This window comes from Streptomyces sp. NBC_00086 (genome assembly GCF_026343255.1).
In the GTDB taxonomy this organism is placed as follows: Bacteria; Actinomycetota; Actinomycetes; order Streptomycetales; family Streptomycetaceae; genus Streptomyces.
Window position 1 is genome coordinate 56,785 of the sequence record NZ_JAPELZ010000002.1, and the last position, 56,470, is coordinate 113,254.

Consider the following 56,470-nt stretch of genomic DNA (forward strand, 5'->3'; position numbering starts at 1 on the left):
GCTGCGCGCGGGGCGGGCCGGCCGGCCGAGTCGGCGGCAGGGGTCGCGGACTCTTCGAGGGCCGCGGCAGCGGGTACGGCCGGGGCAGCGGGCACCGGCGCGGGGAGCGTCGCCGTGAGGCGGGCGAGCAGATCCGCCTGCTGCTGGACCAGCTGGAGCAGTTCGTCCATCGGCGTGTTCGCCGGGTCGTGCGTCGGGGCGTTCATCGAGGTCTCCTCGGGCTGTGCGAGTTCTACGGGCTCTACGGTCCGTACGGGCTCGGCGGACCGCACGCGCTGCGGCGCGGGCGAGGCGGCGGCCGGGTCCTGCTTCGTGGCACGCCTGGTCGCCACCCAGTAGGACTGGGTCGCGAGCCGGGCCACCGGCAGGTCCAGCAGCCGGCGGTCCTCCTCGGCGATCAGGGCGCGCGGGTCGACCGGGACGCCCAGGACCGCGAGCCGGGCGAGTGCCAGGACGAAGGTGCGCCCGCCGTCGGCCGTCCCCTCGACGGGGACGACGTGGACGTCGTCGTGGCCGGTGAGGTTGCGGCGGACCGAGGTGAGGAGCGAGTTGCCGCCCGTCACCTGGAGGAACACGCGGGCGCCCTGCTCGTAGGCGGTGCGGACGGCGTCGCCGAAGAGGACCGGCGCGGACGCGTGACGGGTCCACAGCTCGCGCAGCCGGTCGGGGTCGGTGCAGACCTCGGCGTTCACGGACGAGACGAACGGCAGGACGGGGCTGGTGATCGGGCGGGCGGTGAGGCCCGAACGGATGGTGTCCTCTACGGCGGCCAGGTGCGGCGAGTGGAAGGCGTTGGACACGTCGAGCGTCGCCGTCGCGACCCCGGCTTCCGCGCAGGCCTCGCGCAGGGCGGCGAGTCCTTCCGGAGTGCCGCTGACCACGATCTGACGCGGCTGGTTGAAGCAGGCGAGCCACACGCCGTCGATCCCGTTCGTGAGCCGGCGGCAGGTCTCCTCGTCGGCCTGCACGGCGAGCATCCCGCCCGGGAAGCGGGACTCCGCCTGCCGGAGGGTCGCACCCCGGTGGACCAGCAGCCGGACCGTGTCCACGTGCGTGAGCGCTCCGGCGGCCGCGGCCGCTGCGAACTCCCCGGCGCTGTGCCCGAGAGCGAGGTCGGGACGGATGCCGCAGTCGGCGAGGACGCGGGTGGCGGCGATCTGGACGGTACCGAGCAGGGGCTGGCACACCTCGGTGGCGGCGAGCCGCTTCCTGAGCTCGTCGGTGTCGCCGTGGGACCGGGCCTCATCGCCGTACAGCAGGTCGGAGAGGTCGAAGCCGACGTCCCCGCGGGCCACGGCGTCGAGGACGGCCACGGCCGACCGGAAGGCGGGGAACCGCTCGTGGAGGTCCCGCATCATGCCCGGCCGCTGGCTGCCCTGGCCGGGGAAGAGGAAGGCCACGCGGCGCTGCGCGGCCGGCAGCGGGTTGTCCGCGGCGAAGGCGCCCTCGCCGAGGTCGCCGCGCGCGCCGGCCAGGAGCTGCTCACGGGCGTGGTGCAGCCGCTCGACGAACGCGTCCGTGCCGGTGGCCACGATCGCGAGCCGGGCCGTCAGCGGCTCCCGGGAGCCGAGGGTGTGGGCCACAGCGGCCAGCGGGGCACGGTCCGCCGTGTCGAGTGCGTCGAGCACGTCGCCGATGTGCTGGTCCAGCAGTTCGGCGTTGCCGGCCGAGAGGAGGACGAGGTGGGCTCGGGCGTCGCGGGTGCTTCCGGCGTCTGCGGTGCCTCCGGCTTCTCCGGTGTCTTCCGTGTCTCCGCCGTCTTCGGCGCGGTCCGGGAAGTGACCGGGGGCCGGTTCGGGGCGCTCCTCCAGCACCACGTGGACGTTGGTGCCGCCGAAGCCGAACGAGCTGACGGCGGCACGTCGCGGAGCACCGGTGTCCGGAAAGGGCAGTGCGGTGGCCGCGAAGCGCAGGCCGGCGGCGGAGATGGCCAGGTCGGGGTGGGGGGTGGTGGCCGGCTGCGGCACGATCGTGCGGTGGTGGACGACCAGGGCCGTCTTGATCAGCCCCGCGATGCCCGCCGCGGCCAGGGAGTGCCCGATGAGGGCCTTGCCCGCGCCGAGGTAGCACAGGGCCGGGTCGTCGTCCGGGTACTCGGTGCGCAGGCGGCGCAGGGCCTCGGTCTCGGCCCGGTCCCCGGCGGCGGTGCCGGTGCCGTGTGCCTCCAGGAAGCCCACGGAGGAGGGCGCGACGCCCGCGTCCTCGTAGGCCCGGTGCATGGCGCGCAGCTGACCCTCGGAGGTGGGTACCAGCGGTCCGGGGGAGGCGCCGTCGTTGGCCGAGCCGATGCCCTTGATCACCGCGTAGACGCGGTCGCCTTCGGCCAGTGCGTCGGCCAGCGGCTTGACGACGACGACGCCGGCGCCTTCGCCGAGGACGAAGCCGTCGGCCTCCGCGTCGAAGGGGCGGCACACCCCGGCGGCGGACAGGGCGCGGAGCCGGGAGAAGCCGACCAGGCTGTCGGGGGTGAGGTTGAGGTACACGCCGCCGACGAGGGCGATCCGGCAGCTGCCGGATCGCACCTGGGCGATCGCCTGGTCCAGGGCGACCAGCGAACCGGAGCAGGCGGCGTCGACCGCGAAGCTGGGCCCGCCGAGGTCGAAGTGGCGGCTGACGGTCCCGGCCGCCATGTTGAGCAGGCTCCCCGGCAGGGTGAAGGCGTCGATGGTGCCGAGCTGCCGCGCCCGCTCCTTGGCGGTGGCGCCCCCGGCCTCGGCGCCGTCGTCCGCCGCGGCCTCTGCCTCTGCCTCTGCCTCTGCCAGGGTGATGGCCCGGAGGGGGGCCGTCATGAGGTCCTTGTAGTCGGACACCGATATTCCGAAGAACACCCCGGTGTTCTCGCGGTCGAAGTCACCGCGGCCCATCCCCGCGTCGGCGAGCGCCTCGCGCGTGACGTCGAGCATCAGCCGGTGCTGCGGGTCCATGGCCCTGGCGCGAGCCGGCGGTACGCCGTAGTGCGCCGCGTCGAAGCGGTCCAGGTCCTTCAAGAAGGCGACCTGGTCGGTGTACGAGGCGTTGGGGGCCGATCGGTTGCCCGGGTCGTGGAAGGTCCCGTGGTTCCAGCGTTCCCCCGGGACGGCGGAGAACTGACGCTCCGCACTCATCAGGAGCTTCCAGTAGGTGCGGATGTCGGGGGCGCCCGGAAAGCGGCAGCCGAGTCCGACGATGGCGATGTCAGTCATGGGTCTTCCTTGTCGTAGCGCCCTGGACGGACGGCGGCCGGGGCTGGGCGGGGCTGGAGGGTCGGGAGGGAAAGGGTCAGAAAGGTCAGAAAGGTCAGAAAGGTCAGGAGGGTCGGGACGGAGCGAGGCCTGGACCGGGCGGGAGCGCCCGGTGCTCATCGGCGCGCGTGGGCGTGCGTACGGACGACGGTGCGGCTCGGTGAGCAACGGCCCGGGGCGCACCGCCTCGCGGTGACCGGTGGAGGCCGGGGCGCCGGCTGCGGCGCTTTGGGCTTCAGCGCCTTGGGTGCCCACCAGTTCAGGCCGCCGGCCAGGCGCATGAGCGCCGGTACGAGGACGCCCCGTACGAGCGTGGCGTCGAGGAGGACGCCCAGACCGGCGCCGATGCCGAAGAACTGCAGGAGGGAGACCTGGGAGGTGCCGAAGCTCAGGAGGGTGAATGCGAGCAGGGCGCCGGCTGTGGTGACGATGCCTCCCGTCCGGGCGATGCCCGTGACGATCGAGTCGGTGTTGTTCGCCCCGGCGTCGTGCGCCTCCTTGATCCGGGCCAGGACGAACACCTCGTAGTCCACCGAGAGCCCGAAGAGGATGCAGAACAGCAGCACCGGCATGGTCGTGCTGAGCGGTCCGGGCGTGAAACCGAGCAGGCCGCTCAGATGGCCCGTCTGGAAGATCCACACCATCGCTCCCAGGACGGCCGTCAGGCTCAGGGCGTTCAGCGCGATGGCCTTGAGGGGCAGGAGCAGGCTGCGGGTGAAGCCGAAGAGCAGCAGGAACGTGGTGACGGTGATCAGGGCGAGCGCCGGCGGAATCCGGTCGCCCACCGTGTCCTTGGCGTCGACCAGTACCGCGCTCGGTCCGCCGACCAGGACCTCGGTGCCCGCCGGGGCGGGGATCTCGCGGACTTCGTGCACGAGCTGCTGGGCAGCCCGCGAGCGGGGGTCGACCCGCGGCACCACGGAGAGCTGGGCCAGACCGTCGTCCGCGGGCCCGGCGACCCGGGAAACCCGGGCGACGTGGGGGAGCGCGGACAGCCTGCGGACGTAGTCCTCACCCGCGGACCGGGGCGCCGTGCCCGTCACGGAGACGGTGAGCGCGTCGGCGCCCCTCATGTCGAACGCGTCGCGCACCAGGTCACCGGTCTGCCGGCTGGACGCGCTCGTCGGCAGCGCCCGGTCGTCCGGGGTGGCGAAACCGGCGTGCGCGAACGGCGCGGCCAGGACCACCAGCAGGCCGATCACCGGCAGCGCCGCGAGCAGCGGGCGGCGTACGACGATCCGCGCCAGCCCCTCCCAGAAGCGCGATCCGGAGCCCGTACGGGCCCTGCGGCGCCACGGCACGGGCCAGGCGTTCACGCGCTTGCCGAGCAGCGTGAGCAGAGCGGGCAGGACGGTCACGGCGCTCGCGGCGGCGATGGCCACCACGGCGATGCCCGCGTAGGCGAAGGAGCGCAGGAAGTACGGCGGGAACACCAGCAGCGTCGCGAGCGCGGCGCAGACCGTCGCGGCACTGAAGGCGATCGTGTGGCCGGCGGTGCGCACGGTCCGGATGGCGGCCGTCCGCGGCAGGTACCCGGCGGCGAGCTCCTCGCGGAACCGCGAGACGATCAGCAGCCCGTAGTCGATGCCCAGCCCCAGGCCGAGCGCCGTGGTGAGGTTCAGCGCGAACACCGACACGTCGGTGACGGAGCCGAGGACGCTCAGGACCAGCAGGGTCCCGGCGATGGCGAGGACCCCGATCAGCAGCGGCAGTGCGGCGGCCACGACGCTGCCGAACGCCAGGACCAGCAGGATCAGGGTGCCCGGCAGCACGACGGCCTCGGCACGCTTCAGGTCGGACTCCGCGATGTCCTGAAGCTCCGCGTCGGTGAGCGCCGACCCTCCCACGTGCACGGTCAGGGCCGCGTCGGAAGCGCCGCGGGCGGTCAGCTCCGCGCTCAGCCGCTCGACCCGCGCACCGAGCTGTTCGCCCTCCCCGTCCACGTGCGCGACCAGCATGGCCGCGTCGCCGACCCGGCTGCGCAGCTCCGCCGCGCCACCGGTCCAGTACGAGGCCACGCCGCTCACGTGCGGCTGGGCGGCGAGCCGACGGGTCAGTTCCTCGCCCTCGCTCCGGGCCGCCGGGCCGTCGACGGAACCGTCGCGGGCCTGTGCGACGACGATCAGGTTGGGGGATGCCCCCAGGTGCTCGGCGGCCATGCGGGCGGCGCGGCTGGACTGGGACCGGGGATCGTCGTACCCCTGCGTCTTCAGCCGGCCGGTGGCCTCCGCGCCGAACACGACGGACAGGGCGAGGAACACGAGGGCGGCGAAGAGGACGAGTCCGGGACGGCGGGTCACGAAGACACCTGCACGACGGGACATCGGGGTCTCCGATCCGGGTGGCGGTTCGTCCTGCTCTGGTGCAGGACGGCGGACCTCCACCGTGCCCCGGCCGGGGGGCGGGGCCGTAGCCCCGGCTACTCGTTACTTGACAGGAGCCCTCCGTGCGTCCTGGCTCGTCCCCCACCCTCCCTCGGGGCGCTCCGTGCCGGACGGCTTGAGCAGACCCGGCAGCTGATCCTCGCCATGCTGAGCTCCAAGGCGGCCCGACCGCTGCGGGAGCAGGGCCGCAGACACCGGTGCCAGTCGGTGGAGGCGGCGCTGGCCGAGCTCACGGCGCAGGCCGACCCGGTGGCCCGCCGCCGCGCGGTCGCCGTGCTGTACCTGCTGGTCAGCGCCCCGGACTGGCAGGCCATGCGGCTGCAGGCGGGGCTCTACGGGGCCGAGGCCGGCAAGGCTGCCGCCTGGGCGGTGCGGGTGCTCACGGACGAGCTGCGCCGAGACCCGGACGGCCCGCTACGGGACCCGGGCGGATGACCGGCGAGGAGGAGGGTGGGGGATTCGGCGCACTCGGCCGCCGCGCTCGCCCACCGTGAGCGGCTCGGGCTGCCCGGCCGCCCCAGAGTGGCAGTGGTGGTGCAGGAGCTGGTGGTACCCGAGCGCGCCGGGGTCCTGCCGCCTCCGTCTGCTCCGGCGCCGACCGATGACCGGGGCCGCGCCCCGCACTGACCCGCGCCGGCCGGTCACCGACACGCCCGCCTACCGCAGCCCCGGCAGGGCGTTTCCAGATGGCCTGTCACACGCCTGTGACGCGGACCGGACCATTCCACCCACACAAGATCACTAGTTTTCCTTCCGTAGCCGGCAGCCCGAACTCAACGGCCTCCACCGGAAGAGACCACGGCGGCTCTCCCCACCCACGGCAAAGCTCCAAGGAATCGTCATGCGTACCGCGCTCCGCGTCACCACCACCGCCCTTGCCCTCTTCGGCGCGGCGATCGTCGCCCCCGCCACGGCCTTCGCGGCCCCTGCCCCTGCCCCGGCCCAGCAGGATTCCCCCGCGCGCACCCTGGTGGTCGCCGAGAACTGCGTCAAGAGCCAGGTCATCCCGTCCCTGTTCGACGGCCTGACGGTCAAGCTGACCAACAGTGCCCACACCGGCGCCACGGCGCAGCTGCGCGACGAGAGCGGCAAGGTACTCGGCACGGTCGACCAGTCCAAGCCGCTGGACCTGGCCAACGGCCTGCGGATCGACGGCGTGCTGTCCACCGCGCCCGTCTTCAAGCAGCGCACCCAGGGCGGCGACGCGCCGTGGACCGCCACCGCGTTCCCGAAGCTGCCCAAGGACTGCAACACCGCCGGCAGCCTCTACTCCACGACGAAGTTCGGCAGCCTGACCGTCAAGACCTACAAGGCCGGCCCGCAGCTCTTCAGCTCGTACATCGTCGAGAACGGCAAGCGTGTCGGCTTCCTGCACCCGGCGCCCAACGCCTACCAGGACGTCCGCAAGGTCGGCGACCGCTACGTCCGCCTCACCGTCGACGGCGAGATCCACAGCTGGACCGGTGCCACCACCGTCTCCCCGAAGCTCGGCGTCTATTCGGTCGCGGGCGGCACGAAGGTCCGCCTGGTGAAGAAGGACGGGCTGTACGGCGTCCAGATGACCTCGCGCGGCACCTGGAGCAACTGGACCTACTTCGCCAAGGGCAAGCCCGTGATCCTCCAGTCCGACAACACCATCGTCGTGCTGAACGCGAACGGCACCCTCTCCAACTTCGTCTACGGCATCGCCCGTCAGACCGCACCGGTCTGGAACCGCGCCTGATCATCCGCCGACCGGCCGCCGCCCCCTGCCGCTCACCCACTGACCCGGCTCGGGCACCGTCCCACCCGCATCACCCGCATCACCCGCACCACCCCGAAGGGGCCGCCTCGGCAGACACTCTGCCGAGGCGGCCCCCTTCCGTGCGTGGAGTCCCTTTCGCTCCTGATCGCTGCTGAGTTCAGGAGCCTTCGATCGGCCCGGCCCGGTCCCAGCCGGGCGCTCGCACGTCGATCGTGAGACCTCCCGCCCCGACCTCCTCACCGCAGGTCCGGCACGTCGACGTCAGATCCAGGTCGTGCTCGGTGTCGTGTTCCGAACCGGGCCCGCCGCGATGGCGGAAGGCGACCGGGGGAGTGTCGACCGCCCAGCGATCGCCCCAGGCCAGAAGCGCGCGCATCACCGGTGCGAGGTCACGGCCGGCCTCCGTGAGGTGGTACTCGAAGCGCAACGGGCGCTCGCTGTAGGCGTGGCGCTCGACCACGCCCGCCTCCTCCAGAGCGCGGAGTCTGGCGGCGAGGCGGTCGCGGGGAGCGCCGGTGTTGCGCACGATCTGGTCGAAGCGCTGGTTGCCGTAGAAGATCTCGCGGATCGCCAGGAGGGCCCAGCGTTCGCCGACGAGTTGCAGTGCGGCGGCCACGGAGCACGGCCGGCCGGGCACTTCGGGGTGCGGAACCGAGTTCTCGCCCTGCTTCGCGTTCGAGGTCACGTCCCCATCCTCTCTCTAGTGCGTTGTGTTTTCAAACTCACACGGCTAGCCTCCGGTCCATGACAGTTGGAAAATCAAACCCTCACAGGGCGACCCGAGCCGTGTTCGCGACGGTCGTGGCCGCGGTCTTCATGTCCAACCTCGACCTCTTCATCGTCAACGTGGCCCTCCCGGCGATCGGCCGCTCGTTCGGCGACAGCGACCTCGGCTCCCTGTCCTGGGTCCTCAACGGCTACGCGATCGTCTTCGCCGCGCTCCTCGTGCCCGCCGGCCGCATCGCCGACCGCTCCGGCCACAAGCCGGTCTTCCTGACGGGATTGGCGGTGTTCACCCTCGCCTCGGTCGGCTGCGCACTCGCCCCGAACGTCGAGACGCTGGTCGCGGCACGGCTCGTACAGGCCGCCGGCGCGGCGCTGCTGATGCCGACGTCGCTCGCACTGCTGCTCGACACGACGGCGCCCGAGAAGCGCGCCGGGGCGGTGCGGGCCTGGGCGTCGATCGGCGGGATCGCCGCCGGACTCGGACCGGTGGCCGGCGGGCTGCTGGCCGAGGCCGGATGGCGCTGGGTGTTCATCGTCAACGTGCCGGTGGGGGTCGCGGCCTTCGTCCTCGGAGCCAAGGTGCTGCCGTCGCCCGGACGCGCCGGGGCGCAGAAGAGCCCGCTGCCCGACCTGTTCGGTGCCGCCCTTCTCACCGGATCGATCGCAGCGCTCGCACTCGGCCTGGTCAAGGCTCCCGACTGGGGTTGGACGAGCGCCGGCACCCTCGGAGGCCTGGCTGCCGCGGTGCTGCTCGGCGTCTGGTTCGTCCTGCGCTCGGCCCGCCACCCCGTGCCGATCGTCGAGCTCCCGCTCCTCCGGGTTCCGGAATTCGCCTCTGCCGCGGCAGCCCTGACCCTGTTCACCGTCGCCTTCGCCGGAATGCTGCTCGGCGCGGTGTTGTGGTGCCAGGGCGTGTGGGGCTACTCGGCGCTGCGCACCGGGCTCGCCATCGCGCCGGGACCCTTGCTGGTACCGCCGGTCGCGCTGCGGATCGGTCCCGCCGTCGCCAGATTCGGTGCGGGCCGCGTCGCGATGGCGGGGACCGTCCTGTTCGCGGCCGGCATCCTGTGGTGGGCCGCGACGCTCGACACCGGCTCGGCCTACGCCGCCTCGCTCCTGCCGGGCATGCTGCTGACCGGCCTCGGCGTCGGCATGACGCTCCCGGTCCTGACCGGGGCCTCGGCGGCAGCACTGCCGCCGTCCCGCTTCGCCACGGGCTCGGCCATCACCTCGATGGGCCGCCAGGTCGGCGCGGTCCTCGGCGTCGCGATCCTGGTCGGCATCCTCGGCACACCGGCCCCCGCAGGCATCGTCGCCGCGTTCCAGCACGGTTGGTACGCGGTCGCCGCGGCGTCCCTGCTCGCCGCGTGCGCGACGGTCCCGCTCGTCCGCAAGCCGCGACCGGCCGCCGCCACGACGACCGGTCGCGCAGAGGCCGCGATGGTGGGCGACGCCTGAGGAGAGGGCCCCGTACGTGGACGGCGGACGGGACCCGCACGCGCCCGAAGGGCCGCTGACGGGCCACGGGACCAGTCGGCGCCAGAAAGTTACCGAAGGGTAGTCATGGGGTGAGTCGGGGAGGTAGCGTCTGCCTTCTTGAAGGGAGCACCATGCCTCGTACGCTGACGGTGTCAGACAGCATCGTCGTCAATGTCCGCCCCGCAGAGGTCTACCGGCGCGTATCCGATCCTGCGCGGATGGGTGACTGGAGCCCGGAGAACCTCGGCGCCACCGTGCGCGGGGGTACCCGGGAACCGAGCGTCGGGATGGTCTTCGACGGGCGGAACAAGCGCGGCGCCTTCCGCTGGACCACCCGGTGCACCGTGACGGCACTCGAGCCGGACAGGTTGTTCCGGTTCCGGGTGCATGCCATCGGTGTCAAGCGGCCGCGGCTGCCGGGTCCCATCGCCACATGGGAGTACCGCTTCGAGCCCGTCCCGGAGGGGACCCGGGTGACCGAGACGTGGACCGACGACCGCCGGTCGTGGCCGGACTTCGTGGCGAACACCTTCGACCGGGTGGCGACCGGCGGAAGCGTCTTCGCCGATTTCCAGCGCAGGAACATCGGTACGACCCTGCGCAACCTCAAGAAGGCTTTGGAAACGGGCTGACATACCGGTTCCGCACGCCTCGGTCAGCCGGACATGGGTGAGAACACCTACGGCGTGCGGGTCATGGGCTTCAAGGTTCAACACGATCGGTCAGCGGCCCCGCGCGCCAACCCGGGAGACCCTTGTCCAGCCACTCCTCGACGGTCCGCCGCCACGGGTCGGTGGAGTCGCTGTCGGCGACATCCGCCCACGTGTCCGCAGCCGACTCCGGATCGACGACCAGGCAGTCGAGGTAGGCGTCGAAGCTGTCGGCAACCTTGGTGAAGACATCGTTCGACAGGTGTCCAGGCCAGGAAATGCCATGCAAGAAGGCGTGGAGCTGACCGTGGGTAGCGGGATTCAGATCCAGGAACAGGGTGTCGCTGCCGCCGTTCCGGGCAATCGGCAGAAGGCCCGTGAGCGAGACCTCATCGGCGAGCCACCCCTGACGACTGCGGCGGTATTCGCCGAGCAACGTCCCCCAGCCGTACTCGCCATCGCCATCGCGGCCGAGTTGGTAGAGGTCGTCGAAGCTCTGCAACGGCTCGGGTTCACAGTCGGGCAGGCGGACCGAGTAGGTGAGGCTCTCCCCGCCCGCCAATTCCAGGAACGACCGGTATGACGCCGGCAGGGGCAGTCCGATCTCCTGCTCAAGACGTCTCAGCTCGGCTGCTTCGAACGGCCTGAACGGCCCCACGACCAAGCGGCCCCGATACCAGCGCGATATTTCCTCCGACACGGACCGATCATCGCACCTACGAAGGACCCGAGCGCCGGCTTCCACCTGCTCCGGAAGATGATGCTGCTACAGCAGCCCCGCAATGGTCGTTCGGATCCGCCGCTCCCGCCGATACGCCCCTGGCGGGGCGCCGAAGTGCCGTTTGAAAGCCTTCGCGAACGCGAATTCCGAGGTGTAGCCGGCGTTCTCGGCCACGGTGCTCAGCGAGTCGGCCGTCTCGCGCAGCATCCGCGCCGCGACGGCCATGCGCCACGTCGTCAGGTAGCTGAGCGGCGGCTCGCCGACCACCGTGGTGAACCGCCGGGCGAACGCGGCGCGCGACAGCCCGGCCCGGCTCCCCAGCGATTCGACGGTCCACGGATGCGCCGGGTCGTCGTGGATCGCTTTCAGCGCCGGGGCGATCAACGGGTCGTTCAGTGCCGAGGCCCAGCCCTGCGTCTGCTCCTTGGGCAACTCGGCGTACCAGGACCGCAGAATGTAGAGAAGCAGCAGATCGACCAGCGTCGTGACCACCGAGTCCGAACCCGGCTGAGGCTGGTGGATCTCGGCGCAGAGCTGGTCGACCGCCGAGCGCAGCGCAGGATGGCGGCCGGGGCTGGCCGGGAGGTGGATGACCTCCGGGAGCTCGTCGAGCAGCGGATGCGGCCGCTCGATGTCGAGGTGGTAGGCCCCGCACACCAGCACGCTGCGAGCGCCGTCGCCCTCGATGGTGAAGGACCCGATCGGCGAGGAGGTGTCGACGCGGTCCGGTTCGAAGGCGACCAGCTCGCTGGTGATCGCATCACAGATGGCGTGATCGGTGCCGCGCCGCAGGAACACGACGTCGCCGGGGCCCAGGGCGATCGGATCGCCGCCGACCGGCAGGAGAAAGCAGCGTCCTTCGACGACGACGTGGAATCCGGCTCCCGCGATGGGCTGGAAGCGCACGCCCCACGGCGCCTGCGCGTCGGTACGGACAACGGACGGACGCCCGGTGCGCAGGGCCGCAAGCGTGTCGCTGAGTATGTCCATGCGCTCACCCTACCGTGCTGATGTCGAGACGATCAGACAAAGAATCAAGACTTTAGGCCATCCACTGTCTTGCTCGGCAAACGTAGCGTCCTCTCCATGAACAACACAGCACACACCAACACGGCACACACCCAGCGTGTCGTCGTCATAGGCGGCACCTCCGGCATCGGCTTCGCCGTCGCCCAGGCCGCAGCGACCCAGGGTTCGAACGTGGTCGTCGCCTCCAGCGACCGGAGCCGGGTCGACCTGGCGGTGAAGAAGCTCGGTGGCCCGGCCGAAGGCGTCTTGCTGGACGTCGCCGATGAGGCCGCGCTCGCCGCCTTCTTCGACCGGATCGGCGAGTTCGACCACCTCGTCTACACGGCGGGGGAGTCCCTGCTGCTGAAGCCGCTCGCCGCCCTCGCGGCCGAGGAGTCCCGGGGGTTCTTCGAGCGCCGCTTCTGGGGTGCCCTGCTCGCCGCGAAGTACGCGACGCCGAAGCTCCGCCCCGGCGGCTCGATCACCTTCACCTCCGGCGCCTTCGCCACCCGGCCCGCCCCCGGAACCCTGCTCGGCGCAAGCGTCACGGCCGCCGTCGAGGGTCTGACGCGCGCCTTGGCCCTGGAACTCGCCCCACTGCGGGTCAACGCGGTCCGCCTCGGCGCGATCCGCACCGAGCTTTGGGACAGCACCGTGCCCGAGCCGGAGGCCTTCCTCCAAGCGCAGGGCAGCGGCCTTCCCGTACAGCGCGTGGGCACCCCCGAGGAGGCCGCGGCGGCCTACCTCTACCTCCTGAGCAACGGCTACGCGACCGGCACCGTGCTCACCCTCGACGGCGGAGCCGCACTGGCCTGACATCGCCTGCTGTCGGACCGGCACACCGGTCCGACGGCCTCGGCATGTCCTGCCGGAGGATGCGGCGCCAGCCTCGTTGCGTTCCAGAAGTCCCTGGTCACCGGCCCGCCCGCCCCGCCTGCGTGCGGGCCGAGGACAGCATGAGCCCCACGTTCATCGGCTACGAGCCCTGCACGCTGCACGGAGTGCAATGGATCCGCCTGCGAGATCCCCTGCGCTCCGGCGTGTGCTAGACAGGGAGTAATCAAAGGGGCATTTTGCAGCAGCTCAAGCTCGGAATCATGTCGCAGACCCGCAAAGAGAACGAACACCGTCTGCCGATTCACCCAGCTCACTTCGAACGCATCGATGCCGACCTTCAGTCCAACATCTATCTGCAGACCGGTTACGGCGATCACTTCGGTGTTTCGGACGGTCAGCTCGCTCCGTGGGTCGCCGGTTTCCGCTCACGCGAGGATCTGATCACAGAGTGTGACGTCATCCTGTTGGCCAAGCCGCTGCACGAAGATCTGGCGGACCTGCGGGACGGGCAGGTGCTGTGGGGGTGGCCGCACTGCGTGCAGGACGAGAAGGTCACGCAGGCCGCCATCGACCGCAGGCTCACGGTGATCGCCTTCGAGGCGATGAACCACTGGACCCGGGACGGGGGGTTCAGCCTGCACGTCTTCCACAAGAACAACGAATTGGCCGGCTACTCGTCGGTGCTGCATGCCATGCAGCTGACCGGGGCGACCGGTGACTACGGACGCCGGCGACGTGCGGTGGTGATCGGCTTCGGCGCCACCGCCCGCGGAGCGGTGACCGCGCTCAGTGCGCTGGGCGTTCACGATGTGGACGTGCTGACTGCCCGCGGCATCGCCGCCGTCAGCTCACCGATCCACTCGGCACGGATCGTGCACTTCGACCACGACGAGGCCGACGACACCCTCGACCCGCGGCGCAGCATCGTGCTCACCGAGGACGGCCCGGAGCCGCTGGCCGACTTCCTGGCCGGGCACGACATCATCGTCAACTGCGTGCTCCAGGACACCGCGGCGCCGCTGATGTTCCTGATAGAAGAGGACCTGCCGAAGCTCGCGCCCGGCACCCTCGTCATCGACGTCTCCTGCGACGAGGGCATGGGCTTCGCCTGGGCTCGGCCCACCACCTTCAACGCGCCGATGTTCACCGTCGGTGACCAGGTCCACTACTACGCCGTGGATCACAGCCCCTCCTACCTGTGGGACGCGGCCACCTGGGAGAACAGCGAGGCGCTGATGCCGTTCCTGCGGTCGGTCCTGGAAGGGCCGTCCGGCTGGGACGGCGACCACACCATTCGCCGAGCGATCGAGATCCGCGGCGGCACCGTCCAGAACCCGGCGGTCCTGGCCTTCCAGCATCGAGCCGCACAGTACCCGCACGCGCTGCTCTGACCCGATGCCACCTGGTCGACGGCTGACCCGTACAGGGTCCACCGTCGGCCAGAAGCCCCGAGCGGGCCTCAGTGACGGTATGCGGCTGTCGCGATCTCGATGAACGACCGGACCAACGGGTTGGTGTCGTCCGCGTTCCACGCCACCACCACGGGGCTTGGCGCCATGTCGATCAGCGGGATCACGGCCAGCTCTGCGGGCAGATCGTGCCCGAGCGGGGCCAGGCCGACCGTGCCGTTCCACAGCACGGCCTGCAGGCACTCCTGGACGACGCGCACCACGGGGCCCTCGCGCGGCTCGCCACCGTTCCAGTACGACTGCCAGAGCGGGTCGGTCCCCTGCGGGAACTGGAACCAGCGGCGTGCTCCCAGGTCGGCCAGCCACAGCTGTTCGCGGCGGGCCAGCGGGTCGTCGGCGCGCAGGACCACGCCCACAGGATCGGTACGCAGCTCACGCACCGCCAGCGCGGTCTCGTTGAACGGCGCCCGGGTCAGGGCGACATCGACCAGGCCGGCACGCAGTCCGCAGGTCGGGTCGGTCAGGTCGGTGTCCCGGATGCGGATGTCGACGCCGGGGTGGCTTCGACGGAAGGCGGCGGCCAGCCTGGCGGCTCCCGGGTCGGTGCTGTCGCCCAGAATCCCGATGGTGATGGTCGCGGCGCCGGCCGCTGCGCGTACCCGTGCGCGGACGCGGTCGGCCTGGTCGAGCAGGGCCCGCGCCTCATCGAGCAGCACCGCGCCCACCGGCGTGAGCGTGACGCCGGCAGGCGAGCGGGCGAACAGCAGGGCACCGATCTCGGTCTCCAGCTGCTTGATCGATCGGCTCAGTGGCGGCTGGCTCATGTGCAGTCGGGTGGCGGCTCGGCCGAAGTGGAGTTCCTCGGCGACCGCGACGAAGTAGCGCAGGGTACGTAGCTCCACGCTGCGACGATACCCAAGCGGTATCGGCTTCGCCGCATGGGTCTTGGACAGGTGCGGGTCCCCGGCGGTGCACTCGGGGCATGACCGAAGAAGCCGCTCGGCCACCGACCTCTCCTGAAGCCGCGCCATGACACCACCGGGCAGTCCTCCACCTGACCGGCGCGGCCGGAGCGCTCCCACCTTTCACCTTCCGGGCCACCCAGACCATGGCCCGGGCCTTCTCCAGGGGTTGCCCTGGTATTCGACGGGTCACCTGCAAGCCGGTGACCGTGGACGGGAATCATGAACATCGCGTACTGGATCGTCGCCGGACCGCTCGCCTTCTTCTACCTCTACGCAGGCGCGATGAAGCTGGTCCGTAGCCGAGATCAACTCCGACCGATGATGGCCTGGGTCGATCGCATGCCCCTGTCCGCCGTCAGGGCGCTGGGGTCAGTCGAAATGCTCGGCGCGGCCGGGCTGATCCTGCCGCCCCTGACCGGCATCGCACCCTGGCTGGCACTGGCCGCGGCCATAGGGTTCGTGCTCTTGCAGATCGGTGCGATCGCCGTCCACCTCACCGGCGAGGACCGTCGGGTCGCACTCAACGTCGGGCTCATCGCAACTGGGGCGGTCGCCACCTGGCTGGCCGGCACCTGGCTGTGATCGAGCACACCGAGGCGGTGAGCAGATCCGCTGTCCCGCGGCCGCGCCGGCGGAGTGCCGGTGCCGCCCCCGGTGTGGCTGCCCGAAGACGTTGCGGCGTTTCTACCTCAGGCCATTGCCGAATCTGATTCAGTCGTCCTCGGGCTGGCTGCTGGGAGGAGACCTGATCATGCTGAACGCTCTCGCCGACAACGTCTTGTGCGGATTCTGCCGGGCGACGCAGGAGGACGGCGAGGCCCGCACAGCGCGGATGGTGAACGGCCGTCTGGCCGTGACCTGGCACGCCGCCTCATGCCCGCACCTGGCCGCCGACCGGATCTTGGCCGAGCGGGAGTGAAGCCCGGTGGCGTCCGGGGTGGCCGCATCGCTTCAGCCCATCGTTCGTCTCTCCGGCAAGCTCGCGGCCTTCGAGGGCGCCTGCAGGCTGGTTAGGTCCACGCTCCGCGCATCATCCGGCCCTGACGGGCCAAAAGCGCCGCATGAGAAGAACTCGCGGTCCTTCGGTGCGCGGTGCATGGCCGTTGCTCCTCCTCCCTGCCCAGGCCGCCCTCATGGTGGGCCTGGGACGGCTGGTCACCGGGCCCGCGGCCCGGCGCCGGCCGCTGTCGGAGGAAGGATCGGCCGCCCGGGACCTGGTGGAGCGCCGCGGCGAAGTCGCCAACGCGGTATCGGAGTTCTTCTCGCTGCTCGCCGGCACGCAGGCGGTCATAGGCGTGGCCCTGGTCTGCATCGTCGGCCTGCTCACGCTTCCCCGCCTCCCGCTCCGGACCGAAGCGCTCTTCCTCGGAGCCTCGGTCGCCGTGCAGTCGGCGATCTTCCTGCTGGTGACGTCCTTCGTCGACCGCCCCCGTCCCGACGTACCCCAGCTGGACGTGGCGCCGCCGACGTCGAGCTTCCCCTCCGGACACGTCGGAGCGGCCCTCGCCCTCTACGGGGGCCTCGCCGTCATCGCCGTGCTGCGCATGCGCGGCCCCTGGCGCTACGCCGTGGCCGGGTCCCTGCTCCTGATGGCGCCGGCCGTCGCGCTGGTGAGGCTCTACCGGGGCATGCACTACCCCAGCGATGTCGTCGGTGGCCTGCTCAACGGCACGGCGACCCTGCTGATCGTCGGGTTCGCGCTGTTGTACGGGCGCGAGTCCACTCCGGAGCAGGCCCGCGCACCGCGGCCCGGCCCGGTGCCCGACCCCCGCACCGGCGGTCCTGTCATCGTGGTGCGCCACCCGCACGGCTGCCCTGACGCACTCGCCGACCGGCTGGGCGCAGTGCTGCGCGGCCACGGCCACCGGGACGTGCACTGGATCCTGACCTCCGCCGAACGAGCCTGCGGCACCCTGGCCGAGGAGCTCCCGGCCGTCCGGCCCCGCCTCGTGGTGGTCTGCGGGGGCGACGGCACCCTGCGCGCCTGCGCCGACGTTCTGGCCGGCACCGGGATCCCGCTGGTCCTGGTGCCCTGCGGCACCGGGAACCTCCTCGCCCGGAACCTCGGTCTCCCGATGGACCCGGTCGCCGCCCTCGACGGGTCCCTGACGGGCGACAGCTTCGGGATCGACGTCGGCCGGGTCTGGGGCGACGGCCTCGCGCCGACGCGGTTCACCGTCATGGCCGGCGCCGGGTTCGACGCCGCCATGGTCCGGGACGCCTCCCCGCGGCTCAAGTCGAGGATGGGCTGGGCCGCGTACGTCCTGTCGGCCGTGCGGCACCTGAACGATCCCGGTGTCCGGCTGACGGTGCGCATCGACGGCGGCCGCCCCCGACGGCGCCGCGCCCGCATGGTCGTCATCGGAAACGTGGGCACGCTCCAAGGCGGCCTGCCGCTCCTGCCGACGGCGCGGCCGGACAGCGGGCGCCTGGACGTGGTGCTGTTCGACCCCCAGGGCGCAGCCGGATGGTTCACCGCAGCCGGCCACCTCGTGTCGCACCTCCTGGGCCGCGGCGTGACGGCACCCACCGGAGCGGGGGCCGCCAGAGCGGCCGGGGGCGGGACGGTGGCCGGGGGCGGGACGGTGGCCGGGCGCAGCGAAGCCGGGGGAGCGCTGGAGTACTTCACCGCGACCCGGATCGACGTCCGCTGCGCCGCTCCACAACCGCGCGAACTCGACGGCGATGCCGTGCGCGACGGCGTCCGCCTCACCGCGGAGGTCGAACCGGGCGCCCTGCGGGTGTACCTGCCCCGCGCGCCCTGGGCTGCCGCCGCCGCGGAAGAGGCCGGTGCACCTGCCGAACGGGCCGCGCCCCTTCCGGCGGCTCCCGGCCCGGTGCCCTGAGGCGCGGCCGACCGCGTACGGGTTCCCGGCCCGTCGGCCGACCGCCGCTCGGCGGGCCCGCTCGGGCCCCGCCGGTCCGGGCCGGCTCCGCAGGTCGGAAGCGGGCCCGGGACGGCTCCGCAGGTTTCGTAGGCTCCACGAGAAGGCAGGAACGCGATGGGCACGGCGCGACGGGTACCGCAGCAGCACGACGTGAGCGGTGAGGAACTGTCCGCCGACGAGGCGTGGACGGCGCTGCGCCGCTACGGCGGCTGGAGCCTCGCACGCGACTCCTTCGTACGGTTCCGCTACGCGGACGGCTTCAGCCACGCCCGCGCGCTCGCCCTGCAAACAGTCCTGTCCATCGTCCCGCTGGCCATCGCCGCCGTGGGGCTGTCCGGCGTCCTGCACACCGAGGACGCGGGCCGCGTGGTCGAGCTCACCATCCGAGGTCTCGCCAGCGGCCCCGGTCAGGCGGTCGTGGACGAGGCGCTCAGCGAGAGCAGACGCCATGCCGGCGACGGCGGCCAGGCGGCGCTGTGGCTGGGCCTGCTGTTCTCGCTCGTCAACGTCACCACGAGCCTCTGCCAGGTCGAGCGGGGCGCCAACCGCATATACGGCAACGAGCGGGACCGGCCCTTCCTCAAGAAGTACACCCGCGGCCTGGTGATGTCGGCGCTCGCGGGTCTTCCGCTCGGACTCAGCTTCATCCTCACCGTGACCGGCACCCACCTCACCCACGCGCTGGGCGAGGTCTACCAGCTCTCTCCCGCTACGGTGCGGGCCTGGGATTTGCTGCGCTGGCCCCTCGGCGTCCTGCTCGCCGTCCTCGCCACCAGCGCGATCTTTCGGCTCTCCCCGCGCCGCCGTCAGCCCGGCTACACCTGGCTGGCCTTCGGGGCCGTCGTCCACCTGCTGCTGTGGAACCTGGCGACCTGGGCCCTGAGCCTGTACATCGGCGAAAGCAGTTCGTTCACCAGCGTCTACGGGCCCCTCAGCACGATCGTGTCGTTGCTGCTCTGGTCCTACCTCACCTCGATGGCGCTCTTCCTCGGCCTCTCCTTCGCAGCTCAACTGGAAGCGGTGAGGGCGGGGGTGCGGGAGCCGGTCACGGCCGACCCCGGTGTCTGACGCCCCGGCCCGGCCCCGGCACCAGCCCCAGCCCCCTTCACCGCTCCGGTTCCCACCTCCATCCGGCCCCCACCTCCATCCCTTCCCCGTCTTGATCCCGTTCGTCGGCGGCCGGAGGACCGCCACCGGCACACGAGAGGAACCCGCCACCATGGCACGGCGCACAGACAGTTCTCGACGACGACCGCTACGGAGCCTGCTGACGCGGCATGCCGGGCCGGACGCCACCTTCGGCGCGAGACTCGTGCTCGCCGCGGCCGCGACCGCCCTCACCTCCGTGCCCTTCGTACTCGCCCTGGTCCTGGTGGAGTCCCGGTGGCCTCCGCTGCACCGGCTGGACCGCGCGACGGCCGAGCGCCTGCACACCGCCGCGCTCGCCCACCCGAACGGCGTCCGCCTCCTGCGCGTCCTCTCGGACTTCGTGTGGGATCCGGTGACCATGCGCCTCCTGGTGGCCGCGCTCGTGGCCTGGCTCGTGGGCCGGCGGGCCTGGCGGCTGGCGGCCTGGGCCTCCGTCACGGCGGTCGCCGGCGGCCTGATCGGGCTCCTGGCCAAGACCGCAGTCGAACGGGCGCGCCCGCACCTCCCGGATCCCGTCGCCCACGCGCCCGGCTTCTCCTTCCCCTCCGGACACACGATGACGGCCACCACCACGTGCGCCGTCCTGCTCCTGGTCCTGCTGCCCGTGGTACCGCCCAGGTGGCGCCCGCTGCCCTGGGCGCTCGCGCTGGTCACCGTGGTGGGCGTCGGCTACACGCGCGTCGCCCTGGGGGTCCACTGGGTCAGTGACGTCGTCGGCGGCTGGCTCCTGGGGCTCGCCGTGGTCACCGCAACGACACTGGCCTTCGAAGCCTGGCGGACGGACACCGGACGACGTCGCACGACGGTGACCGAGGGCCTGGAACCGGAGCTCACGGATCCCGACCCCGAGGCGCCCCCGACCGTTCCGGAAGGAGCAGCAGCTCCCGGCGGAGCGGCCGGCTCGCGCGGTCACGGCCCCCGTAGGCCAGCCAACGGATCTGATCAGCCACGTTGAGGCGGACCTGCCCTTCCGGGTGCACGTCCGGCACGGCACCACGAGGCGCACGCCGGCGCCGGGGGGTGTGAGCTGGGCCCGGGGCTTGCTGCCGCCGTCGGCGAGGGCTCTGTACAGGCGTACCGCGACGCCCGCCGCGCTCTAGGGCAAGCAGAAGGGCCCGGATCCTTGTGGATCCGGGCCCTTCTGTTCAGTAGCGGGGACAGGATTTGAACCTGCGACCTCTGGATTATGAGCCCAGCGAGCTACCGAACTGCTCCACCCCGCGTCGGTAAACCTCACTCTACGCCACCGCAGGACCGCCCTTCACCATCTTTTCCCCTGCTCAGGGGCAGGAGCGTCGTCGGCCGAGGTCGAACCGTGCTCGGCGCCGTCCCAGACCAGGCTTCTGCCCGACGCACGGCCACGAACACGCGCAGGTCATCCAGAGCCAAAGCACCCAAGCCACAGCTGGGGTGCGCGGAGCAATTCCCAGGATTGACCGGGGTGCCGGAGTGCCAGAAGGTTGCAGGGCCCGGGCGGCAAGCCGTCCGGCGCCTTCGTGCGGATCCGGCCGGGCGAAGGCGCTGTGCGGGTGCCGACCAAGCCGTTGTCGAAGGGACCCGGACACCGTGCCTGATCTTCCTGCCACGACTCATCGGGCGGTCACCCTGCTGCGTGAGCTCGGTGCCGAAAGCATTGCCCACCCCGGCGGAACCCTCCTTACCCACCTCCAGCGCGTACAGGCGCGGCTGGCGACATGGAAGGCCCGTCCGGCCCTCCAACTCGCGGGCCTGTGTCACGCGTTCTACGGCACCGACGGTTTCCCCACAGTGCTGCTGCCACTGGACCGGCGCAATGACCTTGCAGCGGTGATCGGCGCCGAGGCCGAGGCCATCGTGTACCTGTACGCCTCATGCGACCGGAAGGCCACGTACCCGGCTCTCGACCGGGCCGACGCGGCCTTCCGCGACAGGTTCGACGGCCACTCCTCCTTTCCAGGGGCGCAGTTGTGCCGGGACTTCACCGAACTGTCGGCGGCCAACGAACTCGATCTCGCCATCATCGATTCCGCGTTCCGCGAGAAGTGGGGGCATGAGCTGCTCGCCCTGTTCGCCAGACTCCAGGACTTGCTGAGTGCTGCCGCCTGGTCCGAGTGCCGCACAGTACTTGCCACTTCCGCCTCTCAGCTCACGGACAACCGTCCGCTATAGGCCTGTTGGTAAAGTGGATCAAGGAATCCTGCTTGGGGGCGACGTGGCTACAACCGGCACCAGCAGATCGGAGAGAGTGGCGGACCGTATCCCACGTGGTCGAACGGGACGACCCACTGGTGTTCGCCTGGGCCGTCACGGATGGGGGCTTGGAGCAGGCCCACTCCTGGCACCTCCGGGGAGGGGAGTAGAGGAATCGGCTGCGCCGACCCGTCGGACCCGCGCGACCCTTCACGCCCCAAGTGCCGTGTGACACAAGTCAGTTATGTCGCACACCTATGCGATCATGAACGGCAGTTTCCGGCCGCTCGCCGGATTCTCCCTTATGGATTGCAGAGGATTATGAAGCCCAACGCGTTCGTCCGTGCCCGGCACGGCCTGCTTGTTCTTGCCGCCTCCCTCGGCCTCGTCCTCGGCCTCTCGGCCGCTCCGGCCCAGGCTGTGCCGAACATCTACTACCTGGGCGTCGTGGAGATCCGCGCGCAGCACTCCGGCCAGTGTCTCGAGGTGGCGGACTGGAGCACGGCGAACGGCGCGGCCGTCCGCCAGTGGCCCTGTACCGGTGGCGCCAACCAGAAGTGGGAGCGCTGGTCCCTGGCGGACGCCGAGTCGTACTTCTACGTGAACGTCAACAGCGGCAAGTGCATGGAGATCGGCGGCTGGAAGACCAACAACGGTGCGACCGCCAACCAGTGGGACTGCCACTGGGGCCTCAACCAGACCTTCTACGGCCAGTCCAGCTTCGTCACGAACCCCTCGTACGTCTACAACAAGTGCCTGGAGATAGCCGACTGGAGCACGCAGGCGGGCGCCCCCGCGCGGCTGTGGACGTGCACCGGCGGCGCCAACCAGCGCTTCAGCATCAGGGCCTGAGCCCCCGGGCGGGCGCCGGGCACCTGCCCGACGCCCGCCCATTCGCACGGATGGACAGCCTGCCGCGTTCCCCGCGGTGTTCAGAGGGATGGCTGAAGCGGAGTCCGACCCTGCCCGATGGGAGTTCCTGCGGGTTCCCAGGGATAGAGCGGGACGTTTTCGCAGCAGTTCGAATGCAGCGCCGATCCCGGTGGGGAACGCGTCCAGTCGAGGCCGTGATTCCGATCGTGACCTTCACGATGGACAACTGGCAGGACGAGTATCGCCGTGTGCGTCAGAGCCGCGGTGGTACCCGTGCCGTGCTCAGCGGCCGAAGGTGTCGATTCCCTCCACGAGCCAGTGTCCGTCGCGGTTCACCAAGTCGAGGGCGAGCATCGCGCCCGCGTACACGCCTTGGTTCTGGGGGCTCTGCTTCTCGGTCCCCGCCGTGCTCACGCTGCTCTGGTCGGCGTAGACCAGGACCCGTGCCCGGTCGCCGTCGATCCGCTCGACGGCGCTGTCCGTGACGGCGGTGGTGATCACCGTCTTCTGCTTCTCGGCCTGGGCGAGGACCTCGCCGAAGAGCGCCCGGTGCTGGGTGACGGCCTTGCCCGTGAGCAGGGTCTTCGACGCGCTCTCGAAGGCCGCGGGCTTCGCGTGGTCGTAGGAGAAGAGGGAAGCGACGGCCTTGGCGGTCTGTCCCTTGATCTCGCTGGTACGGGCGAGGTCGGTGAGCGCGGTGTTGGCGCGCACTGGATCGTTCCGCAGTGCCGAGGCCCGGCTGTGGGCGAATCCGGCGAAGGCGCCGAGGAGGACGGTGAGCGTGCAGAGGATCAGGAGGGGAGTGAGGTATTTCCCATCGACCTTGACCCTGCCGGACACCCCGGCCTCTTCGCCCGATTCCGGCGGGTCCTGCCGCTTCGTGCCGGCCGTCTTTCGCTTGGCTGCCGTCTTCCCCATCGGTGTCCGGGATGGCCCGGGCTCGGGCAGGAGGCCCACGGGTGTGTGGGACGCGTCGCCGAGGACCTCCTCCGAACTGGTGCCGTCGGTCGCGTGCGCTGCGGGGACCGACGGGTTGCCGACGGCCTGACGGCGGCGCTGGCGGTTGATGAGGTGGCGGGTCGTCGACATCGTGCGTGTCCTCTCGGGTGCGGGCGTCTTTCGCGGTACGGCGGCCGGTCAGCCGGAGGACGCCGTACCGCCGACGGGTGCCTGACCCAGCGCGCTGAGCTTCCACTGGCTCCCGGAACGGGTCAGTTCACCGAGCATGCGGCTGTCCTTGTCGCTGCTCTTGTCGTCGGCCGTCTTCACTGTGATGCGCAGGGCGACCAGCACCCTGGCCCGCCCTGCGCGGTCGTCCAGCTCGGTGACGGCGCCGGACAGCACCCGGGCCGTCGTCACGGTCTTCGCCGCCTTGACCTGAGTCGTGAACTCCGTGCGCCCTTGCACGAGTTGGTCGTGCAGGTCGCCGGTCGTGGACGACTCCCACAGGTCGAGGCCCTGGTCCACCTTGGCGTGGTCGAGGGTGTTGAGGTTCTGCACGGCCTGTTCCGCCGCCGCGAGCGCCTGGTCGCGCTGGACGGCGTACGCGGCGGACTCGTCATGGCTCGCCCCGTACCAGTCCTGGGCCGCCCACGCGGCGAAGCCGCCTGTGAGGAGGGTGAGCCCGAGGGCGGCGGCCAGGACCGGCCGGGTGCCGGTGCGGGCGCGGACCGTGCGTGTCATGGGGTGCTCTTCTCTCCCGCGCATCTCTCAGCGGGCCTTGATGTCGACGATCTGCCACCGGTCACCGTGGAACTGCGCGGTGACGGTGAGCTGGGCCGCCGACGAGGTGGTGGCACCCTCGTCCCGCCGCGAGGTCTGGTCGAGGAGGACCAGTAGCCGAGCGGTGTTCCCGTCCAGCTCGATCACCCCGGTACGGACGGCCTGCGTGCTGAGGGTGATCTTCTGCGTCTCCAGGTTCGCGCGGAGCTGGGCGAACAGGTCGCCGTACTGCCTGGCGGCCCGCCCCGCGAGGACCAACCGGGCCGATCGCTCGGTGGCGTCGGCGCCGGTGGGCGTGTAGGAGAAGATCCTGGCCAGGCCGTCACTGACCTCGCCGCTCACCCGCTCGGTGGCCGCGGTGTCGGTGAGGGCGCGGTTCTGGGCGGAGGGGGTGGAGCGCAGGTGGTGCGCGCCGTAGAAGAAGGCGCTTCCGCCCAGGAGCAGGACGGCGACGGCTGCCGCGAAGGCCGCCGTGCGCCACCTGCCGCCGAAGCGAGAGGGGGAGGGGGAGGGGGAGCCGGAGTCGCGGAGATCCGCGCCGTCGTGGTCGTCGGAGTCACTGCCGGCCCCGCCCTCGGCGGGCGTGCTCGTCCCGGCCGCGCCGATGGGTCCGGTCGCCTCCGCCTCCGCCTCGGTGTCGGCCGGTTCCGCTCCATCGTGTTCGGCCGCGACGCCAGTTGACCCCGCCATCGCGTCTTCTGCGACCGCTGCCTCCGGCCCCTCCGCCATCTCCGGCCCCCGGGCCTCCGCGCGCCTGTCCGTCGTCTTCCGCAGCAACCGTGTCACCTCGCCTCGCTCCCCCCGGTAGCGGTCCCGGAACCGGCGGCGTCCGCGCTCGCCGCCGGAACGGCGCTGAGCGCCTTGACCTTCCACGTGGCGTCGCCCGTACGCTCCAGGACGGCTTCGAGCCGCTTGCGGTCGCTCGTCGCCTTCGAGCCCCCCTGGGGCGTGACGTCGACGCGCACCGTCGCGATGAGCTTCGCCGTACCCGCCCGGGTGTCCAGCGCGGTGACGGCCACCTCGGTGACGTCGGCGCGAGCCGAGGCGCCCACCGCCGGCCGGGTGGCGCCCAGTTCGGTGTGCAGCGGCCCGGTGGAAGCGTCGCGCCACGCCTTGATCCCGGCCTCCGCGTGTTCACGCGTGGACGCGTCCAGGGTGTTGAGCACCGCGATGCGATCGCGGCCCTGGGCGAGGACGGTGTCCCGCTCCCGGCTGAAGGCGAGACCGTCGTCGGTACGGGCCTGCGCGTACGTCCAGGCTCCGGTCCCGCAGAAGGCGAGCGCCACAGCCAGTCCGGCGCCGGCGAGGACGCGTGCCCGTCTCACCGGCCGCCCCCGGCGCCGAGGCCGAGCAGCCCGGCCATGTCGGTGGGCCCGCCGTCCTGGCCCGGCAGGGCGAGGGCACCCGGCAGGGCGAGCGCGCCGGGCAGTGCGAGGGGCCCGGGCGCGGCGGCGGAGCCGGCGCTGCCCGAGGGGAGCGAACCCGGCTGGGCCGGGGTGGGAACGGGGCCGCCCTTCGGGGCGTTCGCTGAGCCGCGCACGTTGGTCCCGGACGAGGCCGCACTGGTGCAGGAGGCCCCGGTGTTGAGGGCGGGTGCGGTGCCGAGGTCGAGGCCGTTGCGGTAGCGCGTACCGCCGTAGCCGGAAGTGCAGGGCAGGGGCTTGAAGAAGGTGACGGCCATGCCGAGGTTCATCCGTCCTCCGTCGACGGTGGTGGCGCCCGCGGAGACGGCCGCGGGGAACTTCACGAGGAGCTCCTCCATGCCGCGCTGGCGGGTGACGGCGACTTCCGAGGTGGTGAGCAGGTTGGCGAGGACCACTCCGAGACTGGGGTCCAGGTCGCGCAGGAGGCCGCTGATCTGGGTGCCCGCGCCCGGGGTGACGGCGAGCAGACGCCGTACGTCGCCGTCGGATCCCTTCAGGGTGACGGCGAGGTCGCGTGCGCCGGTGGCGAAGTCGCGGATGGCCTGGCCCTCCTCGGCCTGGGTGCGCAGGACGACCTCACCGTCGGATATGAGGCGGGTGGTCGCGGGCAGGGAGCGGTCGGCGGCCTGCACGAACGCGCTGCCGCCGTCGATCAGGGCCTGGAGGTCGTCACCGTGCCCCTCGAAGGCCTTGCCCAGTTCGTCGACGACCGTGCGCAGCGAGTCGAGCGGGACGGACCGGGTGAGGTCGTTCATGCTGGTCAAGAGGTCGGTGACGGGCGCGGGCACCTCGGTGTCGGCCTGGTCGATGCGGGCCCCGTCCGCGAGGTAGGGGCCTTGGTCGCTGTCGGGCCGCAGATCGATGTACTGCTCGCCGACGGCGGAGAGTCCGGCGACGACGGCCTTCGCGTCGGCGGGGACGCGGGCGGCCGACTTCTTGATGCGCAGCCGGGCCACGACCCCGTCGGCGGTGAGGTCGATGGCGCCGACGCGTCCCACGGAGACGCCCCGGTAGGTGACGTCGGAGTGGGGGAACAGGCCGCCGGTGCGGGCGAGGTGGACGTTGACGGTGTAGTGGTCGGCGACGCCGACGTAGCGGCCGAGGTCGGCGTAGTGGATGCCGAGGAAGCCTAGGGCGAGGACGGCGATGACGAGGAACGCGAGGTTCTTCAGCCGTACGGCGAGGGTGATCACCGGGTCTTCCCTCCGTCCTTCGCTCCGGTGGTGCTCGGTGAGCTCAGTGCGCTCGGGGAGGATGCCCGCCCGGCCGGGCCGACGCTCTGGACGGGCGGCAGCGGCAGCGGGGACGGAGGCTTGGTGGAACTGCTGCCGGACGCGCCCCCGCGGGCGGCGCCGCCCGGATCGGGCGCGGCGGTGGGCGTCGGGCTGGGCGTGGTCTGCGGGACGAGCGGCGGGATGACCTGGGTGCCCGGTTCGGCGGCGATGGAGAGGTAGGTGTTGAGGTAGTCGCCCTTGATGCCCCGCATCACCTCGTCGGTGAAGGGGTACGTCAGCAGCGCCTGGAGCGAGTCGGGCAGGTCGGCGCCGGCGTCGGCGAGTGCCTTCAGGGTCGGCGCGAGTGCCTTGAGGTCGGCGACCATGTCGTCCTTGCCGGCGTTGATGGTGGAGACGGCGACACCGGACAGCGTGTCCAGGGCGCGCAGCATGGTCAGGAGCGAACCCCGTTGGTTCTCCAAGGTCTTGAGGCCCGGAGAGAGATTGGTGAGGACCGTTCCCACGTCCTTCTTCCGCTCGGCGAGGGTCGCGGAGAGCCGGTTGACCCCGTCGAGCGCCTGCGTGATGTCGTCCCGGTGCGCGTCGAGGTTGGTCACGAGGGTGTTGACCCGCTCCAGCATCGAGCGGACCTCGGGCTCGCGTCCGCCGAGCGCGGAGTTCAGCTCCTTGGTGATGGTCTTCAGCTGGTTGACCCCGCCGCCGTTGAGCAGCAGGGACAGGGCGCCGAAGACCTCCTCGACCTCGGTGTTGCGGCTGGTGCGGGCGAGCGGGATCGTGCTGCCGTCGGTGAGGCGCGCACCGCCCGCGTCCTTGGCGGGTGCGGTGAGCTCGATGAACTTCTCGCCGAGCAGGCTCGATTGCTGCAGGCGGGCGCTCGCATCGGAAGGCAGGCGGATGTCGCCGTTGATCTTCATGGTGACGCGCGCCGTCCAGTCGCCGGTTCCCAGCCGGATCTCGGTGACGCGGCCGACGGCGACATCGTTGACCTTGACCGCGGATTGCGGGACGAGGCTGAGGACGTCGGCCAGTTCGGCGGTGACCGTGTACGGGTGGGAGCCGAGGTCGGCGCCCCCGGGCAGCGGCAGGTCCTCGATCCCGTCGAAGCGGGGCAGGTCCGTGGGGAGCAGGGTCACGGTGAGGACCACGGCCACGCCCAGGGCGACGACCCCGCCGATCCCGGCCCCGGCGGCCTTGCCGGTGAAGGGTACTCGGCGCTTCGTGATGGGTCCGCTGAGCTTCACCGGTCCCCCTTCCCACTGGTGGCCGAGGAGCCACCGGCCACGGGCAGCGGGAGCAGCGGTCCGCCCATGCTGATCTCGTTCAGGTTGGCCCGTCCGTCGAGGGTGCGGGTGTCCTTGTTGTACGCACCCACCACGTTGCCCGCCGCGAGCGGGGCCACGTCGAGTGCCTCGGCGAGGGAGGCCCGCTGATCTACGAGGGACTGGGTGAGCGGGACGAGCCGGTCGACGTTCTGCTTCAGTTCGCCCCGGTTGTTCTGGATGAAGGTCTTCACCTGGGCGAGGGCCTTGCCGAGTTCGGTGAGGGCGCCGGCGAGGTCGTCCTTGTTGTCGGCGAAGAAGGTCACCACGTCGTCGAGGCGCTCTTGGGCGGTGCGCACGTCGCCGTCCTTGTTCTTGAGCATGGTGGTGAACGTCTGGAGCTGGCTGAGGGTGGCGAACAGGTCGTCGCTGCTTCCGTCGAGGGTCTTGGCCGCCTTGCCGAACTCCTGGATGGACGTACCGATCGCGTCGCCGTTGTCCTTGAGGTTCTTGGCGCCGGTGTCGAGCAGGCCGGACAGGGCGCCGGTCGAGTTGGCGCCGTCGGGGCCGAGGGCCTTGCCGAGTTCGGTGATCGAGGCGTACAGCTGGTCGATCTCGACAGGGGTGCGGTTGCGGGACGCCGCGAGCTGGGCGCCGTCGGTGAGGGCGGGGCCCGAACTGTACGCCGGGGTGAGTTGGACGTACCGGTCCGCGACGATGCTGGGGGCGACGATGACGGCACGGGCGTCGCCTGCGACGCGTACGCCCTCGTCGACGCGGAGACGGACGCGTACCCGGGTGCCTTCCGGCTGCACGGACTCGACCTCGCCGACGCGCACCCCGAGGATCCTCAGGTCGGATCCGGCGTAGACGCCGACGGCGCGGTCGAAGTAGGCGGTGACACGGGTGCCGTCGGATTCCAGGACGCGTACGGCGACGAGTCCGCAGGCCGCGAGCACCACGATGGCGAGCCCGAGGACGAGGGGCCTTCTGGGTGTGCTCATCATTCCCCGCTCCCCTTCGCCGACGCCTTCTGCTGCGGCGGCCGGCATCCGGTCTTGGGCTGCGACGCCTCCGGCAGGTAGTTCCGGGGTACGACTCCGCACAGGTAGCTGTCGAACCAGTGGCCGCTGCCGAGGGTGTTGCCGACGAGCCGGTAGTACGGGCCGACGAGCGCGAGGGTCTTGTCGAGCTGGCTGCTGTTCTTCTCCAGGACCTTGGTGACGCGGCTGAGGGCCTTGAGCGTGGGACCGAGCTGGCGGTCGTTGTCGTCGACGATGCCGCTGAGCTGCGTTCCCAGGGCACGACTGCCCGTGAGCAGCGCGTGGATGGCATCGCGCCGGTTCTTCAACTCGCCGAGCAGCGAGCCGCCGTCCTCCAGAAGGGTCTCGAAGCTGGACTTCTTGCCCTCCAGCGTCTTGGTGAACGTACGGCTCCCTCCTAGGAGTTGGGACAGCTGGGCGTCACGGCTGGAGACGGACTTGGACAGCTCGGACAGGCCGGTGGCGGCGCTGCGCACATTCGGCGGCGAGTCCTTGAAGGTGTCGGAGATCGTCTCGAAGCTCTCGGCGAGCTTCTTCGTGTCGATGGCGTCGACCGTGCCGCTCAGGTCCTGGAACGCCTGAGTCACGTCGTACGGGGACGTGGTGCGCGCCAGCGGGATGCGACTGCCGGGGTCCTGGCGGCCGGAGCCCAGCGGGTCGAGGGCCAGGTACTTGTCGCCGAGCAGGGTCTTGATGGCGATGGCGGCGGTGGAACGGTCGCCGACCCAGGCGTCCCCGACCTCGAACGTCACCTTCACCTTGGGCCCGTCGAGGGCGACCCCGGTGACCTTGCCGACCTTGACCCCGGCGATGCGCACCTCGTCGCCGGTGCCGAGGCCGGCGGCCTCGGTGAAGTCGGCGCTGTAGGCGGTGCCCCCGCCGGCGAACGGCAGGCGGTCCACGTTGTAGGCGAGGACGGCGATCAGGGCGAGCGCGACGAGTCCGACGACGGCTACGGCGACGGGGTTGCGGTCCTTGACGGGGGCGAACCCTCGCGGGCGGCTCATCCTCGGCACCTCGATTCGGTGACGGCGATGCCGGTCGGCGGCTTGGAGCCGTCGGAGGTGCTCACACCGCTCACGCGGGCCTCACAGAGGTAGAGGTTGAACCACGATCCGTACGAGGACAGCCGGGCCAGGGCGGTCATCTTGGCCGGACTCCTGTTGAGGAAGTCCTCGATCTGCGGAGCGTGGTCGCCGAGGGTGTTCGAGAGGCGGCCCAGTTCGCCGATGCTCTGCTTCAGGGGGGCGCGCCCGTCCTGGAGGAGTCCCGCGGTCGTGGTGGTCAGGTCGCCCATCGCCTGGACGGCCTGGCCGAGGGGTTTGCGGTCGTCGTTGAAGCCCGTGACGAGCTTCTGGAGGGTGACGACGAGGTCCCCGAAGGCGGCCTCGCGGGTGTTGAGCGTGTCCAGAACGGTGTTCAGGTTGGTGACGACCTGGCCGATCACCTGGTCCTTGGCGGCGACGGTCTGCGTGAGCGAACCGATGTGCCGGATCAGACTGTCGACCGTGCCGCCCTCGCCTTGGAGGACCTGGACGAGCGAGCCGGCGAGGTCGTTGACGTCACTCGGCGACAGGCCCTCGAAGAGCGGCTTGAACCCGTTGAAGAGCAGCGTCATGTCGAGCGCGGGCTTCGTGCGGTCCAGCGGGATGGTGGAGCCGGGCTGCAGGACGCCGGCCACGTCACCACTGCCCCGGTCGAGGGCGACGTAGCGCTGCCCGACCATATTGAGGTACTTCACCGAGGCGGTCACCGAGCCGGGGAGCGTGCGGTCGTCGCGGATGCTGAAGCTGACCTGGGCGGTGCGCCGGTCGACGACCCGGACGTCGGTGACCTCCCCGACCTTCACGCCCGATATCCGTACGCTGTCCCCGTCGATGAGCCCGGTGGCGTCGGTGAACAGCGCCTTGTACGAGCGCGTGCCGGAGCTCACGCCGGTGTCGGCGATGCTGAGCGCGAGCACGGTCGTGGCGAGGGCGGTCACCAGGACGAAGATCAAGGACTTGACCAGCGGGCCGGTCAGGGGGCGCCGTCGGGTGTGGGCGAGGTCGTTCGTCATTTGAGGATCACCTCCGTGCCGCGGTACGCGGGTCCGGCCAGCAGACTGCTCCAGTCGGGCAGGTCGCCGGGCTGCTTCTTGGCCGCGGGGGCGAGGAGCTCGTTCAGGAACTCGTTCTCCTGCGGGGAGTTGGCGGGCCCGAGGTTCTGCTCGGCCGCCGCCGCGGCCCGCGCGGCGGGGGCCGCCGGGACACCGAGGTAGGGCACGGGGTAGCAGTGCGGACCGCCGCCCGAGGTGTACGAGGGGGTGTCGCGGCCGGGTACGTACGCCCCGCGTGAGGGCACGGTGACGACGTTGACGTGCAGGCCCGGCTGGTCGGTGCCCTTGCCGAGCGCCTTGTCCATGGCGGGCACGAACTCGGCCAGGGTGCGCAGGGTGCAGGGGAAGGACGAGGAGTACTCGGCGAGCAGCTCCAGGGTCGGCCTGCCGGTGGCGCTGAGCCGGATGATGTTGTCCTTGTTCTGGCGCAGGAAGGTGGTGACGTCCTGGGCGGTACGGGTGGTGGCCCCGAAGGTGGCGGCGAGCTCGCTCTCCTTCTCGGCGAGCGTGCCGCTGGTGGTGGTGAAATCGGTGAGCGCCGTGACGATGTCCGGTGCCACGTCCGCGTACAGGTTGCTGACCTTCACGAGTTCGTGCAGGTCCCGGTTGAGCGTGGGCAGTTCGGGGTTGAACTTCTCCAGGTGGGAGTCCAGTTGGGCGAGCGTGGCGCCGAGCTTGTCGCCGCGTCCTTCGAGGGCCTGGGAAACGGCGGACAGGGTGGCGGAGAGCTTCTGCGGCTGGACGGCGGTGAGCATCGGCAGGACGTTGTCCAGGACCTGCTGGAGTTCCACGGCGTTGCTGGAGCGGTCCTCGGGGATGACGGCCCCGGCGCCGATGGGCTTCGGAGAAGGCGTCTGCGGCGGGACGAGCGCCACGAACCGTTCGCCGAACAGGGTCGTCGGCAGCATCTGGGCGCGCACGTCGGAGGGGATGTCGGCGAGGGCGGCCGGGTTCATCGCGAGGGTGAGCCGGGCTCCCGAGTCGGTGGCGTCGATGGAACGGACCTCGCCGATGACGACACCGCGCAGTTTGACCTCGGCGCCCGGATGCATCTCGTTTCCGACGCTGCTCGTCTCGATGGTGATCGGGGTGCTGGCGGTGAACTGCTTGTCGTAGACGGCGATCGCCAGCCAGACCAGGAGTGCGGGGACCAGCAGGAAGACGACTCCGGCGAGCCGGCGACGCAGGGTTTCACCACGTGGGCTGCTCATCTCACCCCGCCACCTTCACGGTCGTGGTCGCGCCCCACAGGGCCAGCGACAGGAAGAAGTCGGTGACGCTGATGATCACGATGGCATTGCGCACGGACCGGCCCACCGCGACGCCCACCCCGGCCGGACCGCCGGAGGCACGGAAGCCGTAGTAGCAGTGGGCGAGGATCACCATGACGCTGAAGATCAGCACCTTGAGGACCGACAGCAGGACGTCGGTGGGGGAGAGGAACAGGTTGAAGTAGTGGTCGTACGTCCCCTGGGACTGCCCGTTGAACAGGACGGTCACGTAGCGGGAGGCGACGTAGGAGGAGAGGAGGCCGATCGCGTAGAGCGGGATGATCGCGACGACGCCCGCGATGATGCGGGTGGAGACCAGGTACGGGATCGAGCGGATGCCCATGCCTTCGAGGGCGTCGACCTCCTCGTTGATCCGCATCGCGCCGAGCTGGGCGGTGAAGCCGGCGCCGACGGTCGCGGAGAGGGCGAGGCCGGCGACCAGGGGGGCGATCTCGCGGGTGTTGAAGTACGCGGAGATGAACCCGGTGAACGCGGCGGTGCCGATCTGGTCGAGGGCCGCGTACCCCTGGAGGCCGACGACGGTGCCGGTGAACAGGGTCATCGCGATCATCACACCGATGGTGCCGCCGATCACACCGAGGCCGCCGGAGCCGAAGGCCACCTCGGCGAGCAGCCGTTGGACCTCTTTGAGGTAGCGGCGCAGTGTGCGGGGGATCCAGGCCAGCGCCTTGACGTAGAACAGGAACTGGTCGCCGGACCGGTCGAGCCAGACGAACGGGGAGGCCATCGGCCTCAGCCTCCCTTCGGCGGGACGATTTGCAGGTAGACGGCCGTCAGCACCATGTTCACGAAGAACAGCAGCATGAACGTGATGACGACGGACTGGTTGACGGCGTCGCCGACCCCCTTGGGGCCGCCGCGCGGGTTGAGGCCGCGGTAGGCGGCGACGATGCCCGCGATGAACCCGAAGATCAGGGCCTTGAACTCGCTGATGTACAGGTCGGGCAGCTGGGCGAGCGCGGAGAAGCTGGACAGGTAGGCGCCCGGGGTGCCGCCCTGGAGGATGACGTTGAAGAAGTAGCCGCCGAGCGTGCCCACGACGGACACCAGGCCGTTGAGGAGCACGGCCACGCCCATCGTCGCCAGCACCCGCGGCACGACCAGGCGCTGGACGGGGGAGACGCCCATGACCTCCATCGCGTCGAGCTCCTCGCGGATCTTGCGGGAGCCGAGGTCGGCGCAGATGGCGGAGCCGCCGGCGCCGGCGATCAGCAGGGCGACGATGAGCGGGCTCGCCTGCTGGATGACGGCGAGGACGCTGGCGCCTCCGGTGAACGACTGCGCGCCCAACTGCTGGGTGAGCGAACCGACCTGGAGGGCGATCACCGCGCCGAACGGGATGGAGACGAGTGCGGCGGGCAGGATCGTGATGCTGGCGATGAACCAGAACTGCTCGACGAACTCCCGGAACTGGAAAGGTCGTCGGAAGATGGACCGGCCCACCTCCGCCGCGAGGGCGAAGAGCCGGCCGGTCTGCCGTAGGGCGCCCGTCATCACGTGCCGCTCCCGGTGGCCGGAAGGCGCAGGGTCGGCGCCTGCGCCCCGCGCGCGTACGTGTCCTCGATGGCGGCGCGCGCGGCGGGCGGCAGCGTGTCGAGCATGGCGAGTACGCGCTCGCGGCGCCGGAGGACCGCCTGGCGCTGCGGCAGTCCGGGCGAGGGCTCCAATTGCGGGACGATGACCCGGGGCGCGGCAGGTGCGACGGTGGGCACGGCGGCCTCGGCGGCGAGCGTGGCCTCGTCCTTCTCCTCGGACATCCCGATGGGGCCTTCGCGCCGTCCCGCGAGGAACTGCGCCACGACCGGCTCGTCGCTGGTGAGGAGCACTTCGCGGGGGCCGAAGGTGACGAGCCCCCGCCGGAAGAGCATCCCCATGTTGTCGGGGACGGTCGCGGCGATGTCGAGGTTGTGGGTGACGATGAGCATCGTCGCGTCGATCTGTGCGTTCAGGTCGATCAGCAACTGCGAGAGGTTGGCGGTGCGGACGGGGTCGAGACCGGAGTCCGGCTCGTCGCACAGCACGATCTGCGGGTCGAGCACGAGCGCGCGGGCCAGTCCCGCCCGCTTGCGCATACCGCCGCTGATCTCGCCGGGGAGCTTGCCCTCGGAGCCGAGGAGTCCGACGACGTCGATGCGCTCCATGACGATCCGGCGGATCTCCGACTCCTTCTTCCGCGTGTGCTCGCGCAGCGGGAAGGCGATGTTGTCGAAGAGGGACATGGAGCCGAAGAGAGCGCCGTCCTGGAACATGAGGCCGAAGAGTTTGCGGGCCTCGTAGATATCGCGCTCGGGGCTGTTCACCATGTCGACTCCGGCTACGAGGACGCGTCCCCGTTCCGGCTTCAGCAGGCCGATGAGTGACTTGAGGAACACCGTCTTCCCCGTGCCGGAAGGGCCGAGCATGACGCTCACTTCCCCCGCGGGCAACGTCAAGGTCACGTCCTGCCAGATGTTCTGCTTACCGAAGGACATGGTCAGACCCTCAACAGCAATTTCGATTCCCATACCACCTCCAGCAGGCGTGTGCCGCGAGTGCGTCTCGGGCCGCACGTTAAGTCGTTCGCGATCACCGGGACAATAGGTGTGACACCGATTCGGCCCGGCGCCCCGGAATTTGTCACCGCGTGAACAAAGCCGGGTACGCCATTTGTGTCCGGAGAGACACAGTGGGGCCCCGCAGGTCCGTGGGCCGGATCCGCGGGGCCCCACCGGGAGAGGGCCGGCCCCGCCAGGGGGCGTGGCCGGATCCGTCCGTCGGGACTCCTGCCTTCGGTGGCCGCCAACCAGGGGGTGAGCGTCGCACCCGGAACGCTACGTCCGGGTAACATCCGACGGCAATACGCGGGTTCCGGGTTTTTGGCGAGACTGCCCGGACTTTCGTACTGGTTGTCACGCGGATTACATATGCATGCGCTTATTTGTCATGGGGGAGAGCGTTTCCCCTCCGTGTCGCGATGCATACGCGCGGCCGGGCGGAAAAGTGTGGCAGCGGCGTGCGCGATCGATCGAAATTGTCGACATTGCGCACCGGGGGGCTAATGCGGCGCCGATGACCGCTCACTCGGTGAACAGTTAATACCGGCTCTTCAAAGAATCTTGAACTACGCCATTGTTCAGCCAAGTTTCCCGCAAGTAACGTCAGCGTCGCGGCCGAGGAACACCGAGCCGCGGGCCGTCTGTGTCTCCCCTATTGCACAGCTGCGGCCCACACCTCTGCCGGTCAATCCCCAAGGAGAGTCCCAGAGTCATGAAGAAGACCATCAGAAACTTCGCCGTAGTCACCGGTGCCGCCACCGCCGCGTTCCTCCTGGCGGCCGGCCCGGCAGTGGCCGTGCCGTCCACCGTGTGGACCGTCAACCCGACCCCGGCGGCCTTCACGGCGACCAACAGCGGGAACATCGTCCTCAGCGTCAACGGCATCGCCATGACGTGTACGAAGTCGGGCGCCTCCGGCTCGATGGCCAGCGCCACCGGCAACCCGGCCACCGTCGCCTCGATCAGCGCCATCAACTTCGGTGCCACCGGCTTCCCCTGCACCAGTGTCCTGGGCAACGTGACCACTGTCGCGACCACCCCGTGGACCGTGGTGGCCCAGGACTACACCGCGGCGACCGGCGTCACCAAGGGCTACATCGGCAACGTCGACGCCAAGGTCACCGTCGGTGCCTGCGTCTTCCGCGTGACGGGCAAGGCGTCCGGCACCTACACCAACTCGACGGGCAAGCTCGCGGTCTCCAGCGTCAGCGGCGAGCTCAACGTCGTCTCGTCGACCAACTGCGGCAGCGCCGTACCGGTGGGCGCCAAGCCGATCTTCACCGGTGCCTACCTGGTCAAGAAGACCGGCACCGCGATCATCCCGACCATCGTCGGATCCAACCCGTAAGGCGTGCGGGAGTGTCGCCGACACTCCCCGGGTCCGTGCGCCCGACCGGTGACCCCGGCCGGGCGTTCGCCGACCCTCTACGCCGCCCGTCTACGTCGACCTGACACGACGACCTGACACGCCCCGGCCCCACCGGTCGGCCACGCGGGTCGTCGGTGTCGCGGAGCATCCCCGAGCGGAGCAAGCGATGAGAGCCCACCGTCCCGCCCTGCGGACACCCCGCGTACGCGCGCGCGGTGCGGCGATCGCCGCCTTCGTGGCGCTCGCCCCCTTGATCCCATCGGCGGCTGCCGCCGTGGGCTCGCAGGAGATCGCCGCGAAACTGCCCTACGACTGCGCCCTGCCCTCGGGGCCGCAGCGCGTCGCGGTGCGGCTCGCGGCCACGTTCCCCGACCGGGTCACGGCCGGTGAGGCGATCAGTCCGACCGGGGTCACCACGACGGTCGAGCTCCCGGCCGAGGCCGTCGCCGACCTGACGGCCCTCAAGGCCACCACGGTGGTGCCCGAGACCAGGCTCACCCTCGACATCGCCCAGCGTGGGGCGAAGACCCAGGCCCTGTGGCGTGGCACCGGCCCCGCCCGGCCCGTCGCCGTTCCCGCCGAGGGCCCACTGACCCTCAGTACCACCGGCAACGCCCCGGTCGTGACGGCGGTCGTCAACGGCGACCTCACCCTCACGGCCGCGGACCTGGGCGTCGACCTCGCCCTCGGTTCGGCCGACGGCACGCCCCTGACCCCCGCGTCCCTCTCCCTCACCTGCACCCTCGCCAAGGACGCGGACGGCCACGGCCTGCTGGCCACCGTGCCGGTGGGTCCGGCCACCTCCACCCCCACCCCGGCCCCGAGCGGTTCGCGCTCCCCGTCCGGCTCCGCGGCCCCAGGGCCCGGGCGGCCGGCGTCCCCCGTGCCCCCGAAGGTCTCCGGTTCCCCGAAGGAGCCGACGGCGCCCCGGACTCCCACGGAACGGGCGAAGGGGCGGCCGGGCACGGCGCCGAAGGTCGGCGACGCCGCCGGCTCGTCGGCGGCCAGGCCGCCGGCGCCACCCTGCGTCAAGAAGGACCCGACCAGCAAATCGCTCAACGCTTACATCACGGGCTACGCCAACGTCCGCAAACTGAGCGGCGCCTCCCTGATCCCGGTGTCGTGCGTGCAGATCGAACAGGGCGACCCGGAGCTCTCCATTCCGCCGGACGGGAGCCCGTGGCACCTGCTCCAGAAGTCGGAGGCCTACCTCGACCACCAGGGCCGCAAAGAGACCCCGCCGTTCAAGGGCACCTTCCTGACCTTCGGTTTCACCCCGACGACGGCGACCATGATCCTGGAACAGGCCGGGCCCATGGTCGTGGCCTCGGACATCCTGCTCGTCTTCCCGGACAACCTCGCGGAGACGTACATCCGGGCCCCCCTCGTCCTGCGCGTACTGGACGTCGAGGTCAACGGCACGCGCCTGGACGTCGGCCCGTCGTGCCGCACGCAAACCCCGCTCAGCTCTCCCGAGCCCGATCCGGCCACGTACCCGGGCCCTCACCTGGTGATGCTCGGGAAGGGGCAGCTCATCAACAGCACGGACGCCACCGGTTACCTCCTGACCTCCGGCGGGCCGCTGACCGGCGAGGTGACCATCCCCGCCTTCACGGGCTGCGGCGCGGGTGGCGAGGATCTGGACCGGTTGCTGACCGCGTCCATCTCCGGCCCCGGCAACTACATCAAGCAGATCCAGGGCCAGACCTGTGCGGTGGCGGGCGAGCTGCCGACCGACGGCCAGTGCACCGAGGACCGCCAGCCGTACGTGGTCCCCAAACCGGAGCGCTGATCCGTACCACCGCCCGGAGGCGCCGCGCAGCCCGGCACTCCAGCACCCCCGAACCCCCGCACCACCACCCTGAACGTCCCCCGTCATCGAAAGGCACCGACATGCCCCTCGTCTCCGCCCGCACCCGGCTCGTCACCGTTTCGGCGCTGACCGCCTTCGGCGCGTTCGCCTCCCTCGGCACGGCGACCGCCGCCACGCCGGCCCTCAACGGCTCGTGGGGTCCCTTCACCCGCTGCCCGGTCGACTCGCCGGTGATGCTCGGGGCGGACGGTCTGGACAAGGCGCCGCAGTGCATCGTCTCGTACTCCACCAGCGGATCCATCAAGCTCGGCAACACGACGGTCGTCACCGCCAACAGCAACCTCCAGATGGGCGTCGTGCAGAACTCCGACGGCACCAGCACTGTCGTGGGGCCGGCGTCCGGGGCGATCATCGCCGACTCCGCGACGGTGCCCGGCGGCCTCCTCGGGCTGATGTGTCCGAGCAACATCCCGGGCATCACCGCCATCTGCAAGCAGCTCACGGACGCCAAACTCAACAAGATCACCGCAACCCTGGAGTCAGTGGGCACCCCCTCGAACTTCGACCAGATAGCGGGCGTCGTCACCGACCAGACGATCGTGAACATCCCCGTCCGCATCCACCTGGAGAACCCGTTCCTGGGCAGCCACTGCTACATCGGCACCAAGGACAACCCGATCGTCCTGCAGCCGAAGAACCGCAACTACCCGGAGTTCGGTGTGGAACGGTTCAACGGTGACGGCAGCCCGAACGAGGAGGGCGACATGAGCCGCCTCAACCTCCTCGGCTCCACCCAGTACGACACGACCTTCGCCGTCCCCGGCGCCAGCGGCTGCGGCCTGGGTCTGTTCGGGCTGATCGACGCCGCGGTCAACCTCAAGACCGGTCTGCCGTCGGCGGCGGGCAAGAACAGCCTGACCCTGAACAACACCCAGACCTACCTGGGCGGTCTCTACGCCCCGGGGACGGTGGCTCCCGACGCGGGCGCGCACCTCGCCCGGAACTGGCACTCCGCCGTCAAGTAACGGTCACCGAGCGCCGATTCCCGGCCTAACTCGCCCACCCCGACCCTCTCTCCTGCGCAGCTCGTGCTCAAGTGGTGTACAGCTCAAATAATTTGACTTAGCGTCAGCACCGCACAAAGGTATGCACCTTACGGCTGCGCCCGAGCCCTCCAGCCAGACAGGGCACTGCCACGCCACGCCCCACCGGGCGCGCAGGAGAGCAAGGGATCGGTCATGCCCTCAATCGCACAATCACCGGATCTCGGTGAACCGCTCGATCCGCTCCCCAGGGAGTTCGCCGCCTTGATGAGGCCCGAGGTTCCGGGTCTCATCAAGGAGATCCGCGTCGAGGTGGAGCGCGCCTATCCGGTGTACGCCCGTCTCCTCAACGGCCCCAACGCGGACGCCATCCGCCAGGGCGTGGAGCAGGCGCTGGCCACGTTCGTGGACCGAGTCGCGGACCCCGGCACGAGCTCGGTCCTGCGCGACGAGCTCCTGCGCAAGTTCGGCCGGGTGGAGGCGTACGAGGGCCGCGACCTCGACACCCTCCAAGGGGCCTACCGGCTCGGCGCGCGCATCGCGCTGCGCCGGGCCAAGACCCTCGGTCGCCGGTACAACCTGTCGCCCTCACTGATCCTCGCCTTCGCCGACGCGCTCTTCGCGTACGTCGACGAGCTGGAGGCGATCGCGCGCGAGGGATACGCGGAGGTCCAGGCCCGTGCGGCCTCCGAGGTATCGGCGTTACGCAGACAACTGCTCCACCTCATCCTCGTAGGGTCGCCCCTGCCGCAGGCGACGATCGCCGAGCTGTGCGAGCAGGCGTCCTGGGAACTCCCGGCGCAGTGCACGCTGGTGGCCTTACGTGCCCCGGCGCCCGACCACATACGGACATGTCTCGACCGGGACGTCCTCGCCGATCTGGGCATGCCCCAGCCACACATGCTGATCCCCGGGCCCCTCACCCCCGAGCGACTGGCGATGCTCGAATCCGCCCTGTCGGGCGCCCCGGCCGTGATAGGCCTGACCGTGCCACCCGCGCAGGCCGCCGACTCCATCCGGTGGGCCAGGAGGGTACTGCAGCTCATCGACGACGGGATCGTGCCCGACCAACCGCTCGTGCACTGCGAAGACCACCTGACAACACTGTGGCTCCTGTCCGACCCGGTGCTCGTCACCCACATCGCGGCCCGCGAACTGGCCCCGCTCAGCGGCCTCACCGGCTCCAGGCGCGGGCGCCTGGTCGAGACCCTGCGCGTCCACATCTCCACGCGGGGTCCCGCCGATCAGGTCGCCGAGTTACTCGGAGTCCACGCGCAGACGGTCCGCTACCGCCTGCGCAACCTGGACGCACACCTGGGTGACCGCATCACCGACCCGGAACACCGCTTCACGCTGGAGGCGGCCCTGCGCTCACTCCACCTCCAGGGCAACGACTACGCGGAATGACCCGAACGACCGCCCCCGCGCGCCCCGCAACCCGGATGCGGCCGGCAGGCCCCCCGCTGCCCGGCCAGGCCCGGGGCGGCGGTCATCGCTTCCACCCAAGCTCCGTGTAGGAACGGCCGGCCATGATTCCCTCGATGGCCGCGCGGGTGTAGGGGACGAGCCGTTCCGGCAGATCGGTCGGCTCCCACCACTGCCAGGCGAGGCACTTGTCGGGTTCGAGGAGCTCGGGAACGCCCTCCCAACGACGGGCCCGGAAGACCATCTGCATCAGCGGCTGCCCACCGGGGGTGTCGACGACGTGCACGACGTGTACCAGCTCCACGTCCTGCGGGTCGATGACGAGCCCCGCTTCCTCGCGGGCCTCGCGCACCAGGCAGGTGACCGCGGACTCCCGCTCGCACTTCCCCGCGAGGAAGTGCCAGGTGTTCCCCGCGTACGCGACGCCCGGGTGGCGCAGTCCGAGGAGCACACGTCCGTCCTCGTCCTCCAGGTGGAGATGGACGCCGATGCCGTTCAGTACGGTCCTGCGGCCTCCGTCCCAGGCCGGCGCGGCTTCGTTCGGCCGGGCCTCTGGCGGGTGTTCGGCCGCGTGGCGCCGGATGTTCAGCACGTGGGGGTTGCGGTCGATGACGACCGTGCTGCGGGTGACGTGGCCCGGCAGCGCCGTCCGGCTGGTCGCGTCGTCGGGCTGGTCCAGCGCGGACAGGAGTCCGGCCAGGGTCTTCCGCTCGTCCGGGTGGTGGGTGAGATACGCCTCGACGGTCTTGCGGACGTGGGCGTGGCTGGGCGGCACGGCGGGCTTCTCGCCTTCGGTGGGGGTGCTGTACTCGGAACCGGGTTCCGGCGTCATCTGTCCGCCGTGTGTCACAGCGCCGCCTCCTCGTGGTCGGCCGGCGGCGTGTTGCGCGGGCCGGGTACCGATTCCGAGGCCGATCCGATCCCGTACTGAGCGGCCTGGGCGGTGAACATCCCCCGGTAGGTGCCTTCCTGGGCCATCAGCTCCGCGTGGGTGCCTTCCTCGACGACGCGTCCCCCGGCGAGGACGTAGATGTGGTCGGCATTCATGGTGGCGGCGAGCCGGTGGGTGACGAGGACGACCGCATGCCCCTTCTCCGCCAGCGACCAGAGGCCCTTGAAGGCGGCGATTTCCGCGTGCGGATCGAGGGCGGAGGTGGGCTCGTCGACCAAGAGGAAGGGTGCACCCCGGTACAGGGTCCGAGCCGTACCCAGCTTCTGCCAGCCCCCGCCCGACAGCTGGACCCCGCGTTCGTAGCCCTTGAAGACGATCGAGTCCCAGCTGTTCGGGAGGCTCTCGATCAAGTCGAGCACGCCCGCGTCCCGGGCGGCCCCGCGGACGGCGCCCATGTCACGGGGGCGGTCGCCGGCGCCGATGGCCACGTTCGCGGCGGCGGTCATCTCCCAGCGCGGGAAGTCCTGCGCCAGCACTCCGACCGCCCCGAACACCTGCCCGCGGTCCGCTTCGCGGAGCTCGACCCGCTCACCCGAATCGCCCTCCCACCACACGCTGCCGTCACCGGGCAGGAGCAGTCCCGCGATCACCTTCGTCAGGGTGGTCTTGCCCGAACCGTTGGCCCCGACCAGGGCCGTCACCGCGCCCCGCCGGATCTCCACGCTGACGCTCCTCAGGGCCGGCGTGTCGGCTCCCGGGTAGGTGAAGGTCACGTCCTCGGTGCGCACCGACCGCAGGGGAGAGGGGAGGGCGTCGCCGGTCAGGGGGATGGCGTGCTCACCCGCGATCGTGATGGCGTCCTCGGTGTCGGTGAGGAACAGCAGCTCCTCGTAGAGGCGATTGACCTGCTGCACCAGGGATGACAGACGTGCGGTCGAGGTCCTGATGGCGACCACCGCGGTCCCCCCGACGGCCAGTGGCAGCCCGCCGACGGCCAGCAGCCACCACAGCATTCCGTAGCAGCCCAGGGACGCCACCCCGGCGAAGCCGCCCGCGACCAGGTCCGTGCCGGCTTGGGCGCGAGCCAGACGCCGCTGCTCGGCTTCGGTCTGCCGGGACATCTCCTCGTAGCCGGCCAGCAGTTTCGTCCCGGCGGCGTGGACACGGATCTCTCCGGCGGCGTGCGGGCGGGTCAGGTAGGCCAGCAGAGAGGAGATCGCCCGGCGGTGGTCCACCCAGTGCAGCCGGGAGAGGTACTCGCGGCGAGCGGAGCGAACCGCCCCCCACCCCTTGGGCAGCGCGATGGCCAGGAGCATCGGCAGCAAGGCCCAGTGCAACGACACCAGGACCACGGCGGCCGCAGCCATGCCGATGACCACGTTCCCCACGCCGACCGACAGCCGCAGCATGTTCCGTGCGGAGTCCGTGCCGAACCGTCCCGCCTCCAGCATCCGCTGCACTTCCGGCCGCTCGGTCGCTTCCACCTCGACACCGGTGACGGCCGCGTAGTACCGGGCGGACACCGCCCGCTCCACCTGAGGCTCCAGCCGGCCCGACATGGCCGTCGACCACGCCGCCAGCAGCGCCGTGACCACCGCGGTGACCCCGAGCACCACCAGCGACGGCAACGCCTCGCGGAGCTTGCCGGCGGTCGGCCCGGCCGCGAACAGCTCCGTGAGCACGCTGTTGACGGCCACCAGCCCCCAACCGGCCGCCACACCCTGCCCCAACTGCGCCGCCACGACCCCGGCCAGGGCACGCGGGTCGGTCTGCCAGCCGGTGCGCAGGACCATCGCCACCATGCGCGGCAGGGCGGCGGCCATGTGCCCGAACCCGAGCCGGGTCAAGGGGCCTTCGTGCCGGACGAAGGACTGGTCGTATCGCAGCCGCCCACCGTAGAGCTCACGTTCCGCATCCGAGATGGTGTCCTCGGCCTCGGCCTGCACGCTCTCTGCCGCATCGGTGGGATCAGCTGCCTCGGTGGCCTCGCTCATGCCGTCCACCCCGTAGCTGTCAGTGCCGAGTGACAGGCGCAGACTTCGGCCAGTTCGATTTTGAGAGGGTGATGACTGGGAGTGGGCTCAGCATTCACGATGTCCTCCATATGGGCGGCTGGTTGGTACTAGTGCTCTAAGAACGCCCCGCTTCCATGGTCGTAACGGCCTCGAACGCGTGAATATCTCGAACGCCAATACGGATACCTGGCCTTGAGTGGGAGCGGCCTGCCTGGTGCCGTTTGAACTCACGCGTTCGAGTGGTTGCGGAGGAGCGGCACCCGATCGGGGGCTTGCGTGGCCTGCTTGTAAGGCTCCGGGCGGACCGTCAATTCCATTACACGCTTCTGAAGTTGGAAGCTCCGATCATCCTCGACCTCACGCAGAGCCTGTGCTCCAGAGCACGCGGCCTGTCCTATCGTGAAACCCATCGTCCTGCCGATGCCCGGCAGGGAACTCGCACGGGGGAAATCATGCGTGGATCCGTTCGCACCGTCGCACGAACCGTCGGCGTAACTGGAGTGGTGGTGGCGTCCGTCATGGCGGGGACCAACGCCCAGGCGGCCAGTGGTGGAGGCTGCGGCACCTACTACGCCGGGACCGGCGGGCAGTACGTCAAGATCAAGGCCTGTATCAGCTCGCCCCGGTGGGGAGTGGGGCGCCCGGACGCGTACATCAGCCTGGCTGCGGGGCACCCGGCGTGCAATATCGCGATTCGGACAGTCCGGACGGGCAATTCGCAAGTCGTATCGAACAAGGTGTACCCCTGTCCCTCAGGGGCCATCAACGACAGGCACTTCACGGCTCCCGACTTCAGCGACACCACGGCCGAGACGGGTGAGTCGTATGCCAACTACACCCAGATCAACTGGACCTCTTCCGGAACGTGGACGATGCCGTACCGCAGCCCGTGGCTGAAGCTCCCGTAGACCTGCGCACAACCCATATCCATGGGGGAGGGGCGTGGTACCGGACCGCGCTGGATGACAGGACAGGCCATAGCGAGGCTGCCACCGGTAGGTGGTGCCGTCCACGGTGATGAGCCGCGATCCCCTGGGATCCCGACATCATCGGCCGCCTTGGGATTCGCGTAGCGCAAACACGGGAAACCACTTGGCCGGACGCTTGAAGTCGCGCCGTCACTCCCGGATGCACCACCCGCAACGAGATCGCGGCCCATCCGGGCCTCAAGCGCGCCGGATCGCAAGGTACTGCGGCTCGTTGTTCCTTATCCGCTGGCGCTCCTGAAGCGATGTGGGCAGGGTGGCGGCATGACAGACAGTTCCGGCCCTGTTCCTGCGGACGTAGACGACCGCCAGGCGATGGAGCACATCCTCGGTCGCGCCCTGAGCGAGACATGGCCGCCGGGTGCACTGGCGCCGGGCAGCCGCGTCACGGTGGTTCGCGACCAGGGCTGGGACGGTCCTTGGCAGGTCGAGTTTGCTGGAACGATCGATGCCATGGGCGCACCCGAGCCGAGTACACGTGCCCAGGCGCTGAAGGGCGAGCTGCTGTACTGGGTCACATTTGACGCACCGCAGTACGACTGCGACGGGGCCGGTCCCTACCGCAAGGCCCAGATCCAGGGTCGGTACCTACGGGCTGAGCAAGAGCCCGAAGCCTAGGGCGAAGGTGACCAGCTCTTGGTGGGGCAGCCGTCGCGCCGGTCCAGGAAGGCCACGAAAGTGTGGCGGGGCGGCTGGGCCTCCGGGCTCTTGCGTGCGGGCCGAACGGCCCGATCCGGGAGCGTGGCGCATGAGTTGGGTGCCGTAGGGTCCGGCCTGCTTCGGGGCCGGCCTACGAACAGCCGAATTGTGCGCGGCACCCTGTAGGCGAGGCGATGTCGGCAAGTCGATCGCCCAGGCTCGGCATCCGCCCCGGCTCAGGGACCGCCCGCAGACGTACAGCAGCAGGAGGAGGAAGAGCGATATGCGGCCCCCAGTGGCAGTACGACGGCAATGAAGTCCCAGTTCTCGCCGTACGCCTCCCAGAACGAGCCCCGTCTCCACGGGGATCAATGCCGTGGCCAACGACCAGCCGACCGCGAAGACCAGAAGGTATCCGACCACGCAGAGAGGGAAACCCTTCCTCGTACTCGGCTCCTCGGTCGGTCAGACACAGCCCCGCTCCGTTCGTCCATCGGCGGTTGATCTTCCGACGGCACTCGGAAACGGAGTCCAGACCGTCCAAGGAGTCCTGGGTGATGACTCTCGGCGCCTGATGGCGGCGGCACGGGATCGCCTCCTCCCGTCTCGGGTAGCCGTCGGCCCTTCGTAATTCATGCTCACGGAGGACTCGGTACCCGCGACGGGCGGATTCGTATGCGCTCCAAGAACCGGACCGACAGGCCTGCCAAGCCCACGATCACCTTGGGTGCGTATCGAAAGTATTTCCTAAGGGTTGTCCCGTAACTGCGGCCGGGGTGGGGTGTCGGCCACCTGGGCCCGCCTCAACGTCAGAGGAAGATGAGCTCGACGCTCTTGTCTACGCAGAGACGCAGGACGACCATCAGCTGTTGAGCGTCTTGGATGTGCTGCTGGAGGAGTGGTTCGTCGGGCTCCTCCAGCCATTCGCCGATGATCGTTCGGAGGCGAGGCAGCATCGCAGCGCACGCGGCAGTAGAGAGATCGTCACCGCCGACATCCGGGTGATCGAGGAGCGGCTCCAGGGTGGAGGAGATGTCACTCCACGGCCGATCGCCGCCAAAGCCCCACATCTCCGGGAGGCTGAACCCCTCTGCCCGTGCGAGCCGTTCCCGGAAGGCGTTGAAGCTGATGCAGGACCATTGGACGTCCGGGCTGCTGACGTCTCCGTCTCCTGGGAACAGAGTCAAGCCCACGTGGTCCTCCTCGCTTGCGAGTGGACAGGATCGGCCAGAGCAGGCGTCATCGGCAACTGAAATGATCGCCACGTGGCTGGTGTGATCACGGCGTCGGAGTCGTCCTGGATAGCCCCGTTCTCCGGGCTGAGCCCGCGCGCCTTCGGGAAGCTGGTGACGCTTCTGCGGCGTCAGGGTGCGGACGCGGTCCGCAAGGGCCGGCCCTGGGGCCTTCCGCTCGAGAACCGGGCACTGCTGGTCTCGGCCTACTGGCGCACGAACCTGACCATGCGCCAGCTCGCCCCGTTGTTCGGGGTATCCAAGTCGGCGGCAGACCGGATCATCGACCACCTCGGGCCAGTGCTCGCCCTCCACCCCCGCAAGCGGTTCGCCAAGGACACCGTGCTCATCGTGGACGGCACCCTGATCCCCACCCGCGACCACACCATCGCCGAGCAGTCGAAGAACTACCGGTACTCCACCAACCACCAGGTCGTCATCGATGCCGACACCCGCATGGTCGTCGTGGTCGGCCGGCCACTCGCCGGCAACCGCAACGACTGCAAGGCATGGGAGGAATCCGGCGCCCAAGCCGCCGTCGGCAAGACCATGACGATCGCCGACGGCGGATACCCGGGCACCGGACTTGTCATACCCCACCGCCGACGGAAGGGCGAAGACCTGGCCGAGTGGAAGCAGGCGCACAACCAGTCCCCCAAGCAGGTTCGCGCCCGTGTCGAGCACGTCTTCGCCCGCATGAAGACCTGGAAGATCCTCCGCGACTGTCGCCTCAAAGGCGACGGCGTCCACCACGCTATGCTCGGCATCGCCCGGATGCACAACCTCGCCCTCGCCGGATAGGCAGACGGCTCGCACCACTGCCCACCACGTCCGAGGCGACTCGGAGATCAGTTGCGGGACAAGCCTTAGGAGATCGTCAGGCTGCCCGGCTACGGTGCGGGCATGGTGAATTTCGTGCTGGTTGCAGGTGCACGGCTCGGGGCGTGGGCGTGGGCCGAGGTGGTGCCGTATCTGCGCGCGGCCGGCCACGGCGTCTATCCGTTGACCCTGTCCGGTCTTGCTGACAAGCAGGGTGTACCGGCGGGGCAAGGAACTCACGTTCAGGACATCGTTGCCGAGGTGGAACGCCAGGGTCTGCGTGACGTAGTCCTGGTGGGTCACAGCTATTCGGGCATCCCGGTAGGTCAGGCCGCGGAGCGGATCGGTGACCGACTGGCCCGCGTTGTATTCGTCGACTCAAGCGTTCCAACTGACGGCGAGTCGTTTGTCTCCGCCTGGCCGGACGGCGGGGCGGCAGTGGAGGCGTCGATCGCCGAGAGCGGAGGGTTTTGGCCGCTCGCGCCAGCTGCTCATTACGAAGGCGAGGGTCTCACCGATGAGCAGATCGCGCGCCTCGTGCGTGGCTCGACGCCTCACCCAGGTGCCACGCTGACCGAGCCCGCTGTGCTGTCGGGGCCGCTCGGTGAACTTCCGGCGACATACGTCCTGTGCGTGGTGCCAGGGGCCGATCCTGACGACGCCGAGCCCGACGAAGATGTGGCTGAGCTGCTGAACAGCAAGCGCTGGCGGCTGGTCAAGATGGACACCGGCCATTGGCCGATGTTCTCCCAGCCGCGCGAGCTGGCGCAGATTCTCCTCAATGCTGCCGTGGAGTGAGAGCACCTCCATGCCTGCGGGCTGGATATGGACGCGCTTGATGTGTGCTGCTCACAGCCATGCGCCGATGGCCGCTATGAGGACGGTCGCCTCATAGCGGACCGTTAGCTCGTCGTATCGCGTGGCGACGGTGCGGTACCTCTTGAGGCGGTTGATCCCACACTCGACCGCGTGGCGCTCACGGTAGCCGTCCGGGTCGAACTTCGGCGGCCGGCCGCCGCGAGAGCCGCGCTGTTTGCGGTGGCGCGCCTGGTCGACCTTGTCCGGGATGGCGCAGCGGATCCCTCGGCGACGCAGGTCAGCGCGCTTCTTGCTGGAAGCCGCGTGCTGATGGGCGCGGTGTCACACGTTCCACGGCTCCAGGACACTCCACGTGCCCTCGACCGCCTCGAAGACCAACTCCGAGCCTTCGAAGACTTCCTGCCCACTCCCCGGCCGAAGGCTGCCGAACCGCTCAGCGCACAGATCTACCTGCATCAGCCCGTCGAACCGGGTGAACTGCGGGGGATCGTAGAGCACCCCCGCAGGGGAGCCCCGGCTCTCGTCGATCCGGAATCGCTTTACGTCGACCAGGTCCAGGCACACCGGCTCCCACCGCAGGGCCTCGTCCACCACCCGTGCATCGATCACAATTCTGACTGCTCGGCCCCGCGGGTTCCGTCCGAACTCCTGGTCAAGGATCACCCGGCGGACACAGGAATCACCGAACTCGTAGCGTGCCAGCAGTGCTGCGATCCCGTCATCGGTCAGTGCGTACGGCCCAAGCCTTCGAGACGGTACCGGTGCTCTGAGATCCACTCTGCTCCCTCGTCGAGGTGCCCATAGTAGGAGGAACGCCCATCCGAGACGACGCGGCAGGTCACGACCACTCAGCGCATCGCCACAGCGCTGCACCCGACGAGGTCCGGGATGAGCCCCTGCCGTCGTGGCGGGTGCACGGCCGGTACGGTCCGCCGGCTCGGCGACGCGCCCGTGGCCGGCAGCCTCGTAGTCATCGAGCTGACCCGTGCGTCGCTTCAAGTGTCTGAGCGGTCGATGCCCGGTCGTGACGCTCGCCGAGCAGATCGAGGTCGAGGGCTGAGTACGGCGTATGCCAGGCAGACGCCGGGGCCGCGGTCGATGCGTGCCTCGATTGCTCTGTGCAAGGGCGACTCTCACCGCGGGTGCATCCAGGCCGTGTTCGGGGCGACCCAAGCTAAGGCGGAGGCAACCGCGAAGGACCGAGTCGCGCCGGAGCTGGCGTCAACGGATACTCACAGCGGCCCGACCGCCCCCATCTGAAAGCATGGTGACATGACAATCGCACCACCGCATCAGCTTCCTGATGAGGCTGCCTTGGAGTTCCTGAGCTCGGCATTCGAGCCGGAGTGGCGGGAGCCGGCTCTCGGCTACACGGCGGTCTCGGCCTGGGAAGCCGAGAATGGGGCCGTACTTCCGGAGCCGTACCGGAGTCTGGTCGCGGAGATCGCCAACGGGTCCGCGGTCGGGCCGCCGGAGGACGGCGGCCTGCTGCCCCTGGGCTGGCTCACACCGGGCTGGCCTTACCAAGTTCAACGGAATCCCGCCGCGCCGTTCCCGCTCCAGGAGACCTGGGCCTGGGAGGGCGAGCCCCTTGCCGCGGACCACGACAAGCGCGTCGCTGACGTCTACGGCCACGGCTCCATCGTGCTGGGCACCGACGATGAGCTCTCCTACTGGGTACTCGTCGTCACCGGTCCCCAGCGGGGCAACATCTGGCTGCTCGGCGACGCGGGCGCCCACCAATATCCGGGGCCGGAAGCCTTCGGCTTCCTGGAGTGGGTTCAGCGCTGGCAAGCTGGCGACGGTTGGTGGGGCTGACCGATCGCGGGGAGCCCGACGCGTTGAGAGCGCCTCGGGCTCGAACGCTTGGTGGAGAAGCTGCCGCTACCGAAGGGGAACGATGTGTTTCCCTTCCTGATGGCCGGTTGGCTGGGGCGCGCTCGTTTCAACACCGCTCGCCGCGTCACCTGGCCCGTGAAGCAGACCCTGACGAGGTCCCGCACATCGGCCCCCCCATCAGGCGCCCGACCGTAAGGTCGAGGCGTAGGCCGACTCGGCGGCGCTTGCTGCGTCGCACCCTGCCAGCTGACGCAAAATCAGATGTGATCCACTGCCATCGGATTCGAGATGGGCAGGTGACGCACTGACATGAAGGCGAAAGATCGCACCTTCTGCTAAACGGGTCGGGGGAAGGTCAGGAGTTCAGTTCCGGAGAGTTTGAGGATCTCGATGAGAGCGGGTGTTCCGTCCTCGTCGAGGTCGGGGGCGATGAGCGACACGGGCCGGGCATCGCGAAGCACCCACGCCATGACCGGTTTGGCGTCGGCAGGGTCGGTGAGAGTGACCAGGGCGTCCACGACGGGTCCCTGTAGTTGGCCTGAGGTGAACAGCCAGTCCAGGAGTTCCTCAGATCCTGCGAAGGCGCCACGAGCGAAGGTGACCTCGACACGGTTGTCTCCACGGCGGTGCGCGGCGCAGGGCAGTGCGCAGGCAGAACTGATCCCTGTCACGGCCGTGAACTCCATGACGTCGTCACCGATGGCGACGGAGAAGTTGGAGAACGGAATCGGAGGACCTCCTCGCAATGGACTGCTGGTACTTGGGCTGTCTCATTCGGTGCCGGGTGGATTCCTTGACGCGAGCACAGCGAGCTGGTGCAACCGCCGGCAGTACTGGGCTCCTTCAAGGTCCATGATCTCAGGCATGACTTGCTCCAGGCCCTCGATGCAGTTCTGCAGGAGGAGGCTGTTCTTCGGGTCGAGAGTGCCGCCGCTGTCGAGCCAACGAAGAACGCAGCCGGCGATGTCCAACTCAAGGAGCCACACATGTGCGCCCCCGAACGCGGCATGTCGCAAGCTGTCGGGGAAGGGCTCTCGACGGAATTCCTGCCAAAGGCGATCGGCGGTCTGCACCTGCTCAGTCGATTCGCTCATTTGAGCCATTCTGCAGTAGCCGTGGAGCTGGCTTGGTGTTCGTCTTCAAACGGCGGTGGCCGATGAGGGCTGCAGCGATGCTCATCGGTGCCGGCCGAGCCGGTTCGACTCGCTTGCGAGTGATGCGGTGACCAGACGTGGAGGTTCGCCCCTGAGCTTCCGGCGGACCGTTCTCGGTCGATGCGATCGCCGAACTCGTCGCCGAGGTAGGCCCGTTATGGCACGCACGGCACCAGGCGAGGCTGGAAGCCAGACCACGCCAGCGGGCCGTTGGCGCAGGTGTGAAGCACCGGCTGGTCTTCATCGACCGGCTTTTGGCCACGCTCGTTCACCTCCGCCGCGGTGTCACTCACGATGTGCTGGTCTGCTGGTTCGGTGTCGACCGCTCCACGATCACCCGGGCGATCGGCGAGGCGCGGCCCTTGCTCGCGACACGTGGCTGCACCGTCGCGGCCGTCGTCCGGCTCCGCAGCCTCGCCGAGGTCATCGACCACCTCGGCGGGAGCGGTCAGACCGGGATCATCGACGGCACCGAGATCCGGGTCCGTAGGCCAGCCGCCGGCCGCAAGGACCGGGAGAAGTTCATTTCCGGCAAGAACAAGCAGAACGCGGTCAAAGTCATGGTCCTCGCCGACGCCGGCTACCAGGGGCTGGGCGCCCAGACGGGCGGCCGCGTCGTGACACCGTCACACCGCAAGTTCAAGAAGAACCCGCCGGAGTGGTATGAGGAGATCTACGAACGCCAGCGCAAGGCACATTCCTCACGCCGGATCAGGGTCGAGCACGGCATCGCACATCTCAAGAACTGGCGGTCCCTCGCCTGGCACCTGGGTCGCCGCGAGCACATGAGCGACACCATCCAAGCCGTGGCCGGACTGCCTTCACACCAGCAGACCGCCACCCGTGGGGCCGGGCAGCCACAGTGACCAACTGGACAACCTGCACCTTGCACGAGTTCGTTAGGAGTCTGAGCGCAGTCCCAGAGCACTGTGCTGAATCAGACCAGCCGGGGCATCAGCAGAGCGCGACTTCCGGCGGGTCAACTCCACCAGCTTCGATCGGAGATCAGGCGCTGGTTCGCCAAGCACGATGGCGGTGATCACCAACTCAAGCATGAGGCAGTCGTAGGCATCGTCCGTGCCTCCATAGCGCTCGGCATCACGCTCTACCTCGGCTTTGGCGATCCGCCATCCACCGCCATCAACCGGCGCGAAGGTCGCCGCGAACACTCCGTAACCGGTCCAGCTTCGATGCAGGAAGACAACCTCACCCTCTGTGAAGACGTCCCACTTCTCGTCCATGTCCCCTGCCCCGAAGCCGCGCTGGATTCGCTCCCAGTCTTCTTCTGACCAGATTCGCCGGGGCAGCTCCGGCATCGGCCGAGGATCCGATATCGGCTGGACACGACACATGGACCGAGTTACGCGTTCGTCAGCAGACATGGAGGGATCTTACGGACGAGGCCGAGCACGACAGCACACTCCACTCCTCGTCGGCCTCACTATGAAACGACCTGCTAGCCGCAGTGCTTGGTGTCTGACAGGTCGTAGTGGATTTGTTCTGAGATCTCCTGGAGCTTGAGCGGCTTGGTGGTCTGGGGCCTGGTGCGGTCGCGTACCGACCAGGTTCCGGAGGGGTCCTGGGCGTCGGTGAAGTGGAGCTGTGAGGGGGAGTCCTTCGCGGAGAGCGCCACGACCTCCCCGTTGGGAAGGGTCCTGCTCGGCGGAGACAAGGACCACTGCGTGCAGCCGCTCAGGCTTCCGACGTCGATGTAGCTTCCGTCGTCGAAGGCCACGACGACGTCGGTGATATACGACAAGGAGGTGTTCAGGATGCGCAGGCTTCCCTCCCCGTCCTTCACCTGCCAGTAGAAGGCGATCTGCTCGGCCTGCGCCCTCCGGGCGTTCTGCTCGGCTTGGTGGTTCGCTCTGAGCGCCTCGTCGTTAGCCCGAACGGCCTGACCGGTGGCACCACGCGCCACGTTGTTGGCGTCGTTGGCCTGGAAGTAGCCCAGCAGCGAGATGACGAGCGCTGCAGTGGCCACCATGGCGGTGATCCAATCCGTCGCCTTCCCCCAGCGAGTGTCGACCATGGACCCATCCTCGCCCGTGATGGCGCGGAGCTCGCCCAAGGGTGGGCCGTACAGGTGACGCGGGCCGCCTCTTTCAGTTCCAGCACGTGAAGTCGACCAGTGCTTATCGACATCACTGGCCCGCGCTGTGCCGCCATGGCGCACACGGCCCCCTGCCTGCGGCCGGCCGTACGGTCCCACTGCGCCCGGCCGCCGCCCCCAGGTGGGGGAGCGCCCTGCCCTGGAGGCGGCGGCCGGGCGCAGTGGGAGCGCCGACTCCGCGGCGGGGGTGGTCCGGCACGGGGTGACGTACACGGGCGGCGGGGAGGAGCGCGTGTGCACGCGGCACGACTGCCGTTGCCTTCCCCTCGCCCGGTGCGTTGTCGCGGCGCGCGGTGAGCTCGTGCCTGGGCCACAGCCGGGCGCCGTAGACGGCGGTGCCGGCTGATAGGTAGGCGTCGGCCTGGGCCAGTCTGTAGATCAGGAAGCGGCTTTCGGGGGGAGGCCCGGTGCGTGGCGGAGGAAGGCGGGAGCGTCACGGCGGCGTCAGGTGGCCACGGGGACACCGAACGGGCGGGCGATGTCGGCCTCGTTGATGACCGGCTGATTGCGGGGCATCGCGCCGTCTCCTCGGCGGCTTCTGCTGTGCCGCAGGGCCGTGGCCTGTAGGTTGGGTTACAGGCTGGTTGGTTTTCCGGGCCTGAACGTTGCATGAAGCCGGCGGTGTGCCGGGTTGCTCCCAGAGCGACCCTCCGCCGGCTTCGGCATTTCCCGGGGGCATCCGCGACCTGTACGGCGTACCCGGGGGCGGTTGTCGCGGTACTTCCGGATCGCGGTGCGCAGCAGGGAGTGCCGGGTGAAGAAGTCACGGTTCCAAGCGAGGTGCTGCGCCTGCGCGTTCGCGTCCAGACCGGCGAGCGCGACTGCGAAAATCGCTGTCCGATCAGCGGAGCACGGTGATAGGTATCCGGTGTGGAAAAGAATCTTGAGTTCCCTGACCTGTTGCGACTGATCGATGAACGGTCGACCGCCTTCCGCGCCGTGGTCGCCGCCGCGCCCGGTCTCGACGCGCAGGTGCCGACCTGCCCCGGGTGGACGCTGTTCGATCTGGTGAAGCACCTGGGCGGGGGAGACCGTTTCTGGGCCGCCATCGTCGACGCGGGGGCTGCCGACGGTCCCCCGGCCGAGGCCGTCGCCGCGCGCGCCGCGCTGGAAGTGCCGCAGGAGCGTGAGGCCCTGTTGGCCTGGCTGGACGCGTCGACGCAGCTTCTGCTGGGCGCCCTGCGCGCGGCGGGACCGGAGAGCGGTTGCTGGACGTGGTGGCCCGCGTCGCAGTCACCGCAGACCGCCGGCGGCACCGCCCGGCACCGGGTCCAGGAGACCGCGGTGCACACCTACGACGCCCAGGTCGCCGGGGGTGCCCCGCAGCCGCTGCCGGTCGAGCTGGCACTCGACGGTGTGGAGGAGTTCCTGTTCACCGTCTGCGCAACACCGAGTGCCTGGCCGCACAAGCCCACGGCCTTCGACTTCCACGCCACCGAGGGCCGCTCCTGGCGCCTCGCCGTCGACGGGGACGGCGCACGCATCACCCGCATCCCCGCGCCCACCGCCGCGACCGGCGAAGACGCGGACGCAGCCGGCGCCTCCGTCCACGGCACGGCCAGTGAGCTGGTCCTCTACCTGTACGACCGGATCAAGGCCGACTCCTTGCACGTTGACGGAGACGCAGGTCTGCTCGACCTGCTCCGCGCCTGGGAGCCGGAGGAGAAGTAGGACGGAGCGGGGGCGGTTGGCCGCGCCTTGAGCCGGTAGGACCCGGTAGGACACGGCTCCTCGCCAGGTTCGTCCGTCGCGGCACCGGGCTCAAACCCGCGAGGCGGCCGCTCGGGGCGTCACCAAGCCGACCGTCTACCTGGATGGCAGTTCGGCTTGGCCGCCTCCGCCGGTTCGGGCCGCGCCGGCTGCACACCGGGAGCCGGCGGACCCTCGGAGGCGGCGCGGCCGACGACGGCGCCCCGCAGCTCGTCGACACGACGGCGAGCGGCGAGCGGTGAGCTCACGCCGTTCCAGCAGTCCCACGACCGACGGCATCCCCTCGACCTCCACCAAAGCAACGACACGACACGACCCGTCACGTCACCACTGCCACGAGACCGCCGACCCTATGCCTGAACAGCGAGAGAACGCAGTCCTCAAGCCCGGAAAGACCACAACCTCTCAGTGCGGCCCTGGCCTGGCTGGACCCTCTGTGGGCGGGAGGCCGTCCTCGCCCACTGACGCCCTTACGGCGACGAATTCCTACCCAAGAGGCTGGATCGGAAGAGCCGTTGGAGCCTGTGACCAGCGTTTCGTTGATCGCTCCCATGACATACGCTGCCGAAGGGCGACGCGATCCGCGCGATGAGCCGAGAGAGCGATGGCACAGGAGTCGATGACACACCGACGAGATGCTGGTCCGGCGGGGGCCGCTGCGGGCGGGATGGCGAGGCCCTGGGCCGGCAACACCTGGGACTCGGCGCTGTCGTCCGAGGAGTTCGCCGCCATCAAGGGTGTCGGGTTCGAGCCGGTCGGGCAGGTGCTCGGCACGGCCGTCTTCAACATCGGGTACACCGGCGTCTGGGGCTGCCCGGGCGCGTGGTCGGTCGCAGGCGGCGCGAAAGTGCCGTCCTCGATGTGGGCGTCGTCCCTGTCGCAGTTGGTGAGGACCATGTACTCGGCGCGCCGGCTGGCGCTGGCCCGCGCGGTGGCCGAGTGCCGCGCGCTCGGCGGCGACGGGATCGTCGGGGTGGACCTGCGGGTCGGCGAATTCCCGGCGGGGGGTCTGGAGTTCACCGTGCTGGGCACCGCCGTCCGCGCCCGCTCGCGCATCCGGCCGCGCCTGCCGTTCACCTCGCACCTGTCGGGCCAGGCCTTCGCAGCGCTCGTACACGCCGGATGGGTTCCCACCGGACTCGCCTTCGGCATCGCCCTCGAGACCCGGCACGACGACTGGCGCACCTCCCGCCTGGCCTCCTGGGCCGCCGGGAACCAGGAGGTCGACGGCTATACCCAGCTGATCAACCACGTCCGCCAAGATGCCCGGAAACAGCTGGCCCTCGATGCGGCGAAGCACGGTGGCGACGGGCTGGTGGTGGACGAGATGGAGTTGAGGGTGCGTGAGAGCGAGTGCCCTGTGTACGGGAACTCGCGCGACCTCATCGCGGAGGCGGTCTTCGTCGGCACATCCATCGCCCGGTTCGGCCGCTCCGAGCGGCCCGCCGGGCCCAAGCCACTGACCATCATGAGACTGGAGCGAGAGCGCTGACATGACCGAGCGAACGGGGCAAGAACGGGCCGGGCAGGCCGCGCAGCCGGCTGCGGAGGGCGTGTCCGAGGACGCGATGCGGCGGCTTGCGCAGCTTCAGCCGGGGGAGAAGGGGGCGTTCTTCACCTCGGACCTGACGGTGAACGAGTTCCTGCTGGTGCGCGAGGTCGGCTTCCGCCCGCTCGGCCTCGTCTTCGGCTCCTCGGTCTACCACGTCGGGATCCAGGTCGGCCGGTGGTCGAAGAACCAGGAGCTGACCAAGCTGTCCGAGGCCATGTAC

The 56,470-nt window shown here is 70.1% G+C and carries 55 protein-coding genes, 1 tRNA gene and 1 pseudogene (2 of these 57 running past the window's edge); 28 read left to right on the forward strand and 29 right to left on the reverse strand.

The genetic code is table 11. From position 1 onward, the window contains the following. Positions 1 to 3,182, reverse strand: partial view of a type I polyketide synthase gene (locus OG276_RS37350; RefSeq protein WP_266913684.1) — the 5' portion only. It extends 1,684 nt beyond the left edge of the window; the window shows 3,182 of its 4,866 coding nt (coding positions 1–3,182); its start codon is at positions 3,180 to 3,182; its stop codon lies off the left edge, out of view. A 155-nt stretch (positions 3,183 to 3,337) separates the two neighbouring features. Beyond that, on the reverse strand, positions 3,338 to 5,545 hold the full coding sequence (locus tag OG276_RS37355) for an MMPL family transporter (RefSeq protein WP_266913686.1): 2,208 nt from the start codon (positions 5,543 to 5,545) through the stop codon (positions 3,338 to 3,340). Positions 5,546 to 5,749: 204 nt separating this feature from the next. Here OG276_RS37355 and OG276_RS37360 point away from each other — a divergent pair, with 204 nt between their 5' ends. From OG276_RS37360 to OG276_RS37370, 3 genes are all read left to right on the forward strand, one after another. Beyond that, positions 5,750 to 6,040 (forward strand): hypothetical protein, encoded by a 291-nt coding sequence (locus tag OG276_RS37360; protein WP_266913688.1) that lies wholly within the window; start codon positions 5,750 to 5,752, stop codon positions 6,038 to 6,040. Between the two features lie 15 nt (positions 6,041 to 6,055). Next, positions 6,056 to 6,232 carry a hypothetical protein gene (locus OG276_RS37365; protein WP_266913690.1) on the forward strand — a complete coding sequence of 59 codons (177 nt, stop codon included), beginning with the start codon at positions 6,056 to 6,058 and terminating at the stop codon, positions 6,230 to 6,232. A gap of 214 nt (positions 6,233 to 6,446) precedes the next feature. Next, positions 6,447 to 7,328 carry a hypothetical protein gene (locus OG276_RS37370; RefSeq protein ID WP_266913692.1) on the forward strand — a complete coding sequence of 294 codons (882 nt, stop codon included), beginning with the start codon at positions 6,447 to 6,449 and terminating at the stop codon, positions 7,326 to 7,328. A gap of 178 nt (positions 7,329 to 7,506) precedes the next feature. On the opposite strand, the gene OG276_RS37375 is transcribed toward OG276_RS37370, so the two are convergent. After that, the gene (locus tag OG276_RS37375) at positions 7,507 to 8,034 is read right to left on the reverse strand and encodes a helix-turn-helix domain-containing protein (RefSeq protein WP_266913694.1); all 528 of its coding nucleotides are present in this window, start codon (positions 8,032 to 8,034) and stop codon (positions 7,507 to 7,509) included. Positions 8,035 to 8,135: 101 nt separating this feature from the next. On the opposite strand from OG276_RS37375, the gene OG276_RS37380 reads away from it, so the two are divergent. Both OG276_RS37380 and OG276_RS37385 read left to right on the forward strand, forming a co-directional pair. Further along, entirely contained in the window at positions 8,136 to 9,533 is a 1,398-nt protein-coding gene (locus OG276_RS37380; RefSeq protein WP_266913696.1) for an MFS transporter, read from the forward strand. A 152-nt stretch (positions 9,534 to 9,685) separates the two neighbouring features. Continuing rightward, positions 9,686 to 10,186 carry an SRPBCC family protein gene (locus tag OG276_RS37385; RefSeq protein WP_266913698.1) on the forward strand — a complete coding sequence of 167 codons (501 nt, stop codon included), beginning with the start codon at positions 9,686 to 9,688 and terminating at the stop codon, positions 10,184 to 10,186. Positions 10,187 to 10,256: 70 nt separating this feature from the next. Here the strand turns inward: OG276_RS37385 and OG276_RS37390 are convergent, their stop codons facing one another. Beyond that, entirely contained in the window at positions 10,257 to 10,904 is a 648-nt protein-coding gene (locus tag OG276_RS37390; RefSeq protein WP_266913700.1) for an SMI1/KNR4 family protein, read from the reverse strand. A 66-nt stretch (positions 10,905 to 10,970) separates the two neighbouring features. Continuing rightward, a complete protein-coding gene (locus OG276_RS37395; protein WP_266913702.1) occupies positions 10,971 to 11,915 on the reverse strand; it encodes an AraC family transcriptional regulator in 945 nt (314 codons plus the stop codon). 96 nt (positions 11,916 to 12,011) lie between these two features. Between OG276_RS37395 and OG276_RS37400 the strand changes: the two genes are divergently transcribed. Both OG276_RS37400 and OG276_RS37405 read left to right on the forward strand, forming a co-directional pair. Continuing rightward, on the forward strand, positions 12,012 to 12,749 hold the full coding sequence (locus OG276_RS37400) for an SDR family oxidoreductase (RefSeq protein ID WP_266913704.1): 738 nt from the start codon (positions 12,012 to 12,014) through the stop codon (positions 12,747 to 12,749). Positions 12,750 to 13,006: 257 nt separating this feature from the next. Continuing rightward, entirely contained in the window at positions 13,007 to 14,161 is a 1,155-nt protein-coding gene (locus OG276_RS37405; RefSeq protein ID WP_266913706.1) for a N(5)-(carboxyethyl)ornithine synthase, read from the forward strand. A 68-nt stretch (positions 14,162 to 14,229) separates the two neighbouring features. Here OG276_RS37405 and OG276_RS37410 read toward each other — a convergent pair whose 3' ends face one another. Then, the gene (locus OG276_RS37410; protein ID WP_266913708.1) at positions 14,230 to 15,081 is read right to left on the reverse strand and encodes a LysR family transcriptional regulator; all 852 of its coding nucleotides are present in this window, start codon (positions 15,079 to 15,081) and stop codon (positions 14,230 to 14,232) included. Positions 15,082 to 15,363: 282 nt separating this feature from the next. Here OG276_RS37410 and OG276_RS37415 point away from each other — a divergent pair, with 282 nt between their 5' ends. The 5 genes from OG276_RS37415 (at position 15,364) to OG276_RS37435 (ending at position 20,136) form a co-directional block, all read left to right on the forward strand. Further along, on the forward strand, positions 15,364 to 15,726 hold the full coding sequence (locus tag OG276_RS37415; RefSeq protein ID WP_266913710.1) for a DoxX family protein: 363 nt from the start codon (positions 15,364 to 15,366) through the stop codon (positions 15,724 to 15,726). Positions 15,727 to 15,895: 169 nt separating this feature from the next. After that, a complete protein-coding gene (locus OG276_RS37420) occupies positions 15,896 to 16,063 on the forward strand; it encodes a hypothetical protein (protein ID WP_266913712.1) in 168 nt (55 codons plus the stop codon). Between the two features lie 184 nt (positions 16,064 to 16,247). Next, positions 16,248 to 17,990 carry a diacylglycerol kinase family protein gene (locus OG276_RS37425; protein ID WP_266913715.1) on the forward strand — a complete coding sequence of 581 codons (1,743 nt, stop codon included), beginning with the start codon at positions 16,248 to 16,250 and terminating at the stop codon, positions 17,988 to 17,990. Positions 17,991 to 18,146: 156 nt separating this feature from the next. Continuing rightward, positions 18,147 to 19,100 (forward strand): YihY/virulence factor BrkB family protein, encoded by a 954-nt coding sequence (locus OG276_RS37430; protein WP_266913717.1) that lies wholly within the window; start codon positions 18,147 to 18,149, stop codon positions 19,098 to 19,100. A gap of 151 nt (positions 19,101 to 19,251) precedes the next feature. Next, positions 19,252 to 20,136 carry a phosphatase PAP2 family protein gene (locus OG276_RS37435; RefSeq protein ID WP_266913719.1) on the forward strand — a complete coding sequence of 295 codons (885 nt, stop codon included), beginning with the start codon at positions 19,252 to 19,254 and terminating at the stop codon, positions 20,134 to 20,136. A gap of 194 nt (positions 20,137 to 20,330) precedes the next feature. Here the strand turns inward: OG276_RS37435 and OG276_RS37440 are convergent. Then, positions 20,331 to 20,404, reverse strand: a tRNA-Met gene (locus tag OG276_RS37440). A 343-nt stretch (positions 20,405 to 20,747) separates the two neighbouring features. On the opposite strand from OG276_RS37440, the gene OG276_RS37445 reads away from it, so the two are divergent. Next, positions 20,748 to 21,329, forward strand: a complete 582-nt coding sequence (locus tag OG276_RS37445; protein WP_266913721.1) for a DUF6817 domain-containing protein — start codon at positions 20,748 to 20,750, stop codon at positions 21,327 to 21,329. Positions 21,330 to 21,671: 342 nt separating this feature from the next. Further along, positions 21,672 to 22,202, forward strand: coding sequence for an RICIN domain-containing protein (locus OG276_RS37450; protein ID WP_266913723.1), 531 nt, complete (start codon positions 21,672 to 21,674; stop codon positions 22,200 to 22,202). A gap of 303 nt (positions 22,203 to 22,505) precedes the next feature. Here OG276_RS37450 and OG276_RS37455 read toward each other — a convergent pair whose 3' ends face one another. From OG276_RS37455 to OG276_RS37515, 13 genes are all read right to left on the reverse strand, one after another. Beyond that, positions 22,506 to 23,312: a hypothetical protein gene (locus OG276_RS37455; protein WP_266913725.1), complete on the reverse strand. Its 807-nt coding sequence runs from the start codon at positions 23,310 to 23,312 to the stop codon at positions 22,506 to 22,508. Between the two features lie 48 nt (positions 23,313 to 23,360). Next, complete coding sequence (locus OG276_RS37460; protein WP_266913727.1) at positions 23,361 to 23,906, reverse strand: hypothetical protein; 546 nt, start codon at positions 23,904 to 23,906, stop codon at positions 23,361 to 23,363. Positions 23,907 to 23,933: 27 nt separating this feature from the next. Next, positions 23,934 to 24,635 (reverse strand): hypothetical protein, encoded by a 702-nt coding sequence (locus OG276_RS37465; RefSeq protein WP_266913729.1) that lies wholly within the window; start codon positions 24,633 to 24,635, stop codon positions 23,934 to 23,936. A 92-nt stretch (positions 24,636 to 24,727) separates the two neighbouring features. Continuing rightward, positions 24,728 to 25,270 carry a hypothetical protein gene (locus tag OG276_RS37470; protein ID WP_266913731.1) on the reverse strand — a complete coding sequence of 181 codons (543 nt, stop codon included), beginning with the start codon at positions 25,268 to 25,270 and terminating at the stop codon, positions 24,728 to 24,730. Continuing rightward, entirely contained in the window at positions 25,267 to 26,562 is a 1,296-nt protein-coding gene (locus tag OG276_RS37475; RefSeq protein WP_266913733.1) for an MCE family protein, read from the reverse strand. Before OG276_RS37475 ends, OG276_RS37470 begins: the two co-directional genes overlap by 4 nt. Then, positions 26,559 to 27,845, reverse strand: coding sequence for an MCE family protein (locus OG276_RS37480; protein ID WP_266913735.1), 1,287 nt, complete (start codon positions 27,843 to 27,845; stop codon positions 26,559 to 26,561). The genes OG276_RS37475 and OG276_RS37480 overlap by 4 nt, the downstream gene beginning before the upstream one ends. Beyond that, positions 27,842 to 28,870 (reverse strand): MCE family protein, encoded by a 1,029-nt coding sequence (locus OG276_RS37485; RefSeq protein ID WP_266913737.1) that lies wholly within the window; start codon positions 28,868 to 28,870, stop codon positions 27,842 to 27,844. The genes OG276_RS37480 and OG276_RS37485 overlap by 4 nt, the downstream gene beginning before the upstream one ends. Then, positions 28,867 to 29,913, reverse strand: coding sequence for an MCE family protein (locus OG276_RS37490; RefSeq protein WP_266913739.1), 1,047 nt, complete (start codon positions 29,911 to 29,913; stop codon positions 28,867 to 28,869). The genes OG276_RS37485 and OG276_RS37490 overlap by 4 nt, the downstream gene beginning before the upstream one ends. After that, the gene (locus OG276_RS37495; RefSeq protein WP_266913741.1) at positions 29,910 to 30,965 is read right to left on the reverse strand and encodes an MCE family protein; all 1,056 of its coding nucleotides are present in this window, start codon (positions 30,963 to 30,965) and stop codon (positions 29,910 to 29,912) included. The genes OG276_RS37490 and OG276_RS37495 overlap by 4 nt, the downstream gene beginning before the upstream one ends. Then, a complete protein-coding gene (locus OG276_RS37500; RefSeq protein WP_266913743.1) occupies positions 30,962 to 32,215 on the reverse strand; it encodes an MCE family protein in 1,254 nt (417 codons plus the stop codon). The genes OG276_RS37495 and OG276_RS37500 overlap by 4 nt, the downstream gene beginning before the upstream one ends. Position 32,216: 1 nt before the next feature. After that, positions 32,217 to 33,023 carry an ABC transporter permease gene (locus OG276_RS37505; protein ID WP_266913745.1) on the reverse strand — a complete coding sequence of 269 codons (807 nt, stop codon included), beginning with the start codon at positions 33,021 to 33,023 and terminating at the stop codon, positions 32,217 to 32,219. A gap of 5 nt (positions 33,024 to 33,028) precedes the next feature. After that, positions 33,029 to 33,793 (reverse strand): ABC transporter permease, encoded by a 765-nt coding sequence (locus tag OG276_RS37510; protein WP_266913747.1) that lies wholly within the window; start codon positions 33,791 to 33,793, stop codon positions 33,029 to 33,031. Next, positions 33,790 to 34,800: an ABC transporter ATP-binding protein gene (locus OG276_RS37515; RefSeq protein WP_266913749.1), complete on the reverse strand. Its 1,011-nt coding sequence runs from the start codon at positions 34,798 to 34,800 to the stop codon at positions 33,790 to 33,792. The genes OG276_RS37510 and OG276_RS37515 overlap by 4 nt, the downstream gene beginning before the upstream one ends. Positions 34,801 to 35,542: 742 nt before the next feature. Here OG276_RS37515 and OG276_RS37520 point away from each other — a divergent pair. The 4 genes from OG276_RS37520 to OG276_RS37535 all read left to right on the forward strand — a co-directional run bounded on the left by OG276_RS37520 (position 35,543) and on the right by OG276_RS37535 (position 40,462). Then, positions 35,543 to 36,178: a hypothetical protein gene (locus OG276_RS37520; protein WP_266913751.1), complete on the forward strand. Its 636-nt coding sequence runs from the start codon at positions 35,543 to 35,545 to the stop codon at positions 36,176 to 36,178. Between the two features lie 187 nt (positions 36,179 to 36,365). Next, positions 36,366 to 37,991, forward strand: a complete 1,626-nt coding sequence (locus tag OG276_RS37525) for a DUF6801 domain-containing protein (protein WP_266913753.1) — start codon at positions 36,366 to 36,368, stop codon at positions 37,989 to 37,991. A gap of 101 nt (positions 37,992 to 38,092) precedes the next feature. After that, positions 38,093 to 39,037 carry a hypothetical protein gene (locus OG276_RS37530; RefSeq protein WP_266913755.1) on the forward strand — a complete coding sequence of 315 codons (945 nt, stop codon included), beginning with the start codon at positions 38,093 to 38,095 and terminating at the stop codon, positions 39,035 to 39,037. Positions 39,038 to 39,250: 213 nt separating this feature from the next. Then, positions 39,251 to 40,462 (forward strand): helix-turn-helix domain-containing protein, encoded by a 1,212-nt coding sequence (locus tag OG276_RS37535; protein ID WP_266913757.1) that lies wholly within the window; start codon positions 39,251 to 39,253, stop codon positions 40,460 to 40,462. 82 nt (positions 40,463 to 40,544) lie between these two features. Here the strand turns inward: OG276_RS37535 and OG276_RS40900 are convergent, their stop codons facing one another. Both OG276_RS40900 and OG276_RS37545 read right to left on the reverse strand, forming a co-directional pair. Beyond that, on the reverse strand, positions 40,545 to 41,330 hold the full coding sequence (locus OG276_RS40900; RefSeq protein ID WP_323182419.1) for an NUDIX domain-containing protein: 786 nt from the start codon (positions 41,328 to 41,330) through the stop codon (positions 40,545 to 40,547). Further along, positions 41,327 to 43,366 (reverse strand): ABC transporter ATP-binding protein, encoded by a 2,040-nt coding sequence (locus tag OG276_RS37545; RefSeq protein WP_266913759.1) that lies wholly within the window; start codon positions 43,364 to 43,366, stop codon positions 41,327 to 41,329. Before OG276_RS37545 ends, OG276_RS40900 begins: the two co-directional genes overlap by 4 nt. 353 nt (positions 43,367 to 43,719) lie before the next feature. Between OG276_RS37545 and OG276_RS37550 the strand changes: the two genes are divergently transcribed. Together OG276_RS37550 and OG276_RS37555 are read left to right on the forward strand one after the other, a co-directional pair. Continuing rightward, complete coding sequence (locus OG276_RS37550) at positions 43,720 to 44,295, forward strand: hypothetical protein (protein WP_266913761.1); 576 nt, start codon at positions 43,720 to 43,722, stop codon at positions 44,293 to 44,295. 342 nt (positions 44,296 to 44,637) lie between these two features. Further along, positions 44,638 to 44,991: a ferrous iron transport protein A gene (locus tag OG276_RS37555; RefSeq protein WP_266913763.1), complete on the forward strand. Its 354-nt coding sequence runs from the start codon at positions 44,638 to 44,640 to the stop codon at positions 44,989 to 44,991. Between the two features lie 830 nt (positions 44,992 to 45,821). Here the strand turns inward: OG276_RS37555 and OG276_RS37560 are convergent. Continuing rightward, positions 45,822 to 46,205: a hypothetical protein gene (locus OG276_RS37560; protein ID WP_266913765.1), complete on the reverse strand. Its 384-nt coding sequence runs from the start codon at positions 46,203 to 46,205 to the stop codon at positions 45,822 to 45,824. 72 nt (positions 46,206 to 46,277) lie between these two features. Between OG276_RS37560 and OG276_RS37565 the strand changes: the two genes are divergently transcribed. Both OG276_RS37565 and OG276_RS37570 read left to right on the forward strand, forming a co-directional pair. Continuing rightward, positions 46,278 to 47,045 carry a transposase gene (locus OG276_RS37565; RefSeq protein WP_266913767.1) on the forward strand — a complete coding sequence of 256 codons (768 nt, stop codon included), beginning with the start codon at positions 46,278 to 46,280 and terminating at the stop codon, positions 47,043 to 47,045. A 102-nt stretch (positions 47,046 to 47,147) separates the two neighbouring features. Further along, the gene (locus tag OG276_RS37570; RefSeq protein ID WP_266913769.1) at positions 47,148 to 47,861 is read left to right on the forward strand and encodes an alpha/beta fold hydrolase; all 714 of its coding nucleotides are present in this window, start codon (positions 47,148 to 47,150) and stop codon (positions 47,859 to 47,861) included. A 51-nt stretch (positions 47,862 to 47,912) separates the two neighbouring features. Here OG276_RS37570 and OG276_RS40905 read toward each other — a convergent pair. Together OG276_RS40905 and OG276_RS37575 are read right to left on the reverse strand one after the other, a co-directional pair. Further along, positions 47,913 to 48,167 (reverse strand): annotated as a pseudogene (locus tag OG276_RS40905) (transposase); the annotation flags it as partial. Between the two features lie 36 nt (positions 48,168 to 48,203). Further along, positions 48,204 to 48,659: a hypothetical protein gene (locus OG276_RS37575; protein ID WP_266913771.1), complete on the reverse strand. Its 456-nt coding sequence runs from the start codon at positions 48,657 to 48,659 to the stop codon at positions 48,204 to 48,206. A 537-nt stretch (positions 48,660 to 49,196) separates the two neighbouring features. Here OG276_RS37575 and OG276_RS37580 point away from each other — a divergent pair. Next, entirely contained in the window at positions 49,197 to 49,700 is a 504-nt protein-coding gene (locus OG276_RS37580) for an SMI1/KNR4 family protein (RefSeq protein WP_266913773.1), read from the forward strand. Positions 49,701 to 50,056: 356 nt separating this feature from the next. Here the strand turns inward: OG276_RS37580 and OG276_RS37585 are convergent, their stop codons facing one another. Continuing rightward, on the reverse strand, positions 50,057 to 50,467 hold the full coding sequence (locus OG276_RS37585; protein WP_266913775.1) for a phage tail protein: 411 nt from the start codon (positions 50,465 to 50,467) through the stop codon (positions 50,057 to 50,059). 24 nt (positions 50,468 to 50,491) lie between these two features. Next, entirely contained in the window at positions 50,492 to 50,815 is a 324-nt protein-coding gene (locus OG276_RS37590; protein ID WP_266913777.1) for a hypothetical protein, read from the reverse strand. Between the two features lie 281 nt (positions 50,816 to 51,096). Between OG276_RS37590 and OG276_RS37595 the strand changes: the two genes are divergently transcribed. Continuing rightward, positions 51,097 to 51,741 (forward strand): transposase, encoded by a 645-nt coding sequence (locus OG276_RS37595; RefSeq protein WP_266913779.1) that lies wholly within the window; start codon positions 51,097 to 51,099, stop codon positions 51,739 to 51,741. Between the two features lie 33 nt (positions 51,742 to 51,774). On the opposite strand, the gene OG276_RS37600 is transcribed toward OG276_RS37595, so the two are convergent. Next, the gene (locus OG276_RS37600) at positions 51,775 to 52,191 is read right to left on the reverse strand and encodes a hypothetical protein (protein WP_266913781.1); all 417 of its coding nucleotides are present in this window, start codon (positions 52,189 to 52,191) and stop codon (positions 51,775 to 51,777) included. Between the two features lie 140 nt (positions 52,192 to 52,331). Further along, positions 52,332 to 52,907, reverse strand: coding sequence for a hypothetical protein (locus OG276_RS37605; RefSeq protein ID WP_266913783.1), 576 nt, complete (start codon positions 52,905 to 52,907; stop codon positions 52,332 to 52,334). Positions 52,908 to 53,858: 951 nt separating this feature from the next. Here OG276_RS37605 and OG276_RS37610 point away from each other — a divergent pair. The 4 genes from OG276_RS37610 to OG276_RS37625 form a co-directional block, all read left to right on the forward strand. Beyond that, entirely contained in the window at positions 53,859 to 54,659 is an 801-nt protein-coding gene (locus OG276_RS37610; protein WP_266913785.1) for a maleylpyruvate isomerase family mycothiol-dependent enzyme, read from the forward strand. A gap of 143 nt (positions 54,660 to 54,802) precedes the next feature. Continuing rightward, positions 54,803 to 54,940: a hypothetical protein gene (locus tag OG276_RS37615; RefSeq protein ID WP_266913787.1), complete on the forward strand. Its 138-nt coding sequence runs from the start codon at positions 54,803 to 54,805 to the stop codon at positions 54,938 to 54,940. Between the two features lie 425 nt (positions 54,941 to 55,365). Then, entirely contained in the window at positions 55,366 to 56,190 is an 825-nt protein-coding gene (locus tag OG276_RS37620; protein ID WP_266913789.1) for a heavy metal-binding domain-containing protein, read from the forward strand. 1 nt (position 56,191) lies between these two features. Continuing rightward, positions 56,192 to 56,470, forward strand: partial view of a heavy metal-binding domain-containing protein gene (locus tag OG276_RS37625; RefSeq protein ID WP_266913791.1) — the 5' portion only. 585 nt of this gene lie beyond the right edge of the window; the window shows 279 of its 864 coding nt (coding positions 1–279); it begins with the start codon at positions 56,192 to 56,194; its stop codon lies beyond the right edge, outside the window.

Coding starts and splice junctions, on each gene's coding strand:
- OG276_RS37490 (WP_266913739.1), bottom strand. CDS start 29,913: ATGAGCCGCCCGCGAGGGTTCGCCCCCGTCAAGGACCGCAACCCCGTC.
- OG276_RS37420 (WP_266913712.1), top strand. CDS start 15,896: ATGCTGAACGCTCTCGCCGACAACGTCTTGTGCGGATTCTGCCGGGCG.
- OG276_RS37395 (WP_266913702.1), bottom strand. CDS start 11,915: ATGGACATACTCAGCGACACGCTTGCGGCCCTGCGCACCGGGCGTCCG.
- OG276_RS37495 (WP_266913741.1), bottom strand. CDS start 30,965: ATGACGAACGACCTCGCCCACACCCGACGGCGCCCCCTGACCGGCCCG.
- OG276_RS37460 (WP_266913727.1), bottom strand. CDS start 23,906: ATGACACGCACGGTCCGCGCCCGCACCGGCACCCGGCCGGTCCTGGCC.
- OG276_RS37385 (WP_266913698.1), top strand. CDS start 9,686: ATGCCTCGTACGCTGACGGTGTCAGACAGCATCGTCGTCAATGTCCGC.
- OG276_RS37555 (WP_266913763.1), top strand. CDS start 44,638: ATGACAGACAGTTCCGGCCCTGTTCCTGCGGACGTAGACGACCGCCAG.
- OG276_RS37535 (WP_266913757.1), top strand. CDS start 39,251: ATGCCCTCAATCGCACAATCACCGGATCTCGGTGAACCGCTCGATCCG.
- OG276_RS37455 (WP_266913725.1), bottom strand. CDS start 23,312: ATGTCGACGACCCGCCACCTCATCAACCGCCAGCGCCGCCGTCAGGCC.
- OG276_RS37500 (WP_266913743.1), bottom strand. CDS start 32,215: ATGAGCAGCCCACGTGGTGAAACCCTGCGTCGCCGGCTCGCCGGAGTC.
- OG276_RS37600 (WP_266913781.1), bottom strand. CDS start 52,191: ATGCCGGAGCTGCCCCGGCGAATCTGGTCAGAAGAAGACTGGGAGCGA.
- OG276_RS37450 (WP_266913723.1), top strand. CDS start 21,672: ATGAAGCCCAACGCGTTCGTCCGTGCCCGGCACGGCCTGCTTGTTCTT.
- OG276_RS37400 (WP_266913704.1), top strand. CDS start 12,012: ATGAACAACACAGCACACACCAACACGGCACACACCCAGCGTGTCGTC.
- OG276_RS37415 (WP_266913710.1), top strand. CDS start 15,364: ATGAACATCGCGTACTGGATCGTCGCCGGACCGCTCGCCTTCTTCTAC.
- OG276_RS37545 (WP_266913759.1), bottom strand. CDS start 43,366: ATGAGCGAGGCCACCGAGGCAGCTGATCCCACCGATGCGGCAGAGAGC.
- OG276_RS37435 (WP_266913719.1), top strand. CDS start 19,252: ATGGCACGGCGCACAGACAGTTCTCGACGACGACCGCTACGGAGCCTG.
- OG276_RS37570 (WP_266913769.1), top strand. CDS start 47,148: ATGGTGAATTTCGTGCTGGTTGCAGGTGCACGGCTCGGGGCGTGGGCG.
- OG276_RS37520 (WP_266913751.1), top strand. CDS start 35,543: ATGAAGAAGACCATCAGAAACTTCGCCGTAGTCACCGGTGCCGCCACC.
- OG276_RS37485 (WP_266913737.1), bottom strand. CDS start 28,870: ATGATGAGCACACCCAGAAGGCCCCTCGTCCTCGGGCTCGCCATCGTG.
- OG276_RS37370 (WP_266913692.1), top strand. CDS start 6,447: ATGCGTACCGCGCTCCGCGTCACCACCACCGCCCTTGCCCTCTTCGGC.
- OG276_RS37505 (WP_266913745.1), bottom strand. CDS start 33,023: ATGGCCTCCCCGTTCGTCTGGCTCGACCGGTCCGGCGACCAGTTCCTG.
- OG276_RS37360 (WP_266913688.1), top strand. CDS start 5,750: ATGCTGAGCTCCAAGGCGGCCCGACCGCTGCGGGAGCAGGGCCGCAGA.
- OG276_RS37465 (WP_266913729.1), bottom strand. CDS start 24,635: ATGGCGGGGTCAACTGGCGTCGCGGCCGAACACGATGGAGCGGAACCG.
- OG276_RS37515 (WP_266913749.1), bottom strand. CDS start 34,800: ATGGGAATCGAAATTGCTGTTGAGGGTCTGACCATGTCCTTCGGTAAG.
- OG276_RS37605 (WP_266913783.1), bottom strand. CDS start 52,907: ATGGTCGACACTCGCTGGGGGAAGGCGACGGATTGGATCACCGCCATG.
- OG276_RS37590 (WP_266913777.1), bottom strand. CDS start 50,815: ATGAGCGAATCGACTGAGCAGGTGCAGACCGCCGATCGCCTTTGGCAG.
- OG276_RS37615 (WP_266913787.1), top strand. CDS start 54,803: ATGGCAGTTCGGCTTGGCCGCCTCCGCCGGTTCGGGCCGCGCCGGCTG.
- OG276_RS37525 (WP_266913753.1), top strand. CDS start 36,366: ATGAGAGCCCACCGTCCCGCCCTGCGGACACCCCGCGTACGCGCGCGC.
- OG276_RS37430 (WP_266913717.1), top strand. CDS start 18,147: ATGGGCACGGCGCGACGGGTACCGCAGCAGCACGACGTGAGCGGTGAG.
- OG276_RS37620 (WP_266913789.1), top strand. CDS start 55,366: ATGGCGAGGCCCTGGGCCGGCAACACCTGGGACTCGGCGCTGTCGTCC.
- OG276_RS37355 (WP_266913686.1), bottom strand. CDS start 5,545: ATGTCCCGTCGTGCAGGTGTCTTCGTGACCCGCCGTCCCGGACTCGTC.
- OG276_RS37530 (WP_266913755.1), top strand. CDS start 38,093: ATGCCCCTCGTCTCCGCCCGCACCCGGCTCGTCACCGTTTCGGCGCTG.